This window comes from Paraplanobispora takensis (genome assembly GCF_016863195.1).
In the GTDB taxonomy this organism is placed as follows: Bacteria; Actinomycetota; Actinomycetes; order Streptosporangiales; family Streptosporangiaceae; genus Planobispora; species Planobispora takensis.
The window spans coordinates 1-56,842 of the sequence record NZ_BOOK01000051.1 but is presented as its reverse complement, the minus strand read 5'-3'; the positions used below and the strand labels follow the sequence as shown (position 1 = coordinate 56,842).

At 71.4% G+C, this 56,842-nt stretch carries 52 protein-coding genes (1 of these 52 cut by a window edge); 42 read left to right on the top strand and 10 right to left on the bottom strand.

Features of this window, described 5'->3' with window-relative positions:
• From pdxT to Pta02_RS32330, 11 genes are all read left to right on the top strand, one after another.
• On the top strand, nt 1-405 hold the 3' portion of the coding sequence (pdxT, locus tag Pta02_RS32380; RefSeq protein WP_275423635.1) for a pyridoxal 5'-phosphate synthase glutaminase subunit PdxT. Its footprint begins 183 nt before the window's first position; the window shows 405 of its 588 coding nt (coding positions 184-588); the start codon falls outside the window, past its left edge; the stop codon is at nt 403-405.
• A 3-nt stretch (nt 406-408) separates the two neighbouring features.
• A complete protein-coding gene (locus Pta02_RS32375) occupies nt 409-1,161 on the top strand; it encodes a YebC/PmpR family DNA-binding transcriptional regulator (RefSeq protein WP_203878790.1) in 753 nt (250 codons plus the stop codon).
• 207 nt (nt 1,162-1,368) lie between these two features.
• Nucleotides 1,369-2,646 (top strand): cation:proton antiporter, encoded by a 1,278-nt coding sequence (locus Pta02_RS32370; RefSeq protein WP_203878789.1) that lies wholly within the window; start codon nt 1,369-1,371, stop codon nt 2,644-2,646.
• Between the two features lie 112 nt (nt 2,647-2,758).
• Complete coding sequence (gene ruvC / locus Pta02_RS32365) at nt 2,759-3,340, top strand: crossover junction endodeoxyribonuclease RuvC (RefSeq protein WP_203878814.1); 582 nt, start codon at nt 2,759-2,761, stop codon at nt 3,338-3,340.
• Nucleotides 3,337-3,957, top strand: coding sequence for a Holliday junction branch migration protein RuvA (gene ruvA, locus Pta02_RS32360; RefSeq protein ID WP_203878788.1), 621 nt, complete (start codon nt 3,337-3,339; stop codon nt 3,955-3,957). Before ruvC ends, ruvA begins: the two co-directional genes overlap by 4 nt.
• Before the next feature lie 117 nt (nt 3,958-4,074).
• Nucleotides 4,075-5,133 carry a Holliday junction branch migration DNA helicase RuvB gene (gene ruvB, locus Pta02_RS32355; RefSeq protein ID WP_203878787.1) on the top strand — a complete coding sequence of 353 codons (1,059 nt, stop codon included), beginning with the start codon at nt 4,075-4,077 and terminating at the stop codon, nt 5,131-5,133.
• 224 nt (nt 5,134-5,357) lie between these two features.
• Nucleotides 5,358-5,720 (top strand): preprotein translocase subunit YajC, encoded by a 363-nt coding sequence (gene yajC, locus Pta02_RS32350; protein WP_203878786.1) that lies wholly within the window; start codon nt 5,358-5,360, stop codon nt 5,718-5,720.
• A gap of 83 nt (nt 5,721-5,803) precedes the next feature.
• A complete protein-coding gene (gene secD, locus Pta02_RS32345; protein ID WP_203878785.1) occupies nt 5,804-7,525 on the top strand; it encodes a protein translocase subunit SecD in 1,722 nt (573 codons plus the stop codon).
• Nucleotides 7,525-8,559 carry a protein translocase subunit SecF gene (secF, locus tag Pta02_RS32340; RefSeq protein ID WP_203878784.1) on the top strand — a complete coding sequence of 345 codons (1,035 nt, stop codon included), beginning with the start codon at nt 7,525-7,527 and terminating at the stop codon, nt 8,557-8,559. The genes secD and secF overlap by 1 nt, the downstream gene beginning before the upstream one ends.
• A gap of 141 nt (nt 8,560-8,700) precedes the next feature.
• Complete coding sequence (locus tag Pta02_RS32335; protein ID WP_203878783.1) at nt 8,701-9,219, top strand: adenine phosphoribosyltransferase; 519 nt, start codon at nt 8,701-8,703, stop codon at nt 9,217-9,219.
• Nucleotides 9,220-9,381: 162 nt separating this feature from the next.
• Entirely contained in the window at nt 9,382-11,652 is a 2,271-nt protein-coding gene (locus tag Pta02_RS32330; protein ID WP_239131406.1) for a RelA/SpoT family protein, read from the top strand.
• A 461-nt stretch (nt 11,653-12,113) separates the two neighbouring features.
• Here Pta02_RS32330 and Pta02_RS32325 read toward each other — a convergent pair whose 3' ends face one another.
• A complete protein-coding gene (locus Pta02_RS32325; RefSeq protein ID WP_239131397.1) occupies nt 12,114-13,343 on the bottom strand; it encodes a DUF349 domain-containing protein in 1,230 nt (409 codons plus the stop codon).
• A gap of 73 nt (nt 13,344-13,416) precedes the next feature.
• Complete coding sequence (locus Pta02_RS32320) at nt 13,417-14,268, bottom strand: peptidylprolyl isomerase (RefSeq protein ID WP_203878780.1); 852 nt, start codon at nt 14,266-14,268, stop codon at nt 13,417-13,419.
• Nucleotides 14,269-14,415: 147 nt separating this feature from the next.
• On the opposite strand from Pta02_RS32320, the gene Pta02_RS32315 reads away from it, so the two are divergent.
• The 3 genes from Pta02_RS32315 to aspS are packed head-to-tail and all read left to right on the top strand — an operon-like array spanning nt 14,416 to nt 18,174.
• Nucleotides 14,416-15,111, top strand: coding sequence for an MBL fold metallo-hydrolase (locus tag Pta02_RS32315; RefSeq protein WP_203878779.1), 696 nt, complete (start codon nt 14,416-14,418; stop codon nt 15,109-15,111).
• Nucleotides 15,112-15,115: 4 nt separating this feature from the next.
• Complete coding sequence (gene hisS / locus Pta02_RS32310; RefSeq protein WP_203878778.1) at nt 15,116-16,378, top strand: histidine--tRNA ligase; 1,263 nt, start codon at nt 15,116-15,118, stop codon at nt 16,376-16,378.
• A complete protein-coding gene (gene aspS / locus Pta02_RS32305; RefSeq protein WP_203878777.1) occupies nt 16,375-18,174 on the top strand; it encodes an aspartate--tRNA ligase in 1,800 nt (599 codons plus the stop codon). The genes hisS and aspS overlap by 4 nt, the downstream gene beginning before the upstream one ends.
• 143 nt (nt 18,175-18,317) lie before the next feature.
• On the opposite strand, the gene Pta02_RS32300 is transcribed toward aspS, so the two are convergent.
• Both Pta02_RS32300 and Pta02_RS32295 read right to left on the bottom strand, forming a co-directional pair.
• Nucleotides 18,318-19,541: a cytochrome P450 family protein gene (locus tag Pta02_RS32300; RefSeq protein WP_203878776.1), complete on the bottom strand. Its 1,224-nt coding sequence runs from the start codon at nt 19,539-19,541 to the stop codon at nt 18,318-18,320.
• Nucleotides 19,542-19,707: 166 nt separating this feature from the next.
• Nucleotides 19,708-20,598: a peptidylprolyl isomerase gene (locus Pta02_RS32295; RefSeq protein ID WP_203878775.1), complete on the bottom strand. Its 891-nt coding sequence runs from the start codon at nt 20,596-20,598 to the stop codon at nt 19,708-19,710.
• Nucleotides 20,599-20,822: 224 nt separating this feature from the next.
• Here Pta02_RS32295 and Pta02_RS32290 point away from each other — a divergent pair, with 224 nt between their 5' ends.
• The 8 genes from Pta02_RS32290 (at nt 20,823) to Pta02_RS32255 (ending at nt 28,919) form a co-directional block, all read left to right on the top strand.
• Entirely contained in the window at nt 20,823-21,284 is a 462-nt protein-coding gene (locus tag Pta02_RS32290) for a DUF2231 domain-containing protein (RefSeq protein ID WP_203878774.1), read from the top strand.
• Nucleotides 21,285-21,315: 31 nt separating this feature from the next.
• The gene (locus tag Pta02_RS32285) at nt 21,316-22,650 is read left to right on the top strand and encodes a replication-associated recombination protein A (RefSeq protein WP_239131396.1); all 1,335 of its coding nucleotides are present in this window, start codon (nt 21,316-21,318) and stop codon (nt 22,648-22,650) included.
• Nucleotides 22,651-22,693: 43 nt separating this feature from the next.
• Nucleotides 22,694-23,086 carry a DUF948 domain-containing protein gene (locus Pta02_RS32280; protein ID WP_203878773.1) on the top strand — a complete coding sequence of 131 codons (393 nt, stop codon included), beginning with the start codon at nt 22,694-22,696 and terminating at the stop codon, nt 23,084-23,086.
• Nucleotides 23,083-23,337, top strand: a complete 255-nt coding sequence (locus tag Pta02_RS32275; RefSeq protein WP_203878772.1) for a hypothetical protein — start codon at nt 23,083-23,085, stop codon at nt 23,335-23,337. The genes Pta02_RS32280 and Pta02_RS32275 overlap by 4 nt, the downstream gene beginning before the upstream one ends.
• Nucleotide 23,338: 1 nt before the next feature.
• Nucleotides 23,339-26,011, top strand: coding sequence for an alanine--tRNA ligase (alaS, locus tag Pta02_RS32270; protein ID WP_203878771.1), 2,673 nt, complete (start codon nt 23,339-23,341; stop codon nt 26,009-26,011).
• A gap of 74 nt (nt 26,012-26,085) precedes the next feature.
• The gene (gene ruvX, locus Pta02_RS32265; RefSeq protein WP_203878770.1) at nt 26,086-26,562 is read left to right on the top strand and encodes a Holliday junction resolvase RuvX; all 477 of its coding nucleotides are present in this window, start codon (nt 26,086-26,088) and stop codon (nt 26,560-26,562) included.
• 381 nt (nt 26,563-26,943) lie between these two features.
• Nucleotides 26,944-28,092: an endolytic transglycosylase MltG gene (gene mltG, locus Pta02_RS32260; RefSeq protein ID WP_239131395.1), complete on the top strand. Its 1,149-nt coding sequence runs from the start codon at nt 26,944-26,946 to the stop codon at nt 28,090-28,092.
• Nucleotides 28,089-28,919 (top strand): shikimate dehydrogenase, encoded by an 831-nt coding sequence (locus Pta02_RS32255; protein ID WP_203878768.1) that lies wholly within the window; start codon nt 28,089-28,091, stop codon nt 28,917-28,919. The genes mltG and Pta02_RS32255 overlap by 4 nt, the downstream gene beginning before the upstream one ends.
• A gap of 96 nt (nt 28,920-29,015) precedes the next feature.
• Here Pta02_RS32255 and Pta02_RS32250 read toward each other — a convergent pair whose 3' ends face one another.
• Nucleotides 29,016-30,170, bottom strand: coding sequence for a hypothetical protein (locus Pta02_RS32250; RefSeq protein ID WP_203878767.1), 1,155 nt, complete (start codon nt 30,168-30,170; stop codon nt 29,016-29,018).
• Nucleotides 30,167-30,574, bottom strand: coding sequence for a PadR family transcriptional regulator (locus Pta02_RS32245; protein ID WP_239131394.1), 408 nt, complete (start codon nt 30,572-30,574; stop codon nt 30,167-30,169). Before Pta02_RS32245 ends, Pta02_RS32250 begins: the two co-directional genes overlap by 4 nt.
• 352 nt (nt 30,575-30,926) lie before the next feature.
• On the opposite strand from Pta02_RS32245, the gene infC reads away from it, so the two are divergent.
• The 10 genes from infC (at nt 30,927) to Pta02_RS32195 (ending at nt 41,251) form a co-directional block, all read left to right on the top strand.
• The gene (gene infC, locus Pta02_RS32240; protein WP_203878811.1) at nt 30,927-31,556 is read left to right on the top strand and encodes a translation initiation factor IF-3; all 630 of its coding nucleotides are present in this window, start codon (nt 30,927-30,929) and stop codon (nt 31,554-31,556) included.
• Between the two features lie 130 nt (nt 31,557-31,686).
• Complete coding sequence (gene rpmI / locus Pta02_RS32235; RefSeq protein ID WP_184946812.1) at nt 31,687-31,881, top strand: 50S ribosomal protein L35; 195 nt, start codon at nt 31,687-31,689, stop codon at nt 31,879-31,881.
• A 22-nt stretch (nt 31,882-31,903) separates the two neighbouring features.
• Entirely contained in the window at nt 31,904-32,287 is a 384-nt protein-coding gene (rplT, locus tag Pta02_RS32230) for a 50S ribosomal protein L20 (protein WP_203878766.1), read from the top strand.
• Between the two features lie 130 nt (nt 32,288-32,417).
• Nucleotides 32,418-33,251 carry a TrmH family RNA methyltransferase gene (locus Pta02_RS32225; protein ID WP_203878765.1) on the top strand — a complete coding sequence of 278 codons (834 nt, stop codon included), beginning with the start codon at nt 32,418-32,420 and terminating at the stop codon, nt 33,249-33,251.
• A 51-nt stretch (nt 33,252-33,302) separates the two neighbouring features.
• Nucleotides 33,303-34,385 (top strand): sensor histidine kinase, encoded by a 1,083-nt coding sequence (locus tag Pta02_RS32220; protein ID WP_203878764.1) that lies wholly within the window; start codon nt 33,303-33,305, stop codon nt 34,383-34,385.
• Nucleotides 34,386-34,569: 184 nt separating this feature from the next.
• Nucleotides 34,570-35,610 (top strand): phenylalanine--tRNA ligase subunit alpha, encoded by a 1,041-nt coding sequence (pheS, locus tag Pta02_RS32215; RefSeq protein WP_239131405.1) that lies wholly within the window; start codon nt 34,570-34,572, stop codon nt 35,608-35,610.
• Entirely contained in the window at nt 35,610-38,126 is a 2,517-nt protein-coding gene (gene pheT / locus Pta02_RS32210; RefSeq protein WP_203878762.1) for a phenylalanine--tRNA ligase subunit beta, read from the top strand. Before pheS ends, pheT begins: the two co-directional genes overlap by 1 nt.
• 79 nt (nt 38,127-38,205) lie before the next feature.
• Nucleotides 38,206-38,451: a hypothetical protein gene (locus tag Pta02_RS32205; protein ID WP_203878761.1), complete on the top strand. Its 246-nt coding sequence runs from the start codon at nt 38,206-38,208 to the stop codon at nt 38,449-38,451.
• Nucleotides 38,452-38,792: 341 nt separating this feature from the next.
• The gene (locus Pta02_RS32200) at nt 38,793-40,502 is read left to right on the top strand and encodes a Calx-beta domain-containing protein (protein WP_203878760.1); all 1,710 of its coding nucleotides are present in this window, start codon (nt 38,793-38,795) and stop codon (nt 40,500-40,502) included.
• Between the two features lie 128 nt (nt 40,503-40,630).
• Entirely contained in the window at nt 40,631-41,251 is a 621-nt protein-coding gene (locus Pta02_RS32195) for a hypothetical protein (protein ID WP_203878759.1), read from the top strand.
• Here the strand turns inward: Pta02_RS32195 and Pta02_RS32190 are convergent.
• Both Pta02_RS32190 and Pta02_RS32185 read right to left on the bottom strand, forming a co-directional pair.
• On the bottom strand, nt 41,176-42,441 hold the full coding sequence (locus tag Pta02_RS32190) for an MFS transporter (protein WP_239131392.1): 1,266 nt from the start codon (nt 42,439-42,441) through the stop codon (nt 41,176-41,178). The two genes, Pta02_RS32195 and Pta02_RS32190, sit on opposite strands and share 76 nt — an antisense overlap.
• Before the next feature lie 109 nt (nt 42,442-42,550).
• Entirely contained in the window at nt 42,551-44,212 is a 1,662-nt protein-coding gene (locus tag Pta02_RS32185; RefSeq protein ID WP_203878758.1) for a class I adenylate-forming enzyme family protein, read from the bottom strand.
• 265 nt (nt 44,213-44,477) lie between these two features.
• Between Pta02_RS32185 and argC the strand changes: the two genes are divergently transcribed.
• From argC to Pta02_RS32140, 9 genes are all read left to right on the top strand, one after another.
• Entirely contained in the window at nt 44,478-45,500 is a 1,023-nt protein-coding gene (gene argC / locus Pta02_RS32180) for an N-acetyl-gamma-glutamyl-phosphate reductase (RefSeq protein WP_203878757.1), read from the top strand.
• Entirely contained in the window at nt 45,497-46,651 is a 1,155-nt protein-coding gene (argJ, locus tag Pta02_RS32175) for a bifunctional glutamate N-acetyltransferase/amino-acid acetyltransferase ArgJ (protein WP_203878756.1), read from the top strand. Before argC ends, argJ begins: the two co-directional genes overlap by 4 nt.
• Nucleotides 46,652-46,707: 56 nt before the next feature.
• Nucleotides 46,708-47,670, top strand: coding sequence for an acetylglutamate kinase (gene argB / locus Pta02_RS32170; RefSeq protein WP_203878809.1), 963 nt, complete (start codon nt 46,708-46,710; stop codon nt 47,668-47,670).
• Between the two features lie 29 nt (nt 47,671-47,699).
• On the top strand, nt 47,700-48,848 hold the full coding sequence (locus tag Pta02_RS32165) for an acetylornithine transaminase (protein WP_239131404.1): 1,149 nt from the start codon (nt 47,700-47,702) through the stop codon (nt 48,846-48,848).
• Entirely contained in the window at nt 48,841-49,770 is a 930-nt protein-coding gene (gene argF / locus Pta02_RS32160) for an ornithine carbamoyltransferase (RefSeq protein ID WP_203878754.1), read from the top strand. The genes Pta02_RS32165 and argF overlap by 8 nt, the downstream gene beginning before the upstream one ends.
• Nucleotides 49,767-50,273: an arginine repressor gene (locus tag Pta02_RS32155; protein ID WP_203878753.1), complete on the top strand. Its 507-nt coding sequence runs from the start codon at nt 49,767-49,769 to the stop codon at nt 50,271-50,273. The genes argF and Pta02_RS32155 overlap by 4 nt, the downstream gene beginning before the upstream one ends.
• A 63-nt stretch (nt 50,274-50,336) precedes the next feature.
• Nucleotides 50,337-51,533, top strand: coding sequence for an argininosuccinate synthase (locus Pta02_RS32150; RefSeq protein ID WP_203878752.1), 1,197 nt, complete (start codon nt 50,337-50,339; stop codon nt 51,531-51,533).
• Between the two features lie 91 nt (nt 51,534-51,624).
• A complete protein-coding gene (gene argH / locus Pta02_RS32145) occupies nt 51,625-53,043 on the top strand; it encodes an argininosuccinate lyase (RefSeq protein ID WP_203878751.1) in 1,419 nt (472 codons plus the stop codon).
• Complete coding sequence (locus Pta02_RS32140) at nt 53,025-53,756, top strand: DNA-3-methyladenine glycosylase (protein ID WP_203878750.1); 732 nt, start codon at nt 53,025-53,027, stop codon at nt 53,754-53,756. The genes argH and Pta02_RS32140 overlap by 19 nt, the downstream gene beginning before the upstream one ends.
• A gap of 149 nt (nt 53,757-53,905) precedes the next feature.
• Here the strand turns inward: Pta02_RS32140 and Pta02_RS32135 are convergent, their stop codons facing one another.
• Nucleotides 53,906-54,763 (bottom strand): DNA glycosylase AlkZ-like family protein, encoded by an 858-nt coding sequence (locus Pta02_RS32135; RefSeq protein WP_239131391.1) that lies wholly within the window; start codon nt 54,761-54,763, stop codon nt 53,906-53,908.
• 11 nt (nt 54,764-54,774) lie between these two features.
• Complete coding sequence (locus Pta02_RS32130; protein ID WP_203878748.1) at nt 54,775-55,092, bottom strand: hypothetical protein; 318 nt, start codon at nt 55,090-55,092, stop codon at nt 54,775-54,777.
• A 154-nt stretch (nt 55,093-55,246) separates the two neighbouring features.
• Here Pta02_RS32130 and tyrS point away from each other — a divergent pair, with 154 nt between their 5' ends.
• A complete protein-coding gene (tyrS, locus tag Pta02_RS32125) occupies nt 55,247-56,506 on the top strand; it encodes a tyrosine--tRNA ligase (RefSeq protein WP_203878747.1) in 1,260 nt (419 codons plus the stop codon).
• Nucleotides 56,507-56,842 lie beyond the last annotated feature (336 nt).

The following is a 56,842-nucleotide window of genomic DNA, read 5'->3' as shown; positions in this document are numbered from 1 at the left end:
GACCTGCTCGAACCGCTGCGGATGCGGGTCAAGAACGGCATGCCCGCCTACGGATCCTGCGCGGGCATGATCATGCTCGCCGACCGGATCCAGGGCGGCATCGAAGGACAGCAGACCATCGGCGGCATCGACATGACGGTCCGCCGCAACGCCTTCGGGCGTCAGGTCGACTCCTTCGAGGCCGACATCGACTTCGCCGGCCGCGGCGCGCTGCGCGCGGTGTTCATCCGCGCCCCCTGGGTCGAATCCGTCGGGCCGGAGGTCGAGGTGCTGGCGCTGGCCGAAGCTGGGGATAGGATCGTCGCGGTCCGCCAGGGACCGCTGCTCGCCACGTCGTTCCACCCGGAACTCACTCCGGACGCGGGCGTGCATTCATACTTCGTTGAGATGGTTAGGGAGCTTTAGCCGATGTCGGGCCACTCCAAATGGGCGACGACCAAGCACAAGAAGGCCGCGCTCGACTCCAAGCGCGGCAAGCTGTTCGCCAAGCTCATCAAGAACATCGAGGTCGCGGCCCGGACCGGAGGTCCCGACCCGGACGGCAACCCGACGCTGTACGACGCCATCACCAAGGCGCGCAAGAGCTCGGTCCCGATCGACAACATCGAGCGCGCCCGCAAGCGCGGCGGCGGCCTGGAGGCCGGCGGCGCCGACTGGCAGACCATCATGTACGAGGGCTACGCGCCCGGCGGCGTCGCGGTGCTGATCGAGTGCCTCACCGACAACCGCAACCGGGCGGCCTCCGAGGTCCGCGTCGCGCTGACCCGCAACGGCGGCTCCCTGGCCGACCCCGGCTCGGTCTCCTACATGTTCAACCGCAAGGGCGTCGTGATCGTGCCCAAGGGCGAGCTGAGCGAGGACGACGTGCTGACGGCCGTCCTCGACGCCGGTGCCGAGGAGGTCAACGACCTCGGCGAGGCCTACGAGGTCGTCTCCGAGGCCGGTGACCTCGTCCCGGTCCGCAAGGCCCTGCAGGACGCCGGGATCGACTACGACTCGGCCGAGTCCGGCTTCATGCCGACCATGAACATCCAGCTCGACGAGGACGGCGCCCGCAAGGTGTTCCGGCTCATCGACGCGCTGGAGGACAGCGACGACGTCCAGAACGTCTGGTCGAACGCCGACGTCTCCGACGAGGTCCTGGAGAAGCTCGACGCCTGATCCGGGGTCACACCCGCCGCCCGGCCCGGGAAGGGGAGGCCCCCTGCGGGATCCGGGCGGCAGGCGTGCGCGGGGCCCGGTGCGGGCACGCCCCGCCGCGCCGGGCGGGGTGCCGGGCGCCCCGTGCGTACGGCATGCGGACCGGGCCGTGAAACGCCCTCGGTGTCCGGGTATGCCGGAGGAGTCCGAGGGTATGTGCGCGGGATCATGGGCAACTCGGATCTGATCTTCGCGGTGGCGGGCGTGGGCGCCCTGCTGGCGGCCATCCTGCCGCGGGTGCTCAAGCGGCGGCCCTTCTCGCTGCCGCTGGCCTGCCTGCTGGGCGGAATCCTCCTCTACATCCTGCCGATCGGCCTGCCCCGGCTGGACCCGGTCACCCAGCGGGCGGCGGTCGAGCACATCACCGAGATCTGCGTGATCATCTCGCTGATGGGCGCGGGGCTGGCGATCAACCGGCCCTTCGGCCGGCGCAGGTGGTCCTCGACCTGGCGCCTGCTGGGCGTGACCATGCTCCTGACCGTCGGCGCCGTCACCGTCGCGGCCCACGGCCTGCTGGGCTGGCCGGTGGCCGCGGCCCTGCTGCTGGGGGCCGTGCTCGCCCCGACCGACCCGGTGCTCGCCTCCGACGTCCAGGTCGGCGAGCCGGTCGACTCCGAGAAGGCCGACGACGAGGTGCGCTTCGCCCTCACCTCGGAGGCCGGGCTCAACGACGGCCTGGCCTTCCCGCTCGTCTACGCCGCCATCGCGATGGCCCTGGCCGGGGGCTCGGCGTGGGCCGGGGAGTGGGCGCTGGTCGACCTGCTCTACCGGTGCGGCATGGGCGTGCTCGTCGGCCTGCTGGCCGGCAAGGCGCTGGGCCGGATGTTCTTCCGCGCCCAGCGCCCCGACCTGCGGCTGGCCGAGCACCGCGAGGGCTTCGTCGCGCTGGCCGCGACCTTCCTGGCCTACGGCCTCACCGAGCTGGTGCAGGGGTACGGGTTCATCGCGGTGTTCGTCACCGCGTGCACCATCAGGGCCGCCGAGCGCACCCACGGCTACAACGGCGTGCTGCACGGCTTCATCGAGCAGATCGAGCGGTTGCTCACCGCCTGGCTGATCCTGCTGCTGGGCGGGTTCGTGGCCGGCGGCGGCCTGGCCTGGCTCACCTGGCAGGGGGCGGTGACCGGGCTGCTGCTGCTCCTGGTGGTCCGGCCGCTGACCGGCTGGCTGGGCCAGCTCGGCGGCCGGGCGGGCCCCCGCGAGCGGGGCGTGATCGCCTTCTTCGGGATCCGGGGGATCGGCTCGCTGTACTACCTGGCCTACGCCCTGGGCCACGCGGACTTCGGCGTGCCCGCCCGCGAGCTGTGGGCGGTGGTGGGCTTCACGGTGCTGGTCTCGGTGGTCCTGCACGGCGTCACCGCGACGCCGGTGATGGCGAGGCTGGACCGGATGCGCGCCCGCGCGGCCGAGAAGACCAGCGGCGAGCCCGCCACCCAGCATCTGTGAGGCCGGGCCGGAACTGCCGCCGTGCTCCATGCGCGTGCCGTCCGCAGGCGGTAGAGTCGGGCACCGAACAGGTGTTCGGCGGGTGGGAGGCAGGTCAGTGCGGGTGCCCGAGCTGCGGGTGATGGGGGTCGACCCGGGGCTGACCCGGTGCGGGCTCGGGGCGGTCGAGGGACGGCCCGGCGCGCCGCTGAGCCTGGTCAAGGTGGGGGTCGTGCGCACCTCCCCCGACGACGGGATCGGGGCCAGGCTGGTGGCCGTCGAGGCCGGGATCGAGCAGTGGCTCGACGAGGTCAGGCCCGACGCCGTGGCCGTGGAGCGCGTCTTCGCCCAGCACAACCTCCGGACCGTCATGGGCACCGCGCAGGCCTCGGCCGTGGCCATCCTGTGCGCCTCGCGGCGGGGGCTCCCCGTCGCGCTGCACACCCCCTCGGAGGTCAAGGCCGCGATCACCGGCAGCGGCACGGCGGACAAGCAGCAGGTCGGCACCATGGTGACCAAGCTGCTCCGGCTGGACGCCATGCCCAAGCCCGCCGACGCCGCCGACGCCCTCGCCCTGGCCATCTGCCACGTGTGGCGGGGCGGTGTGCAGAACCGCCTGGCCGAGGCGGCGGCCCGCGCGGCCGCGGGGCCGGGCACGACCGCGGCGGCCTACTTCCGCGACCGCGCCGGATATTCGAGAGGAAGAAAGCAGTGATCGCCTCCGTACGGGGACAGGTGACCGCGATCGCGCCCGACGGGGCGGTCGTCGAGGTCGGGGGGATCGGCGTGCTGGTGCACTGCACACCGGCCACGCTCGCGACGCTGCGCGTGGGGGAGGAGGCCCGGCTGGCCACCTCCCTGGTGGTCCGCGAGGACTCCCTCACCCTGTACGGCTTCGCCGACGACGACGAGCGCCGGGTCTTCGAGCTGGTGCAGGGCGCCAGCGGGGTCGGGCCCAAGGTGGCGCTGGCGATGCTCGCCGTGCACACGCCGAACACGCTCCGGGTCGCCGTGGCGAGCGCCGACGTCAAGGCGCTGACCCGGGTCCCCGGCGTGGGCCCCAAGGGCGCGCAGCGGATCATCGTGGACCTCAAGGACAAGCTGGGCGCCCCCGAGGAGGCGGTCAACGCCGCGCTCAACGGCCGCGCGGTCGTCTCCCCCTGGCGCGAGCAGGTCCACTCCGGCCTGGTCGGCCTGGGCTACTCCTCCAAGGACGCCGACGAGGCCGTCGCCGCGGTGAGCCCGCAGGCCGACGCCGAGCTGGCCGAGGGGCGCACCCCGCAGGTGGCGGTGCTGCTGAAGGCGGCGCTGCGGACGCTGAGCCTGCGATGAGCAGGACGCGCCGGGCGGACCGGCCGGACCGGAGGACTCCCGCGGGCCGGGGGTTGCGGGAAGCAGGCGACGGGCGCCGCGGGAAGCGCGCTCCCGTCCGGGTGAAGGCGGGCTGAGGTGGGTTCGGAACGCGATCTGGTGTCGGCCGAGGCCGAGGGCGACGAGCGGCTGATCGAGGCGGCGCTGCGGCCCAAGCGGCTGGAGGAGTTCATCGGTCAGGCGCGGGTGCGCGAGCAGCTCTCACTGGTGCTGCACAGCGCGCTGCGCCGCAACCGCCCGCCGGACCACGTCCTGATGAGCGGTTCCCCGGGGCTCGGCAAGACGACCCTCTCCATGATCATCGCGACGGAGCTGGGAGTGCCGCTCCGCATCACCTCCGGCCCCGCCCTGGAACGGGCCGGCGACCTCGCGGCGATCCTGTCGACCCTCTCGGAGGGCGAGGTCCTGTTCATCGACGAGATCCACCGGATGGCCCGTCCGGCGGAGGAGATGCTCTACCTGGCGATGGAGGACTTCCGCGTCGACATCGTGGTGGGCAAGGGGCCGGGCGCGACCGCGATCCCGCTGGAGATCGCCCCGTTCACCCTGGTCGGCGCCACCACCCGGGCCGGGCTGCTGCCCGCGCCGCTGCGCGACCGGTTCGGCTTCGTCGCCCACATGGACTTCTACGAGGCCGGGGAACTGGAGCAGGTGCTGCACCGCTCCTCGCGGCTGCTCGGGCTGGAGCTGCCCGGCGACGCGGCCCGCGAGATCGCCGGGCGCTCCCGGGGCACGCCCCGCATCGCCAACCGGCTGCTGCGCCGGGTGCGCGACTTCGCCGAGGTCCGGGCCGAGGGGGTCATCACCAAGGAGGTGGCCGCGGCCGCTCTGAACCTCTACGAGGTCGACGCCCAGGGTCTGGACCGGCTCGACCGGGCGGTGCTGGGCGTGCTGCTGCGCAGGTTCGGCGGCGGCCCGGTGGGCCTGTCCACGCTCGCCGTCGCCGTGGGGGAGGAGCCGGAGACGGTGGAGGTGGTCGCCGAACCGTTCCTCGTCCGCCAGGGTTTACTGGCCCGGACCCCGCGGGGCAGGGTCGCCACGGCCGCCGCGTGGATCCACATGGGGCTGACCCCGCCGCCCGACGCCTTCGGCGCCTCGGTGGCGGCCGATCTGGCCGGTCAGGACGAGGACCCTTGACCTCGCCTTTTTCCGCCGCGATCGTATGGAGTCCATCACGGATCGGTGACAACCATCTCAAAACGGGAACTTCCCCGCGCGCCAGATCGTGACTTCGTTGCCGCGCTCCGAACAGCTCGCCTAAACTCCGTGGCTTGGCTGGCTGTGTAGGCTGACGTGCTGAGCGGCGTGGCCGTATTCGACGTCCGGCGCCAGGCCGGTTTCTTAAGTGAAGGAGCGGCCCCATGGGCGGCAACTACTCAAGCCTTATCATGATCGCTCTAATGGTCGTGGTGTTCTACTTCCTGCTCATCCGCCCGCAGCGCAAGCGGCAGCAGGAGCAGGTGCAGATGCAGAACTCCCTCGTTCCGGGGACGCGCATCATGACCACGACGGGTCTCTTCGCGACCGTGGTGGCGATCGACGCCGACGACGTGGTCCTGGAGATCGCCCCCGGTGTCGAGACCCGCTGGGTCAAGGCCGCGATCGGACGGGTGCTGACCCCGGTCGACGACGCCGAGGACACCACCCCCGAGGCCGTCGAGGACGTGACGGAGACCGCCGAGCAGCAGGGCGAGGACCAGGACTCCGCCACCAAGAAGTCCTGACCACCTCGCCGACAATCCTCTATAGCCGAAAGAACTGACGACCAGTGGCCCGACCGACCAGCGGCCAGAGCAGACCGGGGCGCATGCTCCTGCTGCTCGTGGCGCTCATTCTCGCCATGGGCGGGGTGATGCTCCTGAGCAAGGCGTACACCCCGGAGTATGGCCTCGACCTCGCCGGCGGCACGACCGTGACGCTGCAGCCCATCACGCCGAACGGGAGCGCTCCTTCCGAGGAGAGCATCAACCTGGCCGTGAACATCATCCGGGAGCGGGTGAACGGCACGGGCATCTCCGACGCCGAGGTCGCCAAAGCCGGTGACAACATCATCATCTCCGTCCCGGGAGCGGGACAGGAGGAAGTCGTCAAGCTGGTCGGCACGACCGCGGAGCTGCGTTTCCGCCAGGTGCTGGCGATCGCGGCGGGCGCGCCCACGCCTCCGGGCGAGATGCCCACCCAGGCGCCGACGCCCTCCGCCTCGCCCACGGCCACCGGTAAGGCCCGCCAGAGCACGCCGAAGCCCTCCGCGACCGTTCAGCCGAGCCCGAGCGGCACGCCGGCCGGCCGTGGCCTGTCCTCGGCGCTGACCGACCCGAGCCCCGCCTCCTCGGCCAAGCCCAGCGGCAGCGCCGCGCCGTCCGCCGAGCCGAGCGGCAGCGCCGCTCCGTCGGCGCAGCCGAGCGTCCTGCCGACCGAGGACCCGATGGCGGGCGTCGACCCCACCGGCATCGACCCCGCCGTGCTCAAGGAGTTCCAGGCCCTCGACTGCTCCAAGAAGGACCGCGGCCAGGGCGCCCAGGACGACCCGAACAAGCAGTTCGTCGGCTGCAGCGACGACGGCAGCGCCAAGTACGTCCTCGACAAGGCGGCCGTGACCGGCACCGCGATCGACAGCGCCTCCGTGGGCCAGGAGCAGAGCACCGGCGAGTGGCTCGTCCAGCTCTCCTTCAAGGGCGACGGCCCGCAGCAGTGGTCGAAGGTCACCACGACGGCCTTCAACTCCCAGGCCCCGCGCAACCAGGTCGCCATGGTCCTGGACGGCGTGATCATCTCCGCCCCGGTCATCCAGGAGCCCATCACCGGCGGCCGGGCGCAGATCTCCGGCAGCTTCACCCAGGTCACCGCCACCGAGCTGGCCAACCAGCTCAAGTACGGCGCGCTGCCGCTGAAGTTCGAGAAGAGCTCGATCGAGGAGGTCTCCTCGACCCTGGGCGCCGACCAGCTCCGCGGCGGTCTCATCGCCGGCGCGATCGGCCTGGCCCTGGTGGTCGTCTACTCGATGCTCTACTACCGCGGCCTGGGCGTCGTCTCGGTGCTGAGCCTCGGGGTCGCCACGATCCTGACCTACCAGTCGGTGGTGCTGCTCGGTCACTTCGCGGGCTTCCGCCTGTCGCTGCCGCACATCATCGGCCTGATCGTCTCGATCGGTATCACCGCGGACTCGTTCATCGTCTACTTCGAGCGAATCCGCGACGAGATGAAGGAGGGCCGCCGCTCGCTGCGCGCGGCCGTCGAGGTCGCCTGGGTCCGCGCCCGCCGTACGATCCTGATCGCCGACGCGGTCATGTTCATCGCCGCCGTAGTGTTGTACTTCCTGGCGGTCGGCGGTGTGGCCGGGTTCGCGTTCGCGATGGGCCTGACCACCCTGATCGACATCGTCGTGGTGTTCGTGTTCACCAAGCCGTTCATCGCACTGCTGGCCCGCCTGAAGTTCTTCGCCAAGGGGCACCCGCTCTCCGGCCTGGACGCCGAGCGCATGAGCGTCCAGCCGGTCGGCGGCCCCAAGACCGTTTCCCAGGAGGCATGATGGCCGGCCTCGTTAGCCGCCTGTACCGGGGCGAGGTCAACGTCGACTTCGTCGGGCGCAAGAAGCTCTGGTACGGCCTGTCCGCCCTCCTGCTCCTGGTGTCCATCGCGGGCCTGATCATCAACGGGCTCAACCTCGGCGTGGAGTTCAAGGGCGGCTCCGTCTTCTCCTTCAAGGCCCCCTCGGCCTCGATCGAGCAGGTCCGCACCACCGTCCTGGGTGCCGGCGCGCACCAGGCGATCGTGCAGGAGACCAACAACGGCTGGCGGGTCACCACCGACAGCCTGCCCGCCGACCGGGTGACCACGGTGCAGAAGGCCACCGCCCAGAAGTTCGGCATCCAGCAGAACGACGTCACCGTCCAGGTGATCGGCGCCTCCTGGGGTGGTCAGGTCGCCGACAAGGCCATCGTCGGCCTGATCGTCTTCATGCTGGCGATCATCCTGTACCTGACGATGGCCTTCGAGTGGAAGATGGCGCTGGCCGCCATCGTCGCGCTGATCCACGACCTGGTGATCACCGCGGGCGTCTACGCCTGGTCCGGGTTCGAGGTCACCCCGGCGACCCTGCTGGGCTTCCTGACGATCCTCGGATACTCGCTGTACGACGCGGTCGTGGTGTTCGACATGATCAAGGAGGTCACCGCCAAGCTCGGCACGACCTCCAAGGTCACCTACACCCAGGCCGCCAACGACGCGCTGAACCACACGCTGATCCGGTCGCTGAACACCACCCTGGTGGCGATCCTGCCGGTGGCGGCGATCCTGTTCATCGGCACCACGCTGTTCGGCGCGGGCACGCTGAAGGACCTGTCGCTGGCACTGTTCGTCGGCATGATCGTCGGCACCTACTCCTCGCTGTGCGTGGCGACCCCGCTGCTGGTGACGCTGAAGGAGCGCGAGCCGCGCTACCAGGCGATCGCCCGCAGGCTCGCCGCCACCGGCGGCGGGACGGGCGCCAAGGGCGGACGCCAGCCGGTGACGGCCGGCGCCTCCACCGGCACCACGGCCGACGAGAAGCGCAAGAAGAAGTAGATCCGGTGAAGACGATGCCTCCGCTCTCCGCACAGGGGAGCGGAGGCGTTTTCTCGGACGGTTTCCCCGGGGCACGTCCCGCGGAGCGGGACGGCTCCGCGGGACGCGCCCCGATCGGCGTTCTCCAGCAGGGATGTGACCATGAGTGACCTGAGCCGGCTGATCCGGGACCGGATCCGCGACGTGCCCGACTATCCGAAGCCGGGGATCCTGTTCAAGGACATCACCCCGCTGCTGGCCGACCCCGGGGCGTTCGCCGCCGTGACGGACGAGCTGGCGGGACTGCACTCCGTCGACAAGATCGTCGGCATCGAGGCCCGCGGGTTCATCCTGGCCGCGCCGGCGGCCTACAAGGCCGGCGCCGGGTTCGTCCCGATGCGGAAGAAGGGCAAACTGCCCGCGGAGACGCTCGAGGCGTCATACGATCTAGAGTACGGCTCCGCCACCATCGAGGTTCACCGGGACGCCTTCACCCCCGGCGAGCGCGTCCTCATCGTCGATGACGTGCTGGCCACCGGAGGCACGGCGCGCGCGGCGGTGGAGCTGGTCCGCAGGGCGGGCGCCGAGGTCGTCGCCGTCGCCGTGCTCATGGAACTGTCCTTCCTCAAGGGTCGCGACCGGCTCGACGGCGTCGAGCTGCACCCCCTGGTGATCGTCTGATTACCCCCTGGCGGGCAACGATCCGGGCCGGTCTGGATACACTGAGGGATCTGGACTCGAACGTGAGGAGTCTGAGTGCCCCGTGATGTGGTCGTGCCCGACGTGACCGCCGGCGGTGGCGGTCCCGACATGACCGTCCCGGCAGGCGATGCCGGTTCCGCCATGTCCGGAGCCACCGAAGAGAAACCGGCGGTGCGGCGAAGGATCGCCCGCTTTGGGGGGCAATGGGGTGGCGCCATGAACCCGGTGCTTGAGCCGCTGTTCCGCACGGTCCGCGCGACCCATCCGAAGGCGGACCTGCGGCTGATCGAGCGCGCCTACGACGTGGCGGCCTACCACCACCGTGACCAGAAGCGCAAGAGCGGCGACCCCTACATCACCCACCCGCTGGCCGTGGCGACGATCCTGGCCGAGCTCGGCACCGACGACGAGACGCTGTGCGCCGCGCTGCTGCACGACACCGTCGAGGACACCGCCTACAGCCTGGACGAGCTGCGCGCGGACTTCGGCGACAACATCGCCCTGCTGGTCGACGGCGTCACCAAGCTCGACAAGGTCAAGTTCGGCGACGCCGCCCAGGCCGAGACCGTGCGCAAGATGGTCGTGGCGATGTCCCGCGACATCCGGGTGCTGGTCATCAAGCTGGCCGACCGGCTGCACAACATGCGCACCATGCGCTACCTGCCCGAGCACAAGCGGCAGCAGAAGTCCCGCGAGACGCTGGAGATCTTCGCCCCGCTGGCCCACCGGCTGGGCATGAACACGATCAAGTGGGAGCTGGAGGACCTCGCGTTCGCCATGCTCTACCCCAAGCGCTACGACGAGATCGCCCGGATGGTCTCCAAGCGGGCCCCGCGCAGGGACCTGTTCCTGCAGGAGGTCATCGAGAAGGTCTCGGCCGACCTGCACGAGGCCAAGATCCGCGCCGAGGTCAAGGGCCGTCCCAAGCACTACTACTCGGTCTACCAGAAGATGATCGCCAGGGACGTCGCCTTCGACGACATCTACGACCTGGTCGGCATCCGCGTCCTGGTCGACACGGTCCGCGACTGCTACGCCGCCCTCGGAACGATCCACGCGCGATGGAACCCGGTGCCCGGCCGGTTCAAGGACTACATCGCGATGCCCAAGTTCAACATGTACCAGTCGCTGCACACCACGGTGATCGGTCCCGAGGGCAAGCCCGTGGAGCTGCAGATCCGCACGCACGGCATGCACCACCGGGCCGAGTACGGCGTGGCCGCGCACTGGAAGTACAAGGAGGACATGACCACCTCCGGTCCGGGCGGGGCGAAGCTGAAGCCGGCCAGCGACATGGCCTGGCTGCGCCAGCTGCTCGACTGGCAGAAGGAGACCGCCGATCCGGGCGAGTTCCTGGAGTCGCTCCGGTTCGACCTGTCGGTCTCGGAGGTCTACGTCTTCACCCCGCGCGGGCAGGTGATCGCCCTGCCCGAGGGCGCGACCCCGGTCGACTTCGCCTACGCCGTGCACACCGAGGTCGGCCACCGCTGCATCGGCGCCCGGGTCAACGGGCGGCTGGTGCCGCTGGAGTCCCGGCTGGGCAACGGCGACACCGTCGAGATCTTCACCTCCAAGTCGCCGGACGCCGGCCCGTCCCGCGACTGGCTGAAGTTCGTCAAGTCCGGCCGGGCCCGCAACAAGATCCGCCAGTGGTTCTCCAAGGAGCGCCGCGAGACCGCGATCGAGGCGGGCAAGGAGGCCATCGGCCGGGCCATGCGCAAGCAGGGGCTCCCACTGCAGCGCCTGATGTCCGGAGAGTCCCTCCTGGCGCTCGCCAGGGACCTGCGCTACCCGGATGTCTCCTCGCTCTACGCGGCCGTCGGAGAGGGCCACACGGCCGCGCAGACGGTCGTGCAGAAGCTGGTGCAGTCCCTGGGCGGCGTGGAGAGCGCCGAGGAGGACATCGCCGAGGCCGCGGTCCCGACCAAGCTGCGCGGCCGTCCCCGCGGCGGGGGCGGCGCGGGCGTGGTCGTCGCCGGCGACTCCGACGTCTGGGTACGGCTCTCGCGCTGCTGCACCCCGGTGCCCGGCGACGACATCGTCGGCTTCGTCACCCGCGGGCACGGCGTGTCGGTGCACCGCACCAACTGCCCCAACGTGGAGCAGCTGAAGTCCGAGCCCGACCGCCTGGTGGAGGTGGCCTGGTCACCCGGTGACGACTCGGTCTTCCTGGTCGCCATCCAGGTCGAGGCGCTCGACCGCCCCCGCCTGCTGTCGGACGTCACCCGGACCCTGTCCGACCAGCACGTGAACATCCTGTCGGCGTCGGTGACGACGTCCCGCGACCGGGTCGCGATCAGCAAGTTCACCTTCGAGATGGGCGACCCCAAGCACCTGGGCCACGTGCTGAAGGCCGTGCGCAACATCCAGGGCGTCTACGACGTCTACCGCGTGAGCGGCGCCGGAGGCTGACGCCCCGCCGTCGCACCACGGCATCGAACGGACGGGCCGGGCGGGACGCGCCCAGGGGCTGACAGCGGCTACGGCGGTGCACGCCGGGTGGTCGGACCCGCCCGTGAGGTGCGTTTGCCCAGGTGGCGGGCCCGGCCCGTGAGTGAGGTGTGTCCGGCCAGGAGCCGGGCCTGCCCGCGAGGCGCGTCCGTGGCGGGCCGGGTGCCGCCCACCCGAGCTGCGCCGTACGACAGCCGGACGGATGCCTCCGACAGCCAGTCCATGATCGTCGGCGATCGGCGACCGGGATGCTCGGCGATCAACAGCGGGTCATGGCTGAGGACGCCCCTCAGGGCCGGGCGTTCACGGAGTCTCGATGTGGCCGGCGTCGTGGTCGGAAGGGCCGTCAGGAGAGCGCGGGAGCCGCCGGGGCAGGAGAACCCCCGGCGGCCTCGGGCCGGGGAATCCCCGGCGGCGTCAGGTCAGGAGAACTCGGCGAGCGTGCGCTCGGCCTCCTCCAGCCAGGAACGGCGGGCGGCCAGGGCCTCCTCGGCGTCCTTGGCGTCCTTGTCCTTGCCGGCGGCGCGGGCCTTGCCCAGGCGGGTCTCCAGCTGCTCGATGGACTTGCGCAGCTGGTCGACGGTGTTCTGGGCGCGGGCGCGGGCCTCGGGGTTGGAGCGCTTCCACTCCGCCTCCTCGGCCTTGCGGATCGCGTCGTCGACCTTGCGCAGCCCGCCCTCCAGGCGGTCGCGCTGCTCGCGGGGGACCGGGCCGGCCTCCTCCCAGCGCTCCAGGAGGCCGCGCATGGTGCTCCGGGCGGCGCGGGCGTCGGTGACGGGGAGGATCTTCTCGGCCTCGACCAGGAGCTGTTCCTTGATCTCGGCGTTGGCCGCGAGCGAGGCGTCCCGCTCGGCGAAGACCGCGGAGCGGGCCTGGAAGAACTGGTCCTGGGCGCCCTTGAAGCGGGCCCACAGCTCGTCCTCGACCTCACGGGAGGCCCGGCCGGCGGCCTTCCACTGACGCATCAGCTCCCGGTAGGCCGAGGCGGTGGGGCCCCAGTCGGTGGAGGAGGCCAGCTCCTCCGCCTCCGTCACGATCCGCTCCTTGACCGAGCGCACGCTCTCGCGCTGCTCGTCGAGCCCCGCGAAGTAGGCCTTGCGCCGCTTGGCGAAGGCCGTACGGGCGGCCGACAGGCGCTTCCACAGCGCCGCCTCGGTGACCCGGTCGATCCGCTCGGCGGCCTTCCACTCCTCCACGAGCTGACGCAGGCGCTCGCCGCCGGTCTTCCAGTGGGTCGTGGACTCGGCCACGCTCTCGGCCTCGGTGACGATCCGCTCCTTGACGCTCTTGGCCTCGGCGCGGGCCACGTCGCGGGCGGCCTTGACCTCCTCGCGGCGCTGGGCGACCAGCTCCGTGAGGCTGTTCAGCCGGCCCAGCAGCGCGTCGAGGTCGCCGACCGCGTGGGCGTCGGTGATCGCTTCGCGGAGCTTGACGATGGTGGCCTCGGCCTGAGAAGGGGGCAGGTCGGTGCCTCGGACGCGCTGCTCCAGGAGCGTGACCTGCCCGGCCAGCTCGTCGAATTTGCGGCGGAAGTAGGCGAGCGCCTCCTCCGGCTCGCCGGCCTGCCAGGACCCGACGGCCCGCTCTCCCTCAGCCGTACGCACGTAGACGGTGCCGTCGTCGTCTACCCGGCCCCACGGGTCGGTGCTCACCGTGTCCTCCCGCACTTTCATCAGCCTTTCCGGGACCGTGCGGTCCCGGGTCCGTATGCCTGTTTGTATTACGTCAGCTCTTGGCGGACATTGTCACGTCTTCGATCTCGACGGTTTTCTTCGGTGCCCCGGTGCCGTCCTGTCCGGGAGTGATGACACCACCCTTGTTCACCTTGTCGACGATCTCCAGGCCCTTGGTAACCGTACCGAACGGGGTGTAGTTCGCCGGCAGGGTCGTGTCGCCGTACACGATGAAGAACTGGCTGCCGTTGCTGTTGGGCCCGCTGTTGGCCATGGCCACCACGCCGCGGGTGTACTTGGCGCCTTCGAGGTTCTCGTCCACGAAGCGGTAGCCGGGGCCGCCCTGGCCGTCGGTCAGGCCCTTGCCGTCGGCCTTGGCCAGCGGGTCGCCGCACTGCAGGACCGGGAACTGCTCGGAGCCCAGACGGTGGCACTTGGAGCCGTCGAAGTAGTCCTTGCTCGCCAGATGCGCGAAGGAGCCGACCGTGCAGGGGGTCTTCTGGCCGTCCAGCTTGATGACGATGTCACCCTGGCTGGTCTTCAGCGTCATCGACTTGGCGGAGACGTCGAGCTTGGCCGGAGGCAGGCCGACGTCCTTGACCTGGCCGCTCTCCGCGGCGGTCACGTAGCCGCAGCCGCCGGTGGCCGGGTCGAAGGCCGCCGGTTCGGCGGTGGACTGGCTCGCGGAGGGCTCGGGCGTGACCGCGGCCTCCGTGTCCGAGGGGTCCGAGGACCCTCCGATCAGGGCCACCGCGGCGATGATTCCGCCCACGACCACCACGGTGCCCACGGTGCTACCGATGATCGCGTTGCGTTTGGCCTTGGCCTCGCGCTCCACGCGTCGCTGCATCTGCCGCTCGTAGTGCTCGCGCGCCAGCTGCTTCTGGCGGTCCTTGCCGCTCACCGCTTCGCCCTCCCGAGTGCCGGAGTATTACATATTGAGTGGGCGAATCGTATCGGCCACAGGGCGATGGTTCGCAGCCCGCCGACCCGCACCGGTACCCTTCGGTTACATTCCCATCCGCATTCTTGACGAGATCAGCTGAGGCAGATGCTCATCGCCGGCTTTCCCGCAGGGTCCTTCCAGACCAATTGCTATGTCGTCGCTCCCGCCGCGGGGGAGGAGTGCGTCATCGTCGATCCGGGGCAGAACGCCGTCGGCGATCTGGACGAGGTGCTGCGCGAGCATCGACTCAAGCCGGTCGCGGTGCTGGTCACCCACGGTCACATCGATCACATGTGGTCGGTCGCCCCGGTCTGCGGCGCGCGCGACGTGCCGGCCTGGATCCACCCCGAGGACCGCGATCTGCTCTCCGACCCGGGCAGGGGACTGTCGCTGACGACCCGGCAGCAGCTGTTCGGCGGGCTCACCTTCACCGAGCCCGACGACGTGCGCGAGCTGTCCGACGGCGCGGTGCTGAAGCTGGCGGGCATGGAGCTCACGGTCGACCACACTCCCGGCCATACCAGGGGGTCGGTGACGTTCAGGTTGCCCGCCACGGACGAGATCCCGGACGTGATGTTCTCGGGTGACCTGTTGTTCGCCGGCTCCATCGGCCGCACCGACCTTCCGGGCGGCGACTACCCGACGATCCTGCGCAGCCTGGCCGTCAAGTGCCTGCCGCTGCCGGACGACACGGTGGTCCTGCCCGGCCACGGACCACAGACCACGATCGGCCAGGAGCGCGCCACCAACCCGTATCTCGCGGAGGCGGCTCCCCACGCCGGTCCCAGCAGGGGACTTTAGAGAAATGAGCTTCCAGGCGCCCAAGGGCACCTTCGACTGGATCCCGCCGCGCTCCGAGCGGGTCCTCGCCATACGGGAGGCGCTCGCCGCTCCCGCCCGCCGCGCGGGCTACGGCTACATCGAGACACCGGTCTTCGAGGACACCGCGTTGTTCGCCCGCGGGGTGGGGGAGTCGACCGACATCGTCTCCAAGGAGATGTACACCTTCACCGACAAGGGCGGGCGCTCCATCACGCTGCGCCCGGAGGGCACCGCGTCGGTCGTGCGCGCGGTCCTGCAGCACGGCCTGCACAACGGGCAGCTCCCCGTCAAACTGTGGTACTCCGGCAGCCAGTTCCGCTACGAGCGCGCCCAGAAGGGCCGCTACCGCCACTTCTGGCAGGTCGGCGCCGAGGCCCTCGGCTCGGAGGATCCGGCGCTGGACGCCGAGCTGATCATCCTGGCCGCCGACGGTTACGCCGGGCTGGGCCTGACCGGGGTCCGGCTGCTGCTCAACACGCTGGGCTGCAAGGAGTGCCGTCCCGGCTACCGGGCCGCGCTCCAGGAGTTCCTGCGCGCGCTCGACCTCGACGAGGCCACCCGGGCCCGGATCGAGATCAATCCGTTGCGCGTGCTGGACGACAAGCGTTCGGAGGTGCAGGCCCAGCTGGCCGGCGCGCCGATGGTCGTCGACCACCTGTGCGGGGCGTGCAAGACCTACCACGAGGAGGTCCGCTCGCTGCTGACCGCCTCGGGCGTCGCCTTCACCGACGACCCGCGCCTGGTGCGCGGTCTCGACTACTACACGCGCACCACCTTCGAGTTCGTCCACGACGGGCTGGGCTCGCAGTCCGCGGTCGGCGGCGGCGGGCGCTACGACGGGCTGAGCGAGATGATCGGCGGTCCGTCGCTGCCGAGCGTCGGCTGGGCGCTCGGCGTGGATCGCACGCTCCTGGCGATGGAGGCCGAGGGCCTGCTTGCGGACGAGTCCGCCGGGGAACGTGTGCAGGTGTACGGTGTCCCGCTGGGCGAGGAAGCACGTCGCCGGATGTTCCTTCTGGTCACGCAACTGCGCCGGGCGGGCCTCGTCGCCGACATGTCGTTCGGGGGCAAGGGCCTCAAGGGAGCGATGAAGGGCGCCGACCGGTCGGGTGCCCGTTACGCGCTGGTCCTGGGCGAGCGCGACCTGGCGGCCCGCGCCGTACAGCTGAAAGACCTGACCACCGCAGAGCAGACCGAGGTGCCGTTGGCCGAGGTCGTCGACATTCTGAAGGGGAAGTTTTCGTGATCCGCACGCACACCGCCGGTTCGCTCCGCAAGGAGCACGCGGGTGAGCAGGTAACGCTGGCCGGATGGGTGGCACGCCGCCGCGACCACGGCGGCGTGGTCTTCATCGACCTGCGCGACGCCTCCGGCTCGGCCCAGGTGGTCTTCCGCGAGGAGGACGACGCGCACGGCCTGCGCGCCGAGTACTGCGTCAAGGTCGTCGGGGAGGTGCGGGTCCGCCCCGCGGGCAACGAGAACCCCGATCTGCCCACCGGTGAGATCGAGGTCGTCGCCTCCGAGGTCGAGGTGCTCAGCGAGTCGGCCCCGCTGCCGTTCCCGATCGAGGGCAACGCCGGTGTCTCGGAGGAGGCCCGGCTGAAGTACCGCTACCTCGACATCCGCCGCCAGCAGGTCGCCCAGGCGATGCGCGTGCGCTCCAAGGCCACCTACCTCGCCAACGAGGTGCTGAACGAGCACGGGTTCGTCTACGTCGAGACGCCGACGCTGACCCGCTCCACCCCCGAGGGCGCCCGCGACTTCCTGGTCCCGGTCCGCCTGCAGCCCGGCAACTGGTACGCCCTGCCCCAGTCGCCGCAGCTGTTCAAGCAGCTGCTGCAGGTGGCGGGCCTGGAGCGCTACTACCAGCTGGCCAAGTGCTACCGCGACGAGGACCTGCGCGCCGACCGGCAGCCGGAGTTCACCCAGATCGACCTCGAGATGTCCTTCGTGGACCAGGAGGACGTCATCGCCGTCGGCGAGGCGCTGATCGGGCGGATCTGGAAGGAGATCCTCGGCTACGAGATCCCTGCGCCGCTGCCCCGGATGACCTACGCCGACGCGATGGCCCGCTACGGCTCCGACAAGCCGGACCTGCGCTTCGGCCAGGAGCTCGTCGAGATGACGGAGTTCTTCGCCGAGACCACCTTCCGCGTCTTCCAGGCCCCGTACGTCGGCGCCGTGGTCATGCCGGGCGGCGCCTCCCAGACCCGCAAGGAGCTGGACGGCTGGCAGGAGTGGGCCAAGTCGCGCGGTGCCCGGGGCCTGGCCTACGTGCTGGTCGGCGAGGACGGCACGCTCGGCGGCCCGGTCGCCAAGAACCTGTCGGAGACCGAGACCGCGGGCCTGGCCGCCAAGGCCGGCGCCGAGCCCGGTGACGCGATCTTCTTCGCCGCCGGTGCGGCCGCCGCCTCCCGCGACCTGCTCGGCGCGGCCCGCCTGGAGATCGGCCGGCGCTGCGGCCTGATCGACGAGTCGCAGTGGAGCTTCCTGTGGGTCGTCGACGCGCCGATGTTCGAGCCCGTGCTCGACGACGCCGGCACCCAGATCGGCTGGACCGCGGTTCACCACCCGTTCACCGGTCCCAAGCCCGAGTGGGCCGACACCTTCCAGGACAGTCCGGGTGAGGCGCTGGCCTACGCCTACGACATGGTCTGCAACGGCATGGAGATCGGCGGCGGCTCGATCCGTATCCACCGCGCCGAGATGCAGCAGCGCGTCTTCGACGTGCTCGGCATCTCCAAGGAGGAGGCCGAGAGCAAGTTCGGCTTCCTGCTGGAGGCGTTCAAGTACGGCCCGCCGCCGCACGGCGGCATCGCCTACGGCTGGGACCGCATCTGCATGCTGCTGGCGGGCGGCGACTCGATCCGCGACGTCATCGCCTTCCCGAAGACGGCCTCCGGCTTCGACCCGCTGACCGGCGCGCCGACCCCGATCACCGGGGAGCAGCGCAAGGAGGCGGGCGTGGACGCCCAGCCAAAGGAGACGGGGCCCAAGGACGCGGAGCAGAAGGACGCGGCGGCCAAGCCCGCCAAGGCCTGACCCTCCCGCGGCAGGAGTACGGCGGAGCCCCGGCGAGCACCTCGCTCGCCGGGGCTCCGCCGCTTTCCGCGTCCCTCGCCGGCCCCGTGCCGATCCCGCGCTCTCCCGGCGTCTCCGCGGCTCGTACGGCGGGCCGTACGCCTTTAGAAACGCACCGGCAGCGCCTGCAGGCCGCGGATGATCGAACTGCTGCGCCAGCCGAGCTCCTCGACGGGGCGGTCCAGGGCGATGCCCGGCAGGCGGCGCAGCAGCGTCCCGAAGGCGATCAAGCCCTCCAGACGGGCCAGCGGGGCGCCCAGGCAGAAGTGGATGCCGTGGCCGAAGGCGACGTGGCGGACGTCGGCGCGGGTGATGTCGAGCGTGTCCGGGGCGTCGACCAGGGCGGGGTCGCGACCGGCCGCGCCGAGCGAGATCTGCACGATGCTGCCCTTGGGGACGGCGACGCCGGCGATCTCCATGTCCTCGGTGGCGAAGCGCAGGGTCGCCCGCTCCACCGGCCCGTCGTAGCGCAGGAACTCCTCGATCGCCGCCGGGATCAGCTCCGGCCTGTCCTGCAGGAGCCGGAGCTGGCCGGGATGGGTCAGCAGGGCCAGCATGCCGTTGCCGATGAGGTTGACCGTGGTCTCGTGCCCGGCGATGAGCAGCAGCGTGAGGGCGGCGATCAGTTCCTGGTCGCTCAGCAGGTCCTCCTCGTCGTGCGCGGTGACCAGCGCGCTGACCAGGTCGTCGCGGGGGTCGGCCCGGCGGGCGGCGGTGATCGCGCCGAAGTAGGCGTGGATGGCGGCGTTCACCTCGTCGCGGAGCCGGATCTCCTCGGCGGTGAACGCGGGGGTGAGCAGGATCGAGGACCAGCGGCGGAAGTCGTCGCGGTCCTCGGTGGGCACGCCCAGCAGCTCGCAGATCACGGTGACCGGCAGCGGGAAGGCGAAGTCGTCGATGAGCTCGGCCCGTCCCCGGGGCTCCATCGCGTCGACGAGCCCGTCGGTGATCTCCTGGATCCGGGGGCGCAGGCTCTCGGTGCGGCGCGGGGTGAACGCCTTGGTGACCAGCTTCCGCAGCCGGGTGTGGTCCGGCGGGTCGGCGTTGAGCATGTTCTCGGCCAGCGCCGGGTTGGTGCGGACCTCCTCCCGGTGGAAGAAGGCGGGGGCGTGACGGGACCCCTTGGCCAGCCGGGGGTCGTTCAGCGCCGCCCGGCCGTGCTCGTAGTCGATGACCAGGAACGCCGGGATGTCCGTCCCCGGGATGAACTCGACCGCGTGGACCGGCCCGCGCTCGCGCAGCGCGCCGTACTGGGTGTAGGGATCCCGGCTGAACTCCGGGCTGAACAGGAACTCGACCGGTAGCTTCTCCGTCGTCGGCTTGGACATGAGCGCCCCTCAGTGAGATGGATCATGGTTCCCTCTCCATCCAGCCTGTCCCCGGCCGCCCCGCGACCGGCGCTTTGTGATCGGTATCACACTCGGAGCCCCGGACACCCCCGGACGCCGGACACCCCGGCGGCAGATCGCCGCCGGGGTGTCCGATGAGCCCGCGTCAGGAGAGCTTGACGTCCTTGATGATGACCGGGATCTTGGGGGCGTTGGAGCCGCCGTCGCCGGTGATGTCCTCGGGGTTGGTGATCCAGCCGCCCGCGTAGACCTTCTCCAGGAGGTCCATGCCCTTGGAGACCGTGCCGAACGGCGTGTAGGCGGGCTGCAGCTGGGCGGTGTCGTCGGCCAGGGAGATCCAGAACTGGCTGCCGTTCTGGTTGCTGGCGTCGCCGGCCTGCGCCAGCGCGACCGTGCCCTTGGTGTACGGGATGCCGCCCAGGTTCTCGTCGTTGAAGACGTAGCCGGAGCTGCCCTGGCCGTCGGTGGGGTTCTTGCCGTCGGCCTTGGCCTGCGGGTCACCGCACTGCAGCAGGCCCAGGCCCGAGTTCTCGGGGGTGGCCAGGCGGTGGCAGCGGGTGTTGTCGTAGAAGTTCTTCTTGGCCAGGAAGGCCATGGAGTTCACCGTGCAGGGAGCCGCCTGGGTGGCCAGGTCGATCACGATGTCACCGTGGTTGGTGGTGATCGTCATGGTCTTCAGCTTCAGGTTCGGCTTCTTCGGCGGGTAGCCGACCTTCTTGGCCGGGCTGCCGCTGGTGTCCTCGCGGTATTCGCAGGAGACGGGCCCGGCGCTCACCGCGGTGCTGGGCGTCGGCTGGGCGGAGGCGGACGTGGAGACGCTCGGCGAGGGCTCCGAGGACGCCGCGACGTTCGCCGTGTCGCCGTCGTCGCCCCCCATCAGGACCGCCGCGGCGATCACGCCTCCGACCACGACGACCGCTCCGATGCCGGCCCCGACGAAGGTGTTCCGCTTGGCCTTCCTGGTCTCCTCGGCACGCTGGACCTGCCGCTCCTTGTGCTCCCGCGCCAGCTGGCTCTGGCGGTCTTCGCCGCTCACCGCTATGTCCTCCAGGATTACCGTTTCATGACTACTGACCCGGCGAAAGCGTACCGGCCCTGGAGTGTGCTGGATGTAAGTGGCGGAATCCTGCGTATGTGACAGGAGGGGGCCTGCGTATGTGACGGGAGGGGAGGAGCCGCAGATCTTTACAGATTTCAGAACCTCTTCGTGCTGAGATTCGTACTCGCTGAAGACGAACCCCGTAAGACCGGAGCACCACCATGTTCGACGAGATCCTGGGCCTTCCCGCCCACCCCCTGATCATCCACGCCACCGTGGTCATGACGCCGCTGCTGGCGGCCCTGGCCGCGGTCTACGCGCTGGCGCCGCGCACACGCGCCGCACTGGGCTGGGCGGTGCTGGGACTCGCGGTGATCACCCCGATCGCCACCCTGGCCGCCAGGCAGAGCGGCATCTCGCTCAAGGAGAACCGCTTCTCCTCCGCGCAGGGGGAGTTCGGGCAGCGCATCGCCGAGCACGAGGCCTTCGGCACGCCCCTGACGCTGGCCGTGGCCGCTCTCGGGCTGGTCTCCCTGGGCCTGATCTACGTGACCCGCGGTGAGAGGTTCGGCGGCCCGGTGCGCACGGTCGTCTCGGCGCTCACGGTGATCCTGGCCGCGGTGGCGGTCTACTACGTGATCAGGGCCGGGCACAGCGGGGCCGCGGCCGTCTGGACGAGCTGAGGCGTCCGCGGGGGGCGGTACTGTCGGGGGCGTGGACAGCCTGTTCGATTCGGCGGCCGAGGAGGCGCACCGGGGCCAGGAGCCCCTCGCGGTCCGGATGCGCCCCCGCGGGCTCGACGAGGTGATCGGCCAGCGGCACCTGCTCGGGCCGGGCACGCCGCTGCGCCGCCTGGTCGAGGCCGAGGCGCCGATGTCGCTGTTCCTGTGGGGACCGCCCGGCACGGGGAAGACCACCCTGGCCTACGTCGTGGCGGGCGTGACCCGGCGCCGCTTCGTCGAGGTCTCGGCGGTCTCGGCCGGGGTCAAGGAGGTCCGCGCCGCCATCGAGCAGGCCCGGCGCGAGCTGGGCATGTCCGGCCGCCAGACCGTGCTGTTCGTGGACGAGGTGCACCGCTTCAACAAGGCCCAGCAGGACGCGCTGCTGCCCGCGGTGGAGAACCGCTGGGTGACCTTCATCGGCGCCACCACGGAGAACCCCTTCTTCTCGGTCATCTCGCCGCTGCTGTCGCGCTCGCTGCTGCTGACCCTGGAGCCGCTGTCCGACGACGACGTCCGCACGGTCGTCGAGCGCGCCGTGGCCGATCCCCGCGGCCTGGACGGGAGGGTACGGCTGGCGCCCGAGGCGGCCGACCACCTCGTACGGCTCGCCGGGGGCGACGCCCGCCGGTCCCTGACCTATCTGGAGGCCGCCGCGCTCATCGCCGACGGCGAGATCACCGTCGAGGTGGTGGAGCGGGCCGTGGACAAGGCGGCCGTGCGCTACGACCGCCAGGGCGACCAGCACTACGACGTGATCAGCGGTTTCATCAAGAGCATGCGCGGCTCCGACGCCGACGCCGCCCTGCACTATCTGGCCCGGATGGTCGAGGCGGGGGAGGACCCCCGGTTCATCGCCCGCCGGATCGTGATCTTCGCCTCCGAGGACGTCGGCATGGCCGACCCGACCTGCCTGCAGGTCGCGGTGGCCGCGGCCCAGGCGGTGGAGTTCATCGGCCTGCCCGAGGGGCGGCTGAACCTCGCCCAGGCGGTCATCCACTGCGCGCTGGCCCCCAAGTCCAACGCCGTGATCACCGCCATCGGGGAGGCCGCCGCGGACGTGCGGCGCGGCGACATCGGCCAGGTGCCCGACCATCTGCGCGACGCCCACTACGCCGGGGCCAAGAAGCTCGGTCACGGCAAGGGCTACAAGTATCCCCACGATTTCGAGCACGGGCTGGTCCGCCAGGACTATCTCCCTGAGCCGCTGCGCGAGCGGCGTTACTACCGGCCCACCAGGCACGGCGCCGAGGCGGGTTTCTCCGATCGATGGTCCAGGATCCGCGCCTTCCTACGCGGCCTGCCGGGGGAGACGGGCAAGACGCGATAGGGTCGTGCCGTTCCGGCCGGGGTGATGTAGGGAGATTCGGCGCATGCTTACCGCGGGAGAGGTCGCCGGGCTGATCGCGGCCGTGGCCTGTGTGGTCCTGGTCTGCTTCATGATCATGGTTCTGGTCAAGCTGGCCCGGCTGGTCACCGAGACCACCAAGATGGTCTCCGACCTGAGCGACCGGGTCGTGCCGCTGCTGGAGGACGTGGCGGTCGCCGTCGGCGAGACCAACCGCCAGCTCGTCGCGGTGGAGGCCATCACCCGTGACATCAAGCAGATCAGCGGGCACGCGGCCAAGGTCAGCAACGTCACCCAGACGCTGGTCACCGGTCCGATGATCAAGGTCGCGGCGTTCGGCCACGGCCTGCGCCGGGCCGTGGGCGCCCGCTCCCGGGGCCGCTCCACCTCGCGCGTGCTGGAAAGGCGGCGGCGATGATCCGGCGGCTGTTCTACATGGGCCTGGGCGCCTTCGGCGCCGTGTGGGTCATGCGCAAGCTCCAGGCGCTGCACCCCAACCACGTGGCCCGCCGCGCCGTCCGCGGTGCCTCCGGCCTGCTGGAGCAGGCCAGGGACATCGCGGGGGACGCCCGCGATGTCGCGGCCAGGCGGGAAACGGAGTTGCGGTCCCGCTTCGGTCTCGACAGTGTGGAAAACACCTATCACTACGACGTAAAGGATGGCCGCTGACATGGAGTCGGCAGAGATCGCCCGCCGCTTCCTGCGCTTCTTCGAGGAGCGTGGGCACACCGTCGTGCCCTCGGCCAGCCTGATCGCCGAGGACCCGACGCTGCTTCTGGTCCCCGCGGGCATGGTCCCCTTCAAGCCCTACTTCCTCGGCCAGCGGAAGCCGCCGTACAAGCGGGCCGCCAGCGTGCAGAAGTGCGTGCGCACCCCGGACATCGACGAGGTCGGCAAGACCACCCGGCACGCCACGTTCTTCCAGATGCTCGGCAACTTCTCCTTCGGCGACTACTTCAAGGACCAGGCGATCCCGTTCGCCTGGGAGCTGCTGACCACCTCCGAGGCCGACGGGGGCTTCGGCTTCCCGGAGGAGCGGCTCTGGGTCACCGTCTACCACGACGACGACGAGGCCGCCGAGATCTGGCACAAGCGGGCCGGGGTCCCGCTGGAGCGCATCCAGCGCCGCGGCCTGGCCGACAACTACTGGCACATGGGCGTGCCGGGCCCCGGCGGGCCGTGCACCGAGATCTACTACGACCGCGGCCCCGAGTACGGCCGTGAGGGCGGTCCCGTCGCCGACGAGAACCGCTACCTCGAGGTCTGGAACAACGTCTTCATGCAGTTCCAGCTCGGCACGGTCCGCAGCAAGGTCGACTTCGACGTCGCCGGCGAGCTGCCGGCCAAGAGCGTCGACACCGGCATGGGCCTGGAGCGCATGGCCGCGATCCTGCAGGGCGTCGACAACATCTACGAGATCGACACCACCTACAAGATCCTCGACCGCGCCGCCGAGCTCACCAAGACCCGCTACGGCCGCGACGAGCGCTCCGACGTCAGCCTGCGCGTGGTCGCCGACCACGTCCGCACCAGCACCATGCTGGTCGCCGACGGCGTGCTGCCCGGCAACGAGGGCCGGGGCTACGTGCTGCGCCGCATCCTGCGCCGCTCGATCCGCAACCTGCGCCTGCTCGGCTCCGGCGAGGAGCGCTACATGCACGAGCTGACCGCCACCGCGATCGACGTGATGGGCGAGCTGTACCCCGAGCTCAAGGCCGACGCGCCGCAGATCCACGGGGTCGTCGACGCCGAGGAGGCGTCCTTCCTCGGCACCCTGCGCACCGGCACCGCGATCTTCGACGTGGCCGTGGAGGAGAGCAAGCGCAAGGGCCAGAGCGTGCTGGCCGGCGAGCAGGCCTTCCAGCTGCACGACACCTACGGCTTCCCGATCGACCTGACCCTGGAGATGGCCTCCGAGCAGGGCCTGAAGGTCGACGAGGAGGGCTTCCGCCGGCTGATGAAGGAGCAGCGCGACCGGGCCAAGGCCGACGCCGCCGCCAAGAAGACCGGCAACGCCGACATCTCGGTCTTCGGGCAGATCCTGGAGAAGGCCGGCAAGGTCGAGTTCCTCGGCTACGACCAGGTGAGCGCCGAGACGGAGGTCATCGGCCTGCTCGTCGACGGCGCCACGGTCCCCGCCGCGGGCGCCGGCAGCACGGTCGAGGTCGTGCTGGGCCGTACCCCCTTCTACGCCGAGGGCGGCGGCCAGCTCGCCGACCAGGGCGTCATCCGCACCTCCGGGGCCGAGATCGAGATCACGGACGTGCAGTCCCCGGTGTCGGGCGTCATCGTGCACCGCGGCAAGGTCCGCGCCGGCGAGGTCCGGGTGGGCGACCAGGCCGAGGCCGAGATCGACATCGAGCGTCGCCGCGCCATCTCCCGCAGCCACACCGCCACCCACCTGGTGCACCGCGGCTTCCGCAACGCGCTGGGCGAGACGGCGGCGCAGGCCGGCTCGGAGAACTCGCCCGGCCGCTTCCGCTTCGACTTCACCTCCGCCGGGGCCGTGCCGCCCAGCGTGCTGCGCGACGTCGAGGACGAGGTCAACGCCGTCCTGATCAACGACCTTCAGGTCAACGCCTTCCACACCTCCCAGGCCGAGGCCCGGGCGATGGGCGCGCTGGCCCTGTTCGGTGAGAAGTACGGCGACGTCGTGCGCATCGTCGAGGTCGGCGACTACTCCCGTGAGCTGTGCGGCGGCACCCACGTCAGCAACTCCGGCCAGCTCGGCCTGGTCAAGGTGCTGGGCGAGTCCTCGATCGGCGCCGGCGTGCGCCGGGTGGAGGCCCTGGTCGGCCTGGACGCCTTCCGCTTCCTGGCCCGCGAGAGCGTGCTCGTCGCCCAGCTGTCGGAGCAGCTCAAGGCGCGCCGCGAGGAGCTGCCCGAGCGCGTCGAGGGCATCGTCACCCGGCTGCGCACCGCCGAGAAGGAGCTGGAGCGCCTGCGCTCGGCCCAGGTGCTCGCGATCGCCGGCGAGCTGGCGTCGGGCGCCGAGGACGTGCACGGCGTCTCGGTCGTGACGCACCGCGCGCCCGACGGCACCTCCGCCGACGACCTGCGCAAGCTCGCCCTCGACGTGCGCGGGCGCTTCCCGGCCGGCCGCGCCGCTGCGGTCGTGGTCGCCGGCGTCCCCGGTGACCGGCCGGTGGTCGTCGCCGTGGTCAACGACGCGGGCCGGGAGCGCGGCCTGAAGGCGGGCAGCCTGGTCGGCGTCGCGGCCAAGGCCCTCGGCGGCGGCGGTGGCGGCAAGGACGACATCGCCCAGGGCGGCGGCGCCCGTCCCGAGGCGATCGGCGACGCTCTCGCCGCCGTCCGGCAGGCGATCTCCCCGACGTCGGCCTGACCCGTCCGGTTACCTGCCCGATGAAGGAGGACGCCCGTGAGCCCGGACCGGCTCACGGGCAGGGGGCGAAGACGATGAGGAACGGCACACGCCTGGGCGTGGACGTCGGCTCGGTCCGGATCGGCGTGGCCCGCAGCGACCCCTCGGGGCTGCTGGCCACACCGGTCGAGACCGTACGGCGCGGCAAGGGCGACCTGGAGCGGATCGCGCAGATCGCGGCCGAGCACGAGGCCATCGAGATCGTGGTCGGCCTGCCGACCTCGCTGTCCGGCCGCGAGGGGCAGGCGGCCGAGCTCGCCCGGGCCTTCGCGGCCCGCGTCGCGGCCCGGCTGGACCCGGTCCCGGTCCGGCTGTTCGACGAGCGGCTGACCACGGTCACCGCGCAGCAGAGTCTGCGGGCCAGCGGTGTGCGGGCGAAGAACCAGCGCGACGTGGTGGACCAGGCGGCGGCCGTGGTGCTGCTGCAGGCGGCCCTGGACGCCGAGCGGGCCACGGGGGCGCCGCCGGGACGGCCCGCCGTACCGCCGCCGGGCGACCGGCCCGGCCGGTGACCGGCGGATCGCGCCCCGGCCGTGGGAAAGATCACACGATTGCGGGAGAGAACCCGCTGGTCACCAGGTCGTTGCGCTGAACGCGCTGGTTGGCCCGGTTTGCCGTTGATAATTTGGAGCATAGAATCACGAAATTCACTGACAAAGAGAGTGAGTTTGTGACAATCCGGGAAGAGTCGAGCGACCACCGCGGGCGGATCTGATGCCCGGCGGAGGGCTCCCCGTCCCGTCACGCGAGGCGGTACGCCCCGGAGGACCGAGACCAGAGGCACGCGGCACCGGCACGTTTGCATCGGTGAACCCCCATGGTTTGGCACACTCTCTTGACGCCGGGCCGTCCGCACCGGGAGATTGGCCAGCGCATCTATGAACGATCTAGACATGGACTTCCTGGTCGGCGCCGACAACGACGATGGTCGAGCGAGGCGCGGATCCCGCGCGTCCTCGGGACGTGACGGCAGGCGTGGCCGCCGTCGCAGGCGCCGCCGCAACAAGGGCGGCTTCCTGGCCCCGATGCTGGCCGTCATCGTGCTGGTGGGCGGCCTCGGCGGAGCCGGTTACTACGGCTACACGTGGCTGCGCGGCGTGGTGACCGTCGAGGACTACACCGGTTCGGGCACCGGTGAGGTCACGGTGGAGATCAAGCAGGGGCAGAGCGCCTCCGACGTCGCCCGGACCCTGGAGGAGCAGGGCGTGGTCAAGAGCGCCCGCGCCTTCACCGAGGCCATCGCCGAGGCGGGCAAGAGCTCCTCCCTGCAGCCCGGCGTCTACACCCTGCGCAAGCAGATGTCGGCCGCCGCCGCCGTCGAGCTGCTCGACCCGAGCAAGCAGCTGCTGGACCGGGTCACCCTCAAGGAGGGGCTGCGCCTGTCCGACACCCTGAGCACCCTGGCCAAGGCGACCGGCAAGCCGCTCAAGGAGTTCCAGGCGGCGGCCAAGGACACCGCGGCCCTGGGCCTGCCCGCCTACGCCAAGGGCAGGCTGGAGGGCTACGCCTTCCCGGCCACCTACGACGTCACCCCCAAGATGTCGGCGGCCGACATCCTCACCGCGATGGTCGACCGCTTCAACCAGACCGCGGAGAAGGACCGGCTGGTGGCCGAGTCCAAGACGCTGGGCCGTACCCCCCACGAGATCATGATCATCGCCAGCATCGTGCAGGCCGAGTCCGGCAGCGTCGACGACATGGGCAAGATCGCGCGTGTGATCTACAACCGCCTCCAGGAGGGGCGGAAGCTGGAGATGGACAGCACGCTCTTCTACGGGCTCAACAGGTACGGCATCGCCGCGACCAACGCCGAGCTGGAGAGCAAGTCGCCCTACAACACCTACCGCAGGATCGGCCTGCCCCCCGGCCCGATCTCCAACCCCGGCGACCACGCCATCCAGGCCGCGCTCAAGCCGGCCAAGGGCGACTGGATCTGGTTCGTCACCACCGACCCCAGCCGGGGCATCACCAAGTTCGCCTCCACCGAGTCGGAGTTCCTCAGGCTCAAGGCCGAGTTCGAGAAGAACCGGGGCAACGGGTGAGCCGCGCCGCGGTTCTGGGCTCCCCGATCGCCCACTCGCTCTCGCCGTACCTGCACCGCGCCGCCTACCGGGCGCTCGGCCTGGACGACTGGAGCTACGAGGCGATCGAGTGCGAGGAGACCGGCCTGCCCGGTCTGCTCGGCGGGCTCGGCCCGGACTGGGCGGGGCTGTCGCTGACGATGCCGCTCAAGCGGGCCGTGCTGCCGCTGCTGGACACCGTCTCGGAGCCGGTCGTCGAGGTGGGCGGGGCCAACACCGTGGTCCTGCGCGACGGGGCCCGGCACGGCGAGAACACCGACGTCCACGGCATCGTGCGGGCGCTGACGGAGGCGGGCGCGGCCCGGCCCCGGTCGGCGGCGATCCTCGGCGGGGGCGCGACCGCCGCCTCCACCTTGGCGGCCCTGCGCGAACTGGGCCTGGGCGAGGCGACCCTGGTGGTGCGCGACCCGGGCAGGGCGGGGGAGACGGCCGAGGTGGCCGAGCGGCTGGGCACGGCCCTGACCGTGCAGACCTTCGACAAGATCGACACCGTTCTGGACGTCGACCTGGTCGTCTCGACCCTGCCCTCGGGCGCGGCCGACGGCTTCGCCGACCTGGTGGCCGGCCGGGTCCCGGTGGTCTTCGACGTCGTCTACGCCCCCTGGCCGACCCGCCTGGCCGGCGCCGTGGCGGAGGCGGGCGGGACCGTGGTCGGCGGCTTCCCGATGCTGCTGCACCAGGCGGTTCGGCAGGTCGAGCTGATGACCGGCCGGACCGACGTGCCGGTGGAGGCGATGCGCGCGGCCGGGGAGGCCGAGATCCTCCGACGGGCCGGCCGGACGAGCTGACCGCCCTTCACGCGTATCGCCCGGACGGGCCGATGCCCCTTCGCACGGTGGAGTCCGGCCGGTCTTCGGACGATCCGGCCGGGCTCCGGCCGTTGCTCAGGTGATCCGTTCGGGAGAGCCCGCGGTCCCCGAGCCGTACGGTGCGAAACCGCGCCTGGCGACGGTGAACACGACGGCCACGAGAAGTATCTGCAGCAGGGCGACGGGCCACCTGCCCTCCGCGGCGTAGCGGACCGGGTCGCCGCCGTACATCAGCAGCACCAGCGGGGCCAGGAGCGCCCCCGCCCGCAGCCCGGCGGGGGTGCGGCTGCCCGCCCCCCACGCCATGGCGATCAGTGCCGGCGCGACTATGCCGTAGAGATAGTCGTCCGGTGCCCACTCACCCGACACGGGCGCCAGGACGTGCGGCAGCACCGCCGCGGCCGCCAGCGTCACGGTGCAGGCCACGGCCCAGCGCAGCAGGACGCGCCGCCCGATCAGATCGAGGCCCGCACGGGGGCTGGGCGCGACGGTCAGCAGGAGGGCCACGAAGAATCCGGGTGAGGCGTCGAGCGCGTGGTCGGCGATGCCGGGCACGCCGCCGGGGAAGGCGCCCGTCCCCATCTCCTCGACGAGGAACGCCGTCGCCGTCACCTTCATCACGGTGTCGCCGACCGCCCAGATCCAGGCGCAGGCCACGGCGAGCCGGCGTGAACCGGCCAGCGCCAGCCCCAGGACCAGGGCGTAGGCCAGCTGCCAGGCCAGAGCGAGCAGCGAGTAGACGTCGACGGCCCACCCGGACGACCAGGCCAGCACGGCCAGGGGGATGGCCGACAGACCAAGATTCACAACGAGCAGGTACAGCGGGGCCAGGACGGCGGCGGCGTTCAGCGCGTCGCGCCAGTGCGGGACGGACTCGGGCCCGACGAACCGCCTGGCGCGTACGGCGATGCCGCCCCGGACGAGGTCGAAGGCGTCGCGGGGGTCGGGCAGCCTGCGGCCGGGCTCCGCCCCGGCCATGAGCACCCCGACCATCTCCTCCCCGTGCCGGGCCCGGTGGTCGGCGGGATACCAGCGCAGGAGGCCGCGGTAGCGGGTCTCCAGGGGACCGGCCCCGCCGGGCTCGGGACGCTCCCGGCCCATGCCGTCGTCCTCCCCGCGACCCGGGCGCTCCCGGCCCATGTCATCCTCCCCGCCGGGGCCGGGGTGCTCCCGGTCCATGCCGTCCTCCCCGCCGGGCGCTCCGGAGGGTGAGTGCTCTCGCGGGCTCATGCCGCACCTCCGGCGGAGAACCCCGGCAGGCGGCGGGCACCGGAGGGGCGGAAGGGGATCTGGAGGAAGACGGCGCCGCCGGCCAGGCGGGCGCGCAGCCGGGTGGCGGCGGCCTCGGCGTGCCGGCGCAGGCGCTCGGCCTCGGCGGCCAGCCGGGTGCCCCCCTCGTCGGTCAGCCGGTAGTAGCGGCGGACACGACCCTCCACGATCTCCTCCCGGTCGGTCGCGATGAGGCCCTCGGCCTGCAGCCGGTCCAGCGCGGCGTACAGGGTGCCCGCGCGCAGCCGTACCCGGCCGCCGGAGATCTCCCGCACGTCGGAGATCACCCCGTAGCCGTGCTGGGGGGCCGCGGCGAGGGCGGTCAGGATCAGGAACGTCGGCTCCTGCATCGAACGCTCGCTCATGTCATCTTTATATATCGATCATTTGCATATCGGCAAGGGATGATTCTGAGCCCGTTCCCCGTTGTGGTAACGTAGCTACTCGATCGGTCCGGCATGCCTGCCGGACGCGCAAGCGGAGGTTCCCCTCCCACCTGGTCGGCTATCAGTCGGCAGGTCAAGGATCACACCGGGTGAAACCGGGGAGCTTACGGCTTCGAGGTTGTGAGCTCAAGTGGCCCCGCATGCGCGACGTGCGGGGCAATTCGCGTTTCGCATCCGGTGAACGGATGCACCGGCGTGTGATCTCCCGGCACGATCGAGCACGTGGCAGCCGCCCCCAAGGGCGGCAGCGGATCGCAACCTAGGAGGCCCCATCAGCGCCGAGCCCCGCATCAACGACCGTATTCGTGTGCCCGAGGTCCGCCTCGTAGGCCCGAACGGCGAACAGGTGGGCATCGTCTCCATCGGCGATGCTCTGAAGCTGGCTCAGGAGGCCGACCTCGACCTCGTGGAGGTCGCGGCCACGGCTCGCCCGCCCGTGTGCAAGCTCATGGACTACGGCAAGTTCAAGTACGAGTCCGCCATGAAGGCACGCGAGGCGCGTCGCAACCAGGCGTACACGATCATCAAGGAGATCAAGCTCCGGCCGAAGATCGACCCGCACGACTACGAGACCAAGAAGGGTCACGTGGTGCGGTTCCTCAAGGCGGGGGACAAGGTCAAGGTCACCATCATGTTCCGCGGACGAGAGCAGTCCCGTCCCGAGCTGGGCTTCCGGCTCCTGCAGCGGCTGGCGGAGGACGTCACGGACCTCGGTTTCGTGGAGTCCCAGCCCAAGCAGGACGGCCGAAACATGATCATGGTGATCGGGCCGCACAAGAAGAAGGCCGAGGCCAAGGCCGAGAAGGCGGCGGCCAGGACGCGGCGCGACGAGGAGTCCGCGGAGCGTGAGACGCCGGTCGACACGGCTGTGGCCGACGAGGCGTCCGCTCCGCAGGAGTGACTCGCATAGCCTGAACGCTCAGGCAGCCGCGAGAAGAATCCGAGACCGGGTCCGGTCTCGCAGTCAGGCATGCCCTTGACTTGGGTTACCGGCCCGGGACATCGGCACGATCGAGGGAGAGACGGCTGAGATGCCGAAGATGAAGACGCACAGTGGTGCGAAGAAGCGGTTCCGGATCACCGGTTCTGGCAAGATCAAGCGCCGCCGCGCCAACCGCGCGCACTACAACGAGTGGAAGTCGTCCACCCTGACGCGCCGTCTCAAGCCCGAGGTCGTGCTGTCCGACGCCGACTCCAAGAAGATCAAGAAGCTGCTCGCTAAGTAACGACCCGGGGAGATAGATACACATGGCACGCGTGAAGCGGGCGATCAACGCCAAGAAGAAGCGCAGGGTCGTTCTCGAGCGGGCGAGCGGCTACCGGGGTCAGCGGTCGCGTCTGTACCGCAAGGCCAAGGAGCAGATGCTCCACTCGATGACCTACGCCTACCGCGACCGCAAGGACCGCAAGGGCACCTTCCGCCGTCTGTGGATCCAGCGCATCAACGCCGCTGCCCGTCAGAACGGCATCACCTACAACCGGCTCATCCAGGGCCTGCGCCTGGCGGAGATCCACGTCGACCGCAAGATCCTGGCCGACCTCGCGGTCAACGACGCCGCCACGTTCGCCACCCTGGTCGAGTCCGCCAAGAAGGCGCTCCCGGCCAACGTGAACGCCCCGGTCGCTCAGTAACCGCGCCGGGCGCCTGCGGACCTTCGCGGGCACGCCGGCATCCGGGCGGGTCCGGTTCCGTACGGCACGCGGCCCACAGCGATCACGCTGTGGGCCGCGTTCGCATTCTTGGGCTTCTCGAAGGACGGATATGGCGGGGTCTGAACTGACCAACATCAAGTCGCCGCGGGTCAAGGCCGCGCGCAGGCTGACCAAGCGGGCCTTCCGCGACCGTGACCGGTCCTTCCTGGCCGAGGGGCCGCAGGCGGTGCGCGAGGCCCTGGCGCTGGACGACGTGGTCGCCGAGCTGTTCACCACGGCGGAGGCCGAGAGCCGGCACGCCGAGCTCGTCGCCGCCGCCCGGGACGCCGGGATCCCCGTCCACCGGGCCAGCGGCGAGGTCATGGCCGAGCTCGCCCAGACGGTCACCCCGCAGGGCCTGCTGGCCGTGTGCCGGTTCGTGCACGTGCCGCTGGAGCGCGCGCTCACCGGCGAGACCCGCCTGGCGGCAGTCCTGGCCCACGTCCGCGACCCCGGCAACGCCGGCACCGTGCTGCGCGCGGCCGACGCCGCGGGCGCCGACACGGTCGTCTTCACCGACGCCTCCGTGGACCCCTACAACGGCAAGTGCGTGCGGGCCAGCGCCGGCAGCCTTTTCCACCTCCCGGTCGTCACGGGGGCCCCGGTGGCGCAGGCCGTACGGGCGCTGAAGGACGCCGGGCTGCGCGTGCTGGCCGCCGACGGCGCGGGCGAGCACACCCTGGACGACGTCGACCTGTCCGGGCCGACCGCGTGGATCTTCGGCAACGAGGCGTGGGGGCTGCCGAAGGAGATCCTGGAGCTCGCCGACGACGTCGTCCGCGTGCCGATCTACGGGCGGGCCGAGAGCCTCAACCTGGCCACGGCCGCCGCGGTGTGTCTGTACGCATCTGCCCGGTCCCAGCGGGCCGCGGGCACCCAGAGCCCGGCTCCGAACCTGCCGTAGAACACGGAAAACCCGCTATTGTCGGCGTTGTAGCGTCGAGGAGGCGGGGTCGTGCACGACGGACACACCGACGGGCGGAGCGCCGACTCCGTATGCGCGATCGATGTGGACGATCTCCCCGACGGCCTGGTGGTGACCGACCGCGACGGGCACGTGCTGGCGGTCAACCGGGCCGCCACCCGCCTGACCGGGGTCACCCGCGAGCAGGCCGTCGGCCGGCACGTGCGCGACGTGTTCTCCTTCCTCGACCAGGACGGCCGTGACTGGTGGAAGTGGCTCGACACCTACGGCGGCCTGCCGACGCGCACCCGCCATCCCGAGCTGCCGCTGCGCACTCCCGGCGGCCACGAGATGCTCGTCGCCGCCCGCCTGGTGCGCGAGCCCGAGCGGGGCGGGCAGGTCGTCCGGGTGGTCGTCACCATGCGCGACGCCGGCGCCCGCGCCCGCCTGGAGCGCAGCCGCGCCGACCTGGTCTCCACCGTCGCCCACGAGCTCCGCTCCCCGCTGACCAGCGTCAAGGGGTTCACCGCGACGCTGCTGGCCAAGTGGACCCGCTTCACCGACGACCAGAAGCTCGTCATGCTGGAGACGGTCAACGCCGACGCCGACCGGGTGACCAGGCTGATCACCGAGCTGCTCGACGTGTCCCGCATCGAGTCCGGCCGACTGGAGATCCACCGGCAGGTCGTCGACATCCCGGCCCGGGTCAGAAAGATCATCGCCGGGCGGATCGCGGCCGGCGAGCCGGAGGACCGCTTCCGGCTGGAGGTGTACGGCGAGCTGCCCGAGACGTGGCTCGACCAGGACAAGATCGACCAGGTCCTGTCCAACCTCATGGAGAACGCGGTGCGTCACGGACGGGGTACGGTGACAATAGTCGTCGAGCCGAACGAGTGGGGAGTGACCGTGTCCGTCCGCGACCAGGGTGAGGGCATCCCGCCCGAGCTGGTCACGCGCGTCTTCCGGCAGTTCTGGCGGGGCAACGCCCGCCGCCGCGGCGGCACCGGGCTCGGCCTGTTCATCGTCAAGGGCCTGATCGAGGCCCACGGCGGCACGATCTCCGTGCAGCGCGGCCCCGAGGGCGGGGCCGAGTTCCGATTTATGCTGCCCACCGGCACCCCTGACTTCGCCTGAGGGCGGACGCCGGCCCGGTGGGCTCCTTCGCGCAGTCACCGGCCGCGCCCCCGCATCCGCCAGGCCCGGCCCGGTCTTCCCAACGATAGACTCATGGCCGCTTAGGCCCTGGATTCGGAGCTCTCTCTTGTCTAACTACGACCCGGTCGAGGTGACGCCGCTGCACGCCGACGAGGTGGCGCGCATGCAGGCCGACGCGCTCGACGCCATCAAGGCGGCGCGCGATCTCGACGAACTGAAGCAGGTACGGCTCGCGCACGCCGGTGACCGCTCGCCGATCGCCCTGGCCAACCGTGAGATCGGCGCGCTGCCCCCGGCGGCCCGCGCCGAGGCGGGCAAACGCGTCGGCGGCGCCCGCAAGGCCATCGCCGACGCGCTCGCCGAACGCCAGGTCCAGCTGGAGGCCGAGCGCGACGAGCGCGTCCTGGTCGAGGAGACCGTCGACGTCACGCTGCCCTGGGACCGCGCCCCGCGCGGTGCCCGGCACCCGCTGACCACGCTGCAGGAGCGCATCGCCGACGCCTTCGTCGCGATGGGCTACGAGGTGGCCGAGGGGCCCGAGCTGGAAGGCGAGTGGTTCAACTTCGACGCGCTGAACATCTCGCCCGACCACCCGGCGCGCTCCGACCACGACACCTTCTTCGTGGAGTCCGTCGACTCCGGCAAGGTGCTGCGCACCCAGACCTCGCCGGTGCAGATCCGCGCCCTGCTCGGCCGTGAGCTGCCGGTCTACGTGATCTCGCCCGGCAAGGTGTTCCGCACCGACGAGCTCGACGCCACCCACACCCCGGTCTTCCACCAGGTCGAGGGCCTGGCGATCGACGAGGGCCTGACGATGGCCCACCTCAAGGGCACCCTGGACCGCTTCGCCGAGGTCATGTTCGGCGAGGGCATCACCACCCGGTTCCGGCCGAACTACTTCCCGTTCACCGAGCCCTCGGCCGAGATGGACCTGAAGTGCTTCGTGTGCCGCGGCGCCTCGGCCGTGCCCGGCAACCCGCCGTGCCGTACCTGCAAGTCCGAGGGCTGGATCGAGTGGGGCGGCTGCGGCATGGTCAACCCGCGCGTGCTCATCTCCTGCGGCGTCGACCCGGCGCGCTACTCCGGCTTCGCCTTCGGCATGGGCATCGAGCGCACCCTGATGTTCCGCCACAACGCCGAGGACATGCGCGACATGGTCGAGGGAGACGTCCGCTTCACGCTCCCGTTCGGAATGGAGGTCTGATGAAGGTCCCGCTTTCATGGCTGCGGGAGTATGTCGATCTCCCCGCCGTCACCGCCCACGAGATCGCCGACAAGCTCACCGCCGCCGGCCTCAAGCTGGAGGCCGTCACCTCCTACGGCCACGACGTCAAGAACGTCGTCGTCGGCGAGGTGCTGTCCATCGAGGAGCTGGAGGGCTTCAAGAAGCCCATCCGGCACTGCCAGGTCGAGGTGGGCGAGGCCGCCCCGCGCCAGATCGTGTGCGGCGCGACCAACTTCGTCGCCGGTGACCGGGTGCCGGTCGTGCTGCCCGGCGGCGTGCTGCCCGGCGGCTTCGAGGTCGGCGCGCGCAAGACCTACGGGCGCATGTCCGAGGGCATGATCTGCTCCGAGCGCGAGCTGGGCCTGGGCGAGGACCACTCCGGCATCATGGTGCTGCCCGAGGGCACGCCCATCGGCGCCGACGTGGTCGAGCTGCTCGGCCTGCGCGAGGACGTCATCGAGCTGGAGATCACCCCGGACATCGGCTACGCGCTGTCCATCCGGGGCGTGGCCCGCGAGGTCGCCACCGCCTTCGAGGTGCCGTTCCGCGACCCGGCCGACGTCTCCCCGCCGGCCGAGTCCCAGCCGTCCCACCCGGCCTCGATCGCCGACCCGACGGCGTGCGACCGCTTCGTGCTGCGCGCCGTCAGCGGCTTCGACCCGCACACGCCGAGCCCGTTCTGGCTGCGGGCCAGGCTGACGCGCGCCGGCATGCGCCCGGTCTCGCTGGCCGTCGACGTCACCAACTACGTGATGCTGGAGCTGGGCCAGCCGCTGCACGCCTTCGACGCCACCAAGCTGACCGGCGAGATCGTGGTGCGCCGGGCGCAGCCGGGGGAGACCCTGGAGACGCTCGACCACGTCGTGCGCCCGCTCAACCCCGAGGACGTCCTGATCACCGACGGGTCCGGCGCGATCTCCATGGCCGGCACCATGGGCGGCCTGCACACCGAGATCTCCGACGACTCCACCGAGATCGTCATCGAGGCCGCGCACTTCTCGGCCAGCGGGATCGCGCGCATGTCCCGCCGCCACAACCTGGTCAGCGAGGCGTCCAAGCGCTTCGAGCGGGGCGTGGACCGGGAGCTGCCGCTGTACGCCTCCTGGCGCGCGGTGCGGCTGCTGACCGAGCTGGGCGGCGGCGCGATCCGGCCGGGCGTCACCCACGTCGAGATCCCGGCCGAGCCGGTCCGCATCTCCATCCCGAGCGACCACCCCGGCAAGGTCGCCGGGACGCACTACGACCGCGAGACCGTGGTCCGCCGCCTGGAGCAGGTCGGCTGCACCGTCGAGAGCGGTGCCGTCGCCCCGGCCGACGAGATGGCGGTCCTGCTCGCGGTGACCGGCGACGACATGCTGACGGTCACCCCGCCCTCCTGGCGGCCCGACCTGACCGACCCAAACGACCTCGCCGAGGAGGTCATCCGGCTCGAGGGCTACGAGAACCTGCCCTCGATCCTGCCCGCGGCGCCGGCCGGGGCCGGGCTCACCGAGGGCCAGCGGCTGCGCCGCCGGGTCGGCCGGGCGCTGGCCGGCGCCGGCTACGTCGAGGTCCTGGCCTACCCCTTCGTCGGGGAGCGCGACTTCGACAACCTGCAGCTGCCCGCCGGCGACGCCCGCCGCCGCGCCGTACGGCTGGCGAACCCGCTCAGCGAGGACGAGCCGCTGATGCGGACCACGCTGCTGCCGGGCCTGCTGAAGACCCTGGTGCGCAACGTGGGCCGCGGCTTCGGCGACGTGGCGCTGTTCGAGACCGGCCTGGTCTACCGGCCGGCGCCGGACGCGCCCGCGCAGGCCCCGGTGCTCGGAGTGGACCGCCGCCCGACCCGGGAGGAGCTGGCCTCGATCGAGGCCGCGCTGCCCGACCAGCCCCGGCGGGTGGCCGTGGTGCTGGCCGGCGAGTTCGAGCGCTCCGGCTGGTGGGGCAAGGGCCGCCCGGCCACCTGGGCCGACGCCGTCGAGGCGGCCCGCACGGTCGCCCGCGAGGCGGGCGTCGAGCTGACGGTCCGCGCCGACCGGCACGAGCCCTGGCACCCGGGCCGCTGCGCCGCGCTGTACGCCGGGGACACCCTGGCCGGCCACGCCGGCGAGCTGCACCCGCGCGTCATCGAGGCGTACGGCCTGCCGCCGCGCACCTGCGCGATGGAGCTGGAGCTGACCCGGCTGGAGGCCGTGCTGCCCGGCCCGGCGCAGGCCCCCCCGGTCTCCGCCTACCCGGTCGCCACCCAGGACGTCGCGCTGATCGTCGGCGCGGACGTCCCGTTCGCCGAGGTCGAGGCGGCGCTGCGCGAGGGCGCGGGCGAGCTGCTGGAGTCCCTGCGGCTGTTCGACGTCTACACCGGCGCGCAGGTCGGCGAGGGCAACAAGTCCCTGGCCTGCACCCTGCGCTTCCGGGCGCCGGACCGCACGCTGACGGTCGAGGAGACCACCGCGGCCCGCGAGGCCGCCGTGGCCCTGGCCGCCGAGCGCACCGGCGCCCAGCTCCGCGGCGCCTGAGCACGGCAGAGGAGGCCCCGGCGGACATACCGCCGGGGCCTTTTCCCTGTGTGAACCGCAGGACGAGAGGAAGGACGAGATGAGGTACCTGCTGGTGTTCGCCGATCGCGACGACGCCGAGGAGGTCGCCGAGACGGTGGCAGACCGGCTCCCCGAGCTGGAGGCGCCCGCCGTCGTACGGGAGACCCTGGCGGGTGAGGACGACGCCGAGGACGCCCAGTGGGTCGTGGTCGTCGAGGACCCCGACGGCGCCCTGTCCCGGGAGGAACTGGCGCGTCTGGACGAGCTCGCCGAGGAGTACGACGGCTGGCGCGAGACCGACTGAGCCCGGCCCCCGTCCGGCTCCGCTGCCCGTTGCGGGTTCTGTGTCCCGCGTGATCATCAAAGGGTTCCGGGCCCTCTTGAGAAGGCGTGGCGCCCACCGGATGGGCGTATCCCACACCGTGGTTCCTCATGTCGGCCGTGATCCGGACGATGCGAAGAGATGGCCGACCTTCCGCAGTATCGCCGACAGGTCGTCGCCGTCCCTGTCACGACTGCACGGAAGCATCGATGAACACTTCACCGAGGGTCCCGCAACCCTCCGGCCCACGCCGTACGAGCGCCCGGCTGCGGATCCCCGCCCTGCTGACCGCCCTGCTGACGAGCCTGGCCGTCCTGCTCCCCTTGACCGCGGCTTCGGCCTCGGCCGCCGCCGACAGCACCGTCGTGGCCTGGGGTGCCAATAGCCGAGGTCAGGCCAATGTGCCCGCCGGCCTGACCGGCGTGACCCAGATTTCCGCAGGATACGACTTCAGCCTGGTACTGAAGAGTGATGGCACCGTCGTGGCCTGGGGCGACAATTCCGTCGGTCAGACCGCCGTGCCGCCCGGTCTGACCGGCGTGACGCAGATCGCTGCCGGCGGCGCTCACAATCTGGCGCTGAAGAGTGATGGCACCGTCGTGGCCTGGGGCGACAACTCCCTCGGTCAGGCCGCCGTGCCGCCCGGTCTGACCGGTGTGATCCAAGTCGCCGCCGGCGACAGCCACAGCCTGGCGCTGAAGAGTGACGGCACCGTTGTGACGTGGGGTGGCTTCGCCCACGTGCCACTCGCCGTACCTGCCGGTCTGTCCGGCGTGGTTCAGATTTCCGCTGGATACGCCCACAGTCTGGCGCTGAAGAGTGACGGCACCGTCGTGGCCTGGGGCCATAACGGCTTCCACCAGGTGGATGTGCCGCCCGGTCTGTCCGGCGTGACGCAGATCGCCGCCGGATACAACCACAATCTGGCGCTGAAGAGCGACGGCACGATCGTGGCGTGGGGCCAGGACACCTACGGGCAGAGCACCCTGCCTGCCGCTCTGACCGGCGTGGTTCAGATTTCCGCCGGATACGAACACAGCCTGGCGCTGAAGAGCGACGGCACCGTCGTGGGCTGGGGCGACAACACCTACGGTCAGACCATCGTTCCCGCCAGCCTGGCCGGTGTGACGCAGATCGCCGCAGGGGGCTTGTACAACCTGGCACTGTCGCAGCCTTCAACAGTCGGTTTCACCCAGGCGAGCACGACGCTCGGCGAGGAAGCCGGCACCGTCCAGGTGTCGCTCACCCGCACCGTGACCGCTTTCACCTCCACGGTCGGTTACGCGGTCACCGGCGGCAGCGCCGACGGTTCCGACGTCACCCTTCCGCCGGGCACGGTGTCCTTCGCGCCGGGTCAGAGCACCGCCGACATCGCGCTGACCGTCACCGACGACGGCCTGCGCGAAGGCGATGAGACGCTCACCCTCACCCTGTCGACACCCAGTCCCGGCACGGAACTGGGCCCGCAGAGCGCGATGACCGTCACCGTCACCGACAACGACTCGCCCGCTTCACCGGGAACCGCTCCCAAGGCGCCGAAGGCCCCCAAGGTCCCCAAGGTCGACACCCTGATCAGGACCAGCGGTTCGGGCTACACCGGTGACAACCTCTACGGCCGAACCTCCGCCGCGGCCCAGACCGCGACGGCCACCGTGCACCGCGACCTCGGCGTCGCCGGGCACGCCGGTGCCGTCGCCCTCGGCCGCCGGCCCGTCAGCCTGCGCACCTTCTACGTCCGTATCGCCAACGACGGCACCGCCAGGGCCACCATCACCGTCAAGGGCGGCGCCGCGCCGTCCGGCCTGCGGGTGCGCTACTACGCGGGCCGCAGCAACGTCACCGCCGCCCTGCGTTCGGCCGACGGTCTGCGGGTCAAGCTGGCGGCCGGTGCGCACCGGCGGATCCGCATCCAGATGCTGATCTCTCCCGACATCGAGATCGGCTCGGTCAAGCAGGTCGCCGTCTCGGCGGCCCCGGCCGGTGACGCCGCACAGGCCGACACCGTGCGGGCGGCCGTCCACGTCATCCGCTGACCGGTCGGCGGCGCCCCCTCCTCGACGGGTTGCGGGGCGCCGCCGGCCGCCGTCTCGCGGGGCCTCGCTCAGGATCTTCACAGCCTCACTCAGGGTCCTCACAGCGAAGCCTGACGATGATCAGGCGCATGCGGATTCCAGATGCGCCGGGTATCGGTGAGTTGGGGCGGCGCTGGACGACGGTGCGGAGAGTCGCGGCGTACGGAGCCGCTCTCGCGATGCTGCCGTACTTCGTCATCAAGATCTTCTGGACGGTGGAGGGCCTGCGCGGCGGAGGTCTCCACGGCGGTGCCTGGAGCACGTTGAACTGGGCGGCGATCAACGGCATGACCGTCGGCATGGCGGGTGTGGCGATCCTGCTCGGCCTGGCGCTGGGCCGGCGGTGGGGCGAACGGATCCCCGCATGGCTGCTGCTGTTGCCCGCGTGGATCGGCATGGGCTTCCTGGTCTCGATGATCCCGCTCCTCCCCGCGTCTCTCCTGCCGGCGCGAGAAGACTGGGAGGCGACGGAGAGCGCGGGGCTGCCATCGTGGGAACTTCCCCTGATCGGCCTGTCCTTCACCGGATTCGCGCTCGGGCTGGCGGTCGCGGCCCCCATCTACGCCAGGCAGCGATGGCCCGCCGCGAGGAGCTCGCCAGGACCGTGGGCGCGTACTTCGCCGGTGAGCCCCATTCAGACCGCGGTCTTGGCGAGCTCCTCGCGGCGGGTGCGTTCGCGGACGGCGTGCTCGTCGGTGAGGGCGTCGTAGTTGCGGAACTTCGGCAGGAGTCCGGCCAGGGCGGTGACCGCGCCGATGCACAGCAGGCCGCCGGCGCCCAGGGAGAAGCGGGTGCCGCCCAGGTGGTCCATCAGACCGGCGCGGGCGTTGCCCAGCATCGGGCCGCTGGTGTAGGACAGCAGCTCGATCCCGGCCAGGCGGCCGCGGTAGGAGTCGGGGATGGTCTGGTTCCAGATCGTGGCCCGGAAGACGCCGCTGATCATGTCGGCGGCGCCCGCCAGCGCGAAGCAGGCCAGGACGCCCCACATGTTCGGCATGAGGGCGGCCAGCGCCACGGCCAGGCCCCAGACGAGGGCGGCGACGATCACTCCCATGCCGTGCCGGTGGATGCGGGCGGTCCAGCCGGAGGTGACCGAGGCGATCAGCGAGCCGACGGCCGCGGCGGAGTAGAACAGGCCCAGAGCGTGGGTGGCGCCGAGCTGGTCGGCCAGGAACGGATAGAGCGCCACGGCGTAGGCGAAGACCATCGCGGCGATGTCCACCAGATAGGTGCCCATCAGGTCGGGGCGGCTTACGGCGTAGCGCACGCCGTCGGCCAGCGCGCTGAGCGAGGCGGGCGGGGCGTCCTCGGCCTGCGGCGGGGCCTTCACCAGCCAGAGCAGGACCAGCGAGGCCAGGAAGGTGACCACGTTGATCGCGTAGGCGGTCGCGACGCCGTACGAGGCGGCGATCAGGCCGCTGAGGCCCGGGGCGATGATCGCACCGAGGTTCCAGCGGAAGCTGCTGAGCGCGGCGGCCGCGGTGAGCTGGTCGTGCCGGACGACCCGGGGCATGAGCGATTCGAGACTGGGCCGCTGCAGACTGCCGAGACCGGCCGACAGTGCGCCCACGACGTACAGGACCCAGACGTGGGGGTTCGGCAACAGCGCGTTGACCAGCAGGATCGCGATCGTGAGGCAGAGGCCCACCTCGGTGTAGAGGATGATCTTGCGGCGGTCCATCGCGTCCGCGATGGCGCCGCCCCACAGGCCGCAGATCACCATCGGTACGAACTCGGCCGCGCTGACCAGACCGACCGCCAGGGATGAGCCGGTGAGCTGCTTCATCTGCAGCGGGACCGCCACCACGGTGAGGAACGTGCCGAACATCCCGATCACTCCCGAGCCGAACAGCAGCCGGAAGTCACGGGAGTCGCGCAGGGGGCTCAGGTCCATCCGCATGCGGCGGAGCAGGGACCTGAACGATCGATCGGGATTTTCGGGCACGAACAGCTAGTTTCGGTGGCGGCCCGCCCGAAAGCAAACCAATATCGGGCGGGCCGTACCCGGCTCAGGCGCCGAGGACCTCCTTGCGCAGGTGCGTCTTGAGGATCTTCCCGCCGGGGTTGCGGGGCAGCTCCGCCTCGCGGACCCAGAACCTGACCGGCACCTTGAACGCCGCGATCCGCTCGCGCAGGAACGCCTGGAGTTCCTCGGGGGTCGCCGCGGACTTCAACCGGACCACCGCGCCGACCTCCTCGCCCAGCTCGTCGTGCGGGATGCCGATCACCGCGGCGTCGTCCACCGCCGGGTGCTCGAACAGCGCGGCCTCCACCTCGGCGCAGTAGACGTTCTCGCCGCCGCGGATGACCATGTCCTTGGCCCGGTCCACGATGTAGACGAAGCCCTCCTCGTCCATGCGGGCCAGGTCGCCGGTGTGCAGCCAGCCGCCGACGATGGTCTCGGCGGTGGCCGCGGGGCGGTTCCAGTAGCCCAGGATCACGTTCGGGCCGCGCATGCACAGCTCGCCGACCTCTCCGGCGGGCAGTTCCTGTCCCATCGGGTCGGCGATCTTGACGTCGACCACGGGCATCGGCAGGCCGATGCTGTCGGGCTTGGCCAGATAGTCCGAGCCGCTGTTGTTGATCGCCAGCGCGGTGGTCTCGGTCATGCCGTAGCCGTTGGAGGGCGCCCGGCTGGGCAGCTGCTCGGTGATGCGCTCAAGCAGCTTGGGCGGGGCGGGGGCGCCGCCGTAGCCCAGGGAGGCGAGGCTGGAGACGTCGTGCTTGTCCAGGTCGGGGTGGGACAGCAGCTGCCAGACGTTGGTGGGCACGCCGCTGAAGACGGTGACCTTCTCGCGCTCGATCAGCTCCAGGGCCCGCCCGGCGTCCCACTTGTACATCAGCACCAGGCCGCCGCCGCTGAACATCGTGGTGGTCATCACCGCGAAGCAGCCGGTGACGTGGAACAGCGGCACGGTCAGCAGGGTGACGCGGCGCTGGCCGGCGGCCTCGCCCGGGTCCTTGCCGGCCCGGACCACGGCGCGCAGCATGCTGTAGGCCACGGTCATGGGGGACTGGCCGAGGTTGCGGTGGCTGCCGAGCGCGCCCTTGGGCACGCCGGTGGTGCCGGAGGTGTAGAAGATGGTGGCCGGGTCGTCGGGGGAGAGCTCCACGTCCGGCAGCGTCACGTCCGCCGCCACCTCGCCCAGCACGTCCTGGAACCCCCGGGCGCCCTCGGGGACCTCGCCGCGCGTCACGATCAGAGCCGGGCCGGACGCGGCGAGCTTGGCTGCGCGCTCGCCGTCGGCGATGAGCACCTTGGCCCCGGAGTCCGACAGTCCGAACTCCAGCTCCTGCTGGGTCCACCAGGCGTTGAGCGGTACGGCGATCGCCCCGGCGGCCAGTGCCGCGGAGAAGGAGATGACCCACTCGGGGTAGTTGCGCATGGCGATGGCGACCCGGTCGCCCTTGCCCACGCCGTACTCCTCCACCAGCCGCCGCGCCAGCGTGGCCGCCCGGCGGAAGTGCTCCTCGTAGGTGATGTGCTCGTCCTCGTAGGCCAGGAAGACCTTGTCACCGTGGAACCGGCTGATCTCGAGGAGGGCCCGGAAGTGCACGGGCGCGTGCTTCCAGGTCCTGACCGTGCCGCCGTGGCCGGGGACCTCCTCCATCTCGAACAGCTGTCCGGGGCCGGTGAGCTGGGCCTGGACCTGGTCGTGAGTGACAGTCATGCGTTCTACTCCCCGGGTGTGGAAGGACCGGAAACGTCACGATACCGACCGGTAGGTACGTGCAACAGGGCTGAAATATCACGAAACATTACGCTGTATGACCATGCGCAGACCTGTGTTCTGTCCTACCCTCCGCCCCGGCCTTCACCGGGGGAGCATCCTTCCTTCCGGTATACCCCGTTTGCATGAAGATCCTGCTACATGCATAATCTCTCTAGAAAGCTTATGAGCAACAACGCATGAATATGCAGACACGGGAGGACGGATGAGAGCCGCCATCGCCGGCGCCAGCGGCTACGCCGGGGGTGAGCTCCTGCGCCTGCTGCTGTCCCACCCCGAGATCGAGATCGGCGCCCTGACCGCCGGATCCAGCGCGGGCACCGCGCTCGGGGAGCACCAGCCCCACCTGGCCCCTCTGGCCGACCGTATCCTGCAGGACACCACCGCCGGGACGCTGGGCGGTCATGATCTGGTCTTCCTCGCGCTTCCGCACGGTCAGTCCGCCGAGATCGCCGAGAAGCTCGGCGACGACACCCTGGTCGTCGACTGCGGCGCCGACTTCCGCCTGTCCGACCCCGCCGCCTGGGAGCACTTCTACGGCGGCGCGCACGCCGGCACCTGGCCGTACGGCCTGCCCGAGCTGCCCGGCCGGCGCGAGGAGCTCCGCCGGACCCGCAGGATCGCCGTCCCCGGCTGCTATCCCACGGCCGTCACCCTGGCCCTGTTCCCCGCCTTCGGCGCCGGCCTGGCCGAGCCCGACGTGGTCGTGGTCGCCGCCAGCGGCACCAGCGGGGCGGGCCGCTCCCTCAAGCAGAACCTGCTGGGCAGCGAGGTCATGGGCTCCGTCAGCGCCTACGGCGTCGGCGGCGTGCACCGCCACACCCCGGAGATGGAGCAGAACCTGGCGGCCGTGGCCGGAGGACCGGTGAAGGTCTCCTTCACCCCGACGCTGGCCCCGATGAGCCGCGGCATCCTGGCCACCTGCACGGCCCCCGCCACGCCGGGCCTGACCGCCGCGGCCCTGCGCGAGGCCTACGAGGCCGCCGTCAAGGACGAGCCGTTCCTGCGTCTGCTGCCCGAGGGGCGCTGGCCGGCCACCTCCATGACCCTCGGCGCCAACACCGCCGCCCTCCAGGTCGCCCTGGACGAGCGCGCCGGACGTGTCGTCGCCGTCATCGCCATCGACAACCTGACCAAGGGCACCGCGGGGGGCGCGATCCAGAGCGCCAACCTCGCCCTCGGCCTGCCAGAAGAGCTCGGTCTTCCCGTCAACGGAGTCGCCCCATGAGCGTGACCGCCCCCCTCGGCTTCCGGGCCGCGGGCATCGCCGCCGGCATCAAGGCCGCCGGAGCCCGTGACCTCGCCCTCGTCGTCAACGACGGCCCCTCCCGCGCGGCGGCCGGCGTCTTCACCGCCAACCGCGTGAAGGCCGCCCCGGTCCTGTGGTCGGCGCAGGTGCTGGCCGGGGGCCGGGTCCGCGCGGTCGTCCTCAACTCCGGCGGCGCCAACGCCTGCACCGGCCCGGTGGGCTTCCAGGACACCCACGCCACCGCCGAGAAGGTCGCCGCCGTGCTGGAGGACTCGGCCGGCGAGATCGCGGTCTGCTCCACCGGCCTGATCGGCGAGCGGCTGCCGATCGACACCCTGCTCGACGGGGTCGACATCGCGGCCTCCCAGCTCAGCCGGGACGGCGGCCTCGCCGCCGCCGACGCCATCCGCACCACCGACACCGTCTCGAAGATCTCCTTCAAGCGGGGCGACGGCGGCTACATGGTCGGCGGCATGGCCAAGGGCGCGGGCATGCTCGCCCCGGCCCTGGCCACCATGCTGTGCGTGATCACCACCGACGCGGAGCTGACCTCCGAGCAGCTCGACGCGGTGCTCCGCAAGGCGACGCGGGTCACCTTCGACCGGCTCGACTCCGACGGCTGCATGTCCACCAACGACACCGTGCTGCTGCTGGCCAGCGGCGCCTCCGGCGTCGTCCCGGACCTCGCCGAGTTCGAGAAGAAGATCACCGAGGTCTGCGCCGATCTGGCCCGCCAGCTCCTGGTGGACGCCGAGGGCGCCTCCAAGGCCATCGCCATCGAGGTCATCGGCGCCGCCTCCGAACAGGACGCCGTCACCGTCGGCCGCGCCGTCTCCCGCTCGAACCTGCTCAAGTGCGCCATCCACGGTGAGGACCCCAACTGGGGCCGGGTGCTGTCGGCGGTGGGCACGACCGACGCCGTCTTCGAGGCCGACCGGCTCAACGTGGCCATCAACGGCGTGTGGATCTGCCGGGGCGGCGCGGCCGGCGACGACCGCTCCAAGGTGGACCTGCGCCCCCGCGATGTGACGATCACCGTCGACCTGTCGGCGGGGCCGCACTCCGCGACGATCCACACCACCGACCTCACCGCGGCCTACGTCCACGAGAACTCGGCGTACTCGTCATGACCGGCAACGGAACGACCGGCAACGGAACGACCGGCAACGGAGCGGCCGCCGACGGGATGAGGGCCGACGCCGCCCTGTCCAAGGCCGCCACCCTGATCGAGGCGCTGCCGTGGCTGGCCCGCTTCCAGGGCGCCACCGTCGTCATCAAGTACGGCGGCAACGCGATGACCGAGGAGCACCTGCGGGAGAAGTTCGCCGACGACGTCGTCTTCCTGCGCTACGCCGGGCTCAAGCCCGTCATCGTGCACGGCGGCGGCCCGCAGATCAACGCCCAGCTCGACCGGCTGGGCATCGAGTCCACCTTCACCGCCGGCCTGCGGGTCACCACTCCCGAGGCCATGCAGGTCGTCAGGATGGTCCTGGTCGGCCAGGTCAACCGCGACGTGGTCGGCCTGATCAACCGGCACGGCCCGCTGGCCGTCGGCATGTCCGGCGAGGACGCCCACCTGCTCACCGCCGTCCGCAAGCACGCGGTCGTCGACGGCGCCCCGGTGGACATCGGCCAGGTCGGGGAGATCGTCCGGGTCGAGGCCGGAGCCGTGCAGGCGCTGCTGGACGACGGGCGCATCCCCGTCGTCTCCTCGGTCGCCCGCGGCGAGGACGGCACCGTCTACAACGTCAACGCCGACACCGCCGCCGCCGCGCTGGCCGTGGCGCTGCAGGCCTCCAAGCTGATCGTCCTGACCGACGTCGAGGGCCTGTACCGCAACTGGCCCGAGAGCGACGAGGTCATCAGCCGCCTCACCGCCGGCGAGCTGGAGCACCTCCTGCCCGGCCTGTCCAGCGGCATGGTGCCCAAGATGGAGGCGTGCCTCAACGCCGTGCAGGGCGGCGTGCCCCAGGCCCACGTGCTCGACGGCCGGGTGCCCCACGCCGTACTGCTGGAGATCTTCACCGACGAGGGCATCGGCACCATGGTGCTGCCCGACGAGTCCGCCGCCGCCCCGGCGGCCGCCGTACCCGAGCTGGTCAAGCGCAGGCTGACCGCCACCATCAAGTTGAAGGGGAGCGACACGTGAGCCTGTACGACCGGTTCGAAGCCGCGTTCATGCCCAACTACGGCGTACCCCCGGTGGCGCTGGCCCGCGGGGAGGGCTGCGAGGTCTGGGACGTCGACGGCAACCGTTATCTCGACATGATCGGCGGCATCGCGGTCAGCTCCCTGGGCCACGCCCACCCCGCGCTCGGCGAGGCCGTCTCCCGCCAGGTCGCCACCATCGCCCACACCAGCAACCTGTTCCTGCACGAGCCCGAGGTGCTGCTCGCCGAGCGCCTGCTCGGCCTGCTCGGCGGGCAGGGCCGGGTCTTCCTCGCCAACTCCGGCACCGAGGCCAACGAGTGCGCCTTCAAGCTGGCGCTGAAGTACGGCAAGACCACCGGCAGGACCTACTTCGTCGCCGCCGAGAACGCCTTCCACGGCCGGACCATGGGCGCGCTCTCGCTGACCGGCAAGCCCTCGATCCGCGACCAGTTCGGCCCGTTCCCGGTCGACGTGCGCTTCGTGCCGTACGGCGACGCCGACGCCCTCAAGAACGCCGTCACCGACGAGTGCGCCGCCGTCTTCCTGGAGCCCACCCAGGGCGAGGCCGGGGTCGTGCCCCCGCCGGACGGCTACTTCCGCGCCGCCCGGGAGATCTGCACCGCGGCCGGGGCGCTGCTGGTCGCCGACGAGATCCAGTCCGCGATCGGCAGGACCGGCCACTGGTTCGCCCACCAGCACGAGGGCGTGCTGCCCGACATCCTGACGCTGGCCAAGGGCCTGGGCGGCGGCATGCCGATCGGCGCCTGCGTCGGCTTCGGCGCCGCCGGCACGATCTTCGCCAAGGGCGACCACGGCTCCACCTTCGGCGGCAACCCCGTCTCGGCCGCCGCCGCGCTCGCCGTACTCGACACCATCGACGGCGAGGGCCTGCTGGAGCACGTCCGCGCGGTCGGCTCCGAGCTCGCCGACGGCATCGCCGCCGTCGACCACCCGCTGCTCAAGGGGGTGCGCGGCCGGGGCCTGTGGCGGGCGATCGTGCTGACCTCCCCCCGCTCCGCCCAGGTCCAGGCCGCGGCCCAGCGGGCCGGGTTCCTGGTCAACGCCCTGCAGCCGGACGCGGTACGGCTCGCGCCGCCGCTGGTCATCACCTCCGCGCAGGTCGCGACGTTCGTGACCGCGCTCCCCGCGATCCTCGACGAGGCCTCCCATGACTAGACACTTCCTCAAAGACGACGACCTGACGCCCGCCGAGCAGGCGCAGGTGCTCGATCTGGCCGACGCGATGAAGAAGGACCGGTACGGCTACCGCCCCTTCGAGGGCCCCAAGACCGTCGCGGTCCTGTTCGACAAGCACTCCACCCGCACCCGGGTCTCCTTCTCCGTCGGCATCGGCGAGCTCGGCGGCCTGCCGCTGGTGCTCGACGCCGGCTCCTCCCAGATGGGCCGGGGCGAGTCGATCGAGGACACCGCCCGAGTCCTGGAGCGCCAGGTCGCGGCAATCGTGTGGCGGACCGGTGGACAAGAGAGGATCGAGGCCATGGCCGCAACCTCCTCCGTCCCTGTGGTCAACGCTCTCACCGACTCCTACCACCCCTGCCAGATCCTCGCCGACCTGCAGACCGTCCGTGAGCGCTTCGGCAGGACCGCCGGGCTGACGCTGGCCTACTACGGCGACGGCGCCAACAACATGGCCCACTCGTACCTCCTCGGCGGCGCCACCGCCGGGATGAACGTGCGGATCTGCGCCCCCGAGGGCTACCGGCCCGACCCGGCGGTCCTGGCGCGGGCCGCCGAGATCGGCGCGCAGACCGGTGCCGAGGTCTCGGTGGCCGACGATCCGGCCGCGGCCGCGGCCGGAGCCGAGGTGATCACCACCGACACCTGGGTGTCCATGGGTCAGGACGGCAAGGACGAGCGGGTCGCCGCGCTCATGCCGTACCAGGTGAACGCCGGGGTGACGGCGGCCGCCGCGCCCGGTGCGATCGTGCTGCACTGCCTGCCCGCCTACCGCGGTCTGGAGATCACCGCCGACGTCATCGACGGCCCGCAGAGCCTCGTGTGGGACCAGGCGGAGAACCGCCTGCACGCCCAGAAGGCCCTGCTGCACTGGCTGGCGTCGGCGGGGGAATCGTCATGATGATCCCCATGACCAAGGTGGCCCGCCAGGCGCGGATCGCCGAGCTGCTGCAGCGCCGGCCCGTCCGGTCCCAGCCGGAACTGGCCAAGCTGCTGGCCGAGAGCGGGGTGGAGGTCACCCAGGCCACCCTCTCGCGCGATCTGGACGAGCTCGGGGCGCTCAAGCTCCGGGCGGAGGACGGCTCCCTGGTCTACGCCCTTCCCGGAGAGGGCGGCGGCCGCATACCGCTGGCCCGCCTCGGCGGCGGGGAGACCCCCGCCGCCAGGCTCGGCCGTCTGGCCGAGGAACTGCTCGTCTCGGCCGACGCGTCGGCCAACCTGGTGCTCGTGCGCACCCCGCCGGGGGCCGCGCAGTTCCTCGCCTCGGCCATCGACCACGCCGACTGGGAGTCCATCCTCGGCACGGTGGCCGGCGACGACACGATCCTCGTCATCAGCCGCGACCCGACGGGCGGGGCCGCCGTGGCCGAGGCTCTGCTGCGCCTGGCCGACCGACGTAGCTAGCCCGCGATCCGCGGGCCGGTCCCGGCGCAGTCCCTCGAACGAACGAAGACTTGGAGCAAAGACATGACTGACCGGGTGGTCCTCGCCTACTCCGGGGGCCTCGACACCTCAGTTGCCATCCCCTTCCTCGCCGAGAAAACCGGCGCCGAGGTCATCGCCGTGGCCGTCGACGTCGGCCAGGGCGGCGAGGACATGGAGGTCATCCGCAAGCGGGCCGTCGACTGCGGCGCCGTCGAGTCCGTCGTCGTCGACGCGCGCGAGGAGTTCGCCGCCGACTTCTGCGTGCCCGCGCTGCAGGCCAACGCCCTCTACATGGACCGCTACCCGCTGGTCTCCGCGCTGTCCCGGCCGCTGATCGTCAAGCACCTGGCCGCCGCGGCCAAGGAGTTCGGCGGCACGCACGTCTCGCACGGCTGCACCGGCAAGGGCAACGACCAGGTCCGCTTCGAGGCCGGCCTGGCCGCGCTCTTCCCCGAGCTGAAGGTCGTCGCCCCCGCCCGCGACTACGCGTGGACCCGGGACAAGGCCATCGCCTACGCCGAGGAGAAGAACCTCCCGATCGAGACCAGCAAGAAGAACCCCTACTCGATCGATGCGAACCTCTGGGGCCGGGCCGTCGAGACCGGCTTCCTGGAGGACATCTGGAACGGCCCCATCGAGGACGTCTACGCCTACACCGCCGACCCGGCCGAGCCCCGCGAGGCCGACGAGGTGATCATCAGCTTCGTCAGGGGCGTCCCGGCGGCGCTGGACGGGCGGGCGCTGACCCCCTTCCAGATCATCTCCGAGCTGAACCGGCGCGCCGGCGCCCAGGGCGTCGGCCGGCTCGACATGGTCGAGGACCGGCTCGTCGGCATCAAGTCGCGCGAGGTCTACGAGGCGCCCGGCGCCATCGCGCTGATCACCGCGCACATGGAGCTGGAGAACGTCACCGTCGAGCGCGACCTGGCCCGCTTCAAGCGGTCGGTGGACCAGCGCTGGGGCGAGCTCGTCTACGACGGCCTGTGGTTCTCCCCGCTGAAGAGGGCGCTGGACGTCTTCATCGCCGAGGCCCAGGAGCACGTCACCGGCGAGATCCGGATGACCCTGCACGGCGGCCGCGCCACGGTCACCGGCCGGCGCTCGGAGACGTCGCTGTACGACTTCAACCTCGCCACCTACGACACCGGCGACACCTTCGACCAGTCGCTGGCCAAGGGCTTCGTCGAGCTGTGGAGCCTGCCCTCGAAGATCGCGGCCGCGCGTGACCGGCGGCTCTGAACGGGTGGGGATGTCCATGACCAGCACGCCGGAGGGCGGGCCGGCCGGACATCCCGTAGGGTCGCGGATTGAACTGGGAGGGAGAACGACGGTGACTGATGGTGGCAAGCCGATGAGGTTGTGGGGCGGCCGGTTCGAGGGGGGTCCGGCCGACGCGCTGACCAGGCTCTCGGTGAGCGTGCACTTCGACTGGCGGCTGGTGCCGTACGACCTGCTGGCCTCGCGGGCGCACGCCCGGGTGCTGAACCGCGCGGGACTGCTCACGCAGGAGGAACTGGAGCGCATGATCGGCGCTCTGGACGACCTGGAGCGGGCCTGCAAGGCGGGCGAGTTCCGGCCGACCGTGGCCGACGAGGACGTGCACACCGCACTTGAGCGCGGCCTGCTGGAACGCCTGGGCACGCTCGGCGGCAAGCTCCGCGCCGGCCGGTCCAGGAACGACCAGATCGCCACCGACCTGCGGCTGTACCTGCGCGACCACGTCCGGCACATCGTGTCCCGGCTGGTGGAGCTGGAGACCGCGCTGATGAGCCAGGCCGAGGAGCACGCCGAGACGGCCGCCCCCGGCATGACCCACCTGCAGCACGCCCAGCCGGTCTCCTTCGGCCACCAGCTCCTGGCGCACGTGCACGCCTTCGCCCGCGACATCGACCGGCTGCGCGACTGGGACAGGCGGGCGGCGGTCTCCCCGCTCGGCTCCGGCGCGCTGGCGGGCTCCTCGCTCCCGCTGGACCCGCAGGCCGTCGCCGCCGAGCTCGGCTTCGACTCCGCGGCCCCCAACTCGATGGACGCCGTCGCCGACCGCGACTTCGCCGCCGAGTTCCTGTTCTGCGCGGCGATGGTCGGCACCCACCTGTCGCGGCTGGGCGAGGAGATCGTCCTGTGGGCCTCGCAGGAGTTCCGCTGGATCGAGATGGACGACGCCTACTCCACCGGCTCCTCGATCATGCCGCAGAAGAAGAACCCCGACGTCGCCGAGCTCGCCCGCGGCAAGAGCGGTCGCCTCATCGGCAACCTCATGTCGCTGCTGACGACGCTCAAGGGCCTGCCGCTGACCTACAACCGCGACCTGCAGGAGGACAAGGAGCCGGTGTTCGACTCCGTCGACACCCTGCTGCTGGTGCTCCCGGCGATGGCCGGCCTGGTCGCCACGATGCGGGTCAACACCGCCAAGCTGGAGGCCTCGGCGCCCGACGGGTTCGCCCTCGCCACCGACCTGGCCGAGCTGCTGGTCCGCAGAGGCGTGGCGTTCCGCGAGGCCCACGAGGCGGTCGGCCACCTGGTGGTCTGGTGCCAGGTCAACGACAAGGACTTCGACGAGCTCACCGACGACGAGCTCGTGAAGGTCTCGCCGCACTTCACCCCCGACACGCGCGAGGTCCTGTCGGTGCCGGGCGCGCTGGCGGCCCGCAAGGCCCACGGCGGCACGGCCCCCGACCGGGTCCGCGACCAGCTGACCGCCCTGCGGGAGACCGTCGACGGTCAGGCCGCATGGGCGAGCGGGAACTGAGGCGGCAGGAGGGGACCGGGCCCGCCGGGTCCGGTCCCGGGCTCGCCCGGCTGCCCCGCTCCTTCTTCGACCGGCCCGCGCACGAGGTCGCCCCGGACCTGCTGGGGCGGGTGATCGTGCACGGGCCCGTCGCGGTGCGGCTGACCGAGGTCGAGGCGTACGGCCTGCCGGGGGAGGACCCTGCGGCCCACACCTACCGGGGCCTCACGCCGCGCAACGCGGTGATGTTCGGGCCGCCCGGTCACGTGTACGTCTACTTCACCTACGGCATGCACTTCTGCGCGAACCTGGTCTGCCTTCCCGACGGGGTCGGCTCGGGCGTGCTGCTGCGGGCCGGAGAGGTGGTCGCCGGGATCGAGACCGCCACGGCCCGCCGGAGCACCGGCGCCGGCCGTACCGTCCCCGCCAGGGACCTGGCACGCGGACCGGCGCGTCTGGCCGTGGCGCTCGGCTTCACCCGCGAGCACAACGGGACCGACGCCTGCCCGCCCGGCGGGGCGGAGGAGGCCGGGAACGGCTCGTACGGCGGAGCGGAGCGGTCCGGGCCGGGGGCGGTGGCCGTCCTGGAAGGGCGGCCTCCCGAGGCGGGCCTGATCAGGTCGGGGCCGCGCACCGGGGTCTCGGCGGGCAAGGAGACGCCCTGGCGGTTCTGGATCGCCGGTGACCCCACGGTCTCGCCGTACCGGCCGCACGTCCCGCGCCGCCGGACCTGATCGCCGTGACGACGCGAGGCGGGCCGGGGCCGTCACGGTCGGCATCCGGTTACGGATGGCCGTTGAGCGGCGTGGGCCCGTATGGCGCGGGTCTGCGCGGTGTGGGCGCGTCCGGTGTGGGCCCGTACGGCAGCCCGTATGCCGGAGGCTCAGTCCCAGGTGACGTCCGGCGGGTCGTCGCCGGTCGCCTCGGCGACGAGGCGGGCGCTCTGCTCGGCCTCCGCGCGCCGCACGGACGACAGGGCGCCGAAGAGGGTGATCGTCACTTCGCGGTCGGTACGGCGGTAGCGCCAGATGCCGGCCACCTCGCCGTCGACGAGCAGCGCCCCCGGCCCCGAAAGGGCCCGCCACACCTGCCGGCGCCGGTCGCCGTCCGGGACGAGCAGGGTCCGGTCGACCTGGCGCAGGTAGGGATCGTTCGGCGGGAGGAGGGCGACCCCCTCGGGCTCGGGCGCCTCCCGCACCGCGTCGAGGAGAGCCTCGGGCAGGTCGCAGCGCCGGTCGCCGACCCGGACCCCGACCAGGTCACCGGCCCGTTCCCGCCACAGGCCGGTGGCGGCCGCGACGTCGCCGCCCATCCAGTCGCGGAACACGGTCCTGCCGGTGGGGCCGTTCACCCGGAAGTAGGCGTCCAGCAACGCCGTACGCGGATGGTCGATCTTCTCCTGCCGGTGCTCGGGAGGCGGGTGCAGCACGGTCGTGCGCTGCTCCCCGGGGCCGAGGACGATCCGCGCCTGACGCCCGGCCGCGCGGAACAACGCGTCGGGGACGTGGTCCGCCTCGCACCGCGGGCACCACTCCACCAGCGAGGCCGGTACGCGACCGGTAACCCGGCTGCTCGCCTCCGGCTTCGGCAGGGGAGCGGTCACCACGGCGCCGAGGGCGGCGGCCACCTCCTCGACCGCCCGGACGTAGTCGGCCCCGCCGTCGTCCGACTCCCGGGGGGCGAGCGCGTCGCGCACGAAGTCCAGGTGGGCCGGGCGGTGCGCATGCGGTGCCCCGCGCACGGACCACATGCTCACCAGGGGGCCCGCGCGGAGATCGCGTCCGCGACGCTCGTCGTCCTGGTGCCGTCCGTGCGGGTGCTGTCTGCGCGGGTGTCGCCCGCGGAGGCGCCATCGGTGGGACTGCTGTCCGTGGGGATGCCGTCCGTGCGCTGGATCAGCGACTGCTTGGCGCCGGCCTGCCGGCTGTCCTGCACCCCCAGCAACAGCAGGTCGTCGAGCGTGCTCTCGCGGGACCGGCCGGCCAGGCCGTGCCGCCGCCACCTGAAGCCCAGCCATCGAGCCCTGTCCACGGTGACCACGCCGCTCATCAGCACCACTCCGATCGCCATGCCGTCCGGCCCAGCCGTACCAGATCGTTTTTCCGCTGTCACTGCTCTTTCCCGTGCGCCGGGGACGGTTTCGAGTGGCGCAACGATGCCGGAATCGGGCAGGCTGTACCGCGAAGCCGTACAAGACCCTCGAGAACATTGGAAAGCAAGAATCGTGACCGACATTCTGGATGACCTCGCCTGGCGCGGGCTGATCGCGCAGTCCACCGACATCGACGCCCTGCGGGCGAAGATGGCCGAGGGTCCGATCACGGTCTATTGCGGCTTCGACCCGACCGCGCCCTCTCTGCACGTGGGCAACCTGGTGCCGCTGCTGACCCTGGCCCGGATCCAGCGGGCCGGGCACCGCGCCATCGGCCTGGTGGGCGGCGCCACCGGTCTGATCGGTGACCCCAGCGGCCGCAGCACCGAGCGTTCGCTCAACTCCACCGAGGTCGTGGCCGAGTGGGTCGCGCGCATCCGGGTGCAGGTGGAGCGGTTCCTGGACCTGTCCGACCCGGAGCGCGGGCTCATGGTCAGCAATCTCGATTGGACCGATGGCATGTCCGCGATCGCGTTCCTGCGCGACGTCGGCAAGCACTTCCCGGTCAACCGCATGCTGGCCCGCGAGTCGGTCTCGGCGCGTCTGGCGGGTGAGGGGCTCAGCTACACCGAGTTCAGCTACCAGATCCTGCAGGCCAACGACTACCTGGAGCTGTACAGGCGGCACGGGTGCTCGCTGCAGATCGGCGGCAGCGACCAGTGGGGCAACATCACCGCCGGCACCGATCTGGTGCGCCGGGTGACCGGTGACCACGTGCACGCGCTGACCGTGCCGCTGATCACCAAGGCCGACGGCACCAAGTTCGGCAAGACCGCGGGCGGCGCCGTCTGGCTCAACCCGGAGATGACCTCGCCGTACGCGTTCTACCAGTTCTGGCTGAACGCCGACGACCGCGACGTGGTGAAGTTCCTGAAGATCTACAGCTTCAAGTCCCACGAGGAGATCGAGGCGCTGGAGAAGTCCGTGGCCGAGCGGCCCTTCGCCCGCGAGGCGCAGCGCGCGCTGGCCGAGGAGCTGACCACGCTGTTGCACGGGGCGGAGGAGTGCGCCGCGGTGATCGCGGCCTCGGCCGCGCTGTTCGGTCGCGGATCGCTGCAGGAGCTGCCGGCGCACACGCTCGGGGCGGCCCTGGCCGAGGTGCCGCGCGCGGAGGTGCCCGGGCTGGGGGCGTCGTTCGTGGACCTGCTCGCCGAGAGCGGTCTGGTGGATTCCAAGTCCGCCGCCCGTCGCGCGGTCAAGGAGGGCGGCGCCTACCTCAACAACGTCAAGGTCACCGACGAGGCATACGTGCCGACGCAGGAGGATCTGCTGCACAACCGCTACCTGGTCCTGCGGCGCGGCAAGACGTTCGGCGCCGTCGAGGTCGTCTGACCTGCGGTGCCCGTTGACCGACCGACACCTGAACGCCCCGGCTGCGGCCGGGGCGTTCGTCGTCGCGGGAGTAACGTTCTGATAGCGGAGAACGGCCGTCTTGCAGGGGATCCGGGCTGACCTGCGCTTTTGATCATGGCGGTTGATTTGACGACGGTTCGGAGGCGGCTTATGGTTTTCATGCCCGGGAGCGAGCCGGACGCCTCATGGCGGACGGGCCCCAGGGCCAGCCCCCTCTTACGAACGAACCTTGGTGTTCGTCCTCTGTGCATGTCGCCGGGAAATCGGCTGATTGGACATGGGCCGAATGGCACGGTAAGTTTAGAGGGTTGCCTC

Excerpts from the sequence above, each read along its gene's own strand:
- Pta02_RS32375 (WP_203878790.1), top strand. The coding sequence starts at position 409 with ATGTCGGGCCACTCCAAATGGGCGACGACCAAGCACAAGAAGGCCGCG.
- Pta02_RS32370 (WP_203878789.1), top strand. The coding sequence starts at position 1,369 with ATGGGCAACTCGGATCTGATCTTCGCGGTGGCGGGCGTGGGCGCCCTG.
- yajC (WP_203878786.1), top strand. The coding sequence starts at position 5,358 with ATGGGCGGCAACTACTCAAGCCTTATCATGATCGCTCTAATGGTCGTG.
- secD (WP_203878785.1), top strand. The coding sequence starts at position 5,804 with ATGCTCCTGCTGCTCGTGGCGCTCATTCTCGCCATGGGCGGGGTGATG.
- secF (WP_203878784.1), top strand. The coding sequence starts at position 7,525 with ATGGCCGGCCTCGTTAGCCGCCTGTACCGGGGCGAGGTCAACGTCGAC.
- Pta02_RS32335 (WP_203878783.1), top strand. The coding sequence starts at position 8,701 with ATGAGTGACCTGAGCCGGCTGATCCGGGACCGGATCCGCGACGTGCCC.
- Pta02_RS32330 (WP_239131406.1), top strand. The coding sequence starts at position 9,382 with ATGTCCGGAGCCACCGAAGAGAAACCGGCGGTGCGGCGAAGGATCGCC.
- Pta02_RS32315 (WP_203878779.1), top strand. The coding sequence starts at position 14,416 with ATGCTCATCGCCGGCTTTCCCGCAGGGTCCTTCCAGACCAATTGCTAT.
- hisS (WP_203878778.1), top strand. The coding sequence starts at position 15,116 with ATGAGCTTCCAGGCGCCCAAGGGCACCTTCGACTGGATCCCGCCGCGC.
- Pta02_RS32300 (WP_203878776.1), bottom strand. The coding sequence starts at position 19,541 with ATGTCCAAGCCGACGACGGAGAAGCTACCGGTCGAGTTCCTGTTCAGC.
- Pta02_RS32290 (WP_203878774.1), top strand. The coding sequence starts at position 20,823 with ATGTTCGACGAGATCCTGGGCCTTCCCGCCCACCCCCTGATCATCCAC.
- Pta02_RS32280 (WP_203878773.1), top strand. The coding sequence starts at position 22,694 with ATGCTTACCGCGGGAGAGGTCGCCGGGCTGATCGCGGCCGTGGCCTGT.
- Pta02_RS32275 (WP_203878772.1), top strand. The coding sequence starts at position 23,083 with ATGATCCGGCGGCTGTTCTACATGGGCCTGGGCGCCTTCGGCGCCGTG.
- alaS (WP_203878771.1), top strand. The coding sequence starts at position 23,339 with ATGGAGTCGGCAGAGATCGCCCGCCGCTTCCTGCGCTTCTTCGAGGAG.
- ruvX (WP_203878770.1), top strand. The coding sequence starts at position 26,086 with ATGAGGAACGGCACACGCCTGGGCGTGGACGTCGGCTCGGTCCGGATC.
- mltG (WP_239131395.1), top strand. The coding sequence starts at position 26,944 with ATGGACTTCCTGGTCGGCGCCGACAACGACGATGGTCGAGCGAGGCGC.
- Pta02_RS32250 (WP_203878767.1), bottom strand. The coding sequence starts at position 30,170 with ATGAGCCCGCGAGAGCACTCACCCTCCGGAGCGCCCGGCGGGGAGGAC.
- Pta02_RS32245 (WP_239131394.1), bottom strand. The coding sequence starts at position 30,574 with ATGAGCGAGCGTTCGATGCAGGAGCCGACGTTCCTGATCCTGACCGCC.
- rpmI (WP_184946812.1), top strand. The coding sequence starts at position 31,687 with ATGCCGAAGATGAAGACGCACAGTGGTGCGAAGAAGCGGTTCCGGATC.
- rplT (WP_203878766.1), top strand. The coding sequence starts at position 31,904 with ATGGCACGCGTGAAGCGGGCGATCAACGCCAAGAAGAAGCGCAGGGTC.
- Pta02_RS32225 (WP_203878765.1), top strand. The coding sequence starts at position 32,418 with ATGGCGGGGTCTGAACTGACCAACATCAAGTCGCCGCGGGTCAAGGCC.
- pheS (WP_239131405.1), top strand. The coding sequence starts at position 34,570 with ATGCAGGCCGACGCGCTCGACGCCATCAAGGCGGCGCGCGATCTCGAC.
- pheT (WP_203878762.1), top strand. The coding sequence starts at position 35,610 with ATGAAGGTCCCGCTTTCATGGCTGCGGGAGTATGTCGATCTCCCCGCC.
- Pta02_RS32205 (WP_203878761.1), top strand. The coding sequence starts at position 38,206 with ATGAGGTACCTGCTGGTGTTCGCCGATCGCGACGACGCCGAGGAGGTC.
- Pta02_RS32195 (WP_203878759.1), top strand. The coding sequence starts at position 40,631 with ATGCGGATTCCAGATGCGCCGGGTATCGGTGAGTTGGGGCGGCGCTGG.
- Pta02_RS32190 (WP_239131392.1), bottom strand. The coding sequence starts at position 42,441 with ATGCGGATGGACCTGAGCCCCCTGCGCGACTCCCGTGACTTCCGGCTG.
- Pta02_RS32185 (WP_203878758.1), bottom strand. The coding sequence starts at position 44,212 with ATGACTGTCACTCACGACCAGGTCCAGGCCCAGCTCACCGGCCCCGGA.
- argC (WP_203878757.1), top strand. The coding sequence starts at position 44,478 with ATGAGAGCCGCCATCGCCGGCGCCAGCGGCTACGCCGGGGGTGAGCTC.
- argJ (WP_203878756.1), top strand. The coding sequence starts at position 45,497 with ATGAGCGTGACCGCCCCCCTCGGCTTCCGGGCCGCGGGCATCGCCGCC.
- argB (WP_203878809.1), top strand. The coding sequence starts at position 46,708 with ATGAGGGCCGACGCCGCCCTGTCCAAGGCCGCCACCCTGATCGAGGCG.
- Pta02_RS32165 (WP_239131404.1), top strand. The coding sequence starts at position 47,700 with ATGCCCAACTACGGCGTACCCCCGGTGGCGCTGGCCCGCGGGGAGGGC.
- argF (WP_203878754.1), top strand. The coding sequence starts at position 48,841 with ATGACTAGACACTTCCTCAAAGACGACGACCTGACGCCCGCCGAGCAG.
- Pta02_RS32155 (WP_203878753.1), top strand. The coding sequence starts at position 49,767 with ATGATGATCCCCATGACCAAGGTGGCCCGCCAGGCGCGGATCGCCGAG.
- Pta02_RS32150 (WP_203878752.1), top strand. The coding sequence starts at position 50,337 with ATGACTGACCGGGTGGTCCTCGCCTACTCCGGGGGCCTCGACACCTCA.
- Pta02_RS32140 (WP_203878750.1), top strand. The coding sequence starts at position 53,025 with ATGGGCGAGCGGGAACTGAGGCGGCAGGAGGGGACCGGGCCCGCCGGG.
- Pta02_RS32130 (WP_203878748.1), bottom strand. The coding sequence starts at position 55,092 with ATGGCGATCGGAGTGGTGCTGATGAGCGGCGTGGTCACCGTGGACAGG.